The 55,198-nt window shown below is 72.8% G+C and carries 48 protein-coding genes, 1 other RNA gene and 5 pseudogenes (2 of these 54 running past the window's edge); 29 read left to right on the top strand and 25 right to left on the bottom strand.

Translation table 11 applies throughout. The features are described 5' to 3' along the window. Positions 1-528 carry the 3' portion of a hypothetical protein gene (locus ACFYXC_RS03515; RefSeq protein WP_389546348.1) on the top strand. The gene continues 75 nt to the left of window position 1, outside the view, so 528 of the gene's 603 nt are visible here — the last part of the coding sequence; its start codon lies off the left edge, out of view; the stop codon is at positions 526-528. Between the two features lie 196 nt (positions 529-724). After that, positions 725-1,996 carry an MFS transporter gene (locus ACFYXC_RS03510; RefSeq protein ID WP_388924694.1) on the top strand — a complete coding sequence of 424 codons (1,272 nt, stop codon included), beginning with the start codon at positions 725-727 and terminating at the stop codon, positions 1,994-1,996. Between the two features lie 109 nt (positions 1,997-2,105). On the opposite strand, the gene ACFYXC_RS03505 is transcribed toward ACFYXC_RS03510, so the two are convergent. Continuing rightward, the gene (locus ACFYXC_RS03505; protein ID WP_388924625.1) at positions 2,106-2,336 is read right to left on the bottom strand and encodes a hypothetical protein; all 231 of its coding nucleotides are present in this window, start codon (positions 2,334-2,336) and stop codon (positions 2,106-2,108) included. A gap of 58 nt (positions 2,337-2,394) precedes the next feature. Here ACFYXC_RS03505 and map point away from each other — a divergent pair, with 58 nt between their 5' ends. Next, entirely contained in the window at positions 2,395-3,252 is an 858-nt protein-coding gene (map, locus tag ACFYXC_RS03500) for a type I methionyl aminopeptidase (RefSeq protein ID WP_388924622.1), read from the top strand. A gap of 183 nt (positions 3,253-3,435) precedes the next feature. Next, positions 3,436-4,095 (top strand): heme oxygenase (biliverdin-producing), encoded by a 660-nt coding sequence (locus tag ACFYXC_RS03495; protein WP_388924619.1) that lies wholly within the window; start codon positions 3,436-3,438, stop codon positions 4,093-4,095. Between the two features lie 190 nt (positions 4,096-4,285). Here the strand turns inward: ACFYXC_RS03495 and ACFYXC_RS03490 are convergent, their stop codons facing one another. The 3 genes from ACFYXC_RS03490 to ACFYXC_RS03480 form a co-directional block, all read right to left on the bottom strand. Next, on the bottom strand, positions 4,286-4,930 hold the full coding sequence (locus ACFYXC_RS03490) for a PhzF family phenazine biosynthesis protein (RefSeq protein WP_389546343.1): 645 nt from the start codon (positions 4,928-4,930) through the stop codon (positions 4,286-4,288). A gap of 72 nt (positions 4,931-5,002) precedes the next feature. After that, positions 5,003-6,502: an HtaA domain-containing protein gene (locus ACFYXC_RS03485; protein WP_389546341.1), complete on the bottom strand. Its 1,500-nt coding sequence runs from the start codon at positions 6,500-6,502 to the stop codon at positions 5,003-5,005. Between the two features lie 64 nt (positions 6,503-6,566). Continuing rightward, complete coding sequence (locus ACFYXC_RS03480) at positions 6,567-8,057, bottom strand: HtaA domain-containing protein (protein ID WP_389546338.1); 1,491 nt, start codon at positions 8,055-8,057, stop codon at positions 6,567-6,569. A gap of 274 nt (positions 8,058-8,331) precedes the next feature. On the opposite strand from ACFYXC_RS03480, the gene ACFYXC_RS03475 reads away from it, so the two are divergent. The 4 genes from ACFYXC_RS03475 (at position 8,332) to ACFYXC_RS03460 (ending at position 12,428) form a co-directional block, all read left to right on the top strand. Then, on the top strand, positions 8,332-9,327 hold the full coding sequence (locus ACFYXC_RS03475; protein WP_388924607.1) for a hemin ABC transporter substrate-binding protein: 996 nt from the start codon (positions 8,332-8,334) through the stop codon (positions 9,325-9,327). 146 nt (positions 9,328-9,473) lie between these two features. Then, positions 9,474-10,484 (top strand): FecCD family ABC transporter permease, encoded by a 1,011-nt coding sequence (locus ACFYXC_RS03470; RefSeq protein ID WP_389546772.1) that lies wholly within the window; start codon positions 9,474-9,476, stop codon positions 10,482-10,484. After that, the gene (locus ACFYXC_RS03465) at positions 10,481-11,317 is read left to right on the top strand and encodes a heme ABC transporter ATP-binding protein (RefSeq protein ID WP_389546335.1); all 837 of its coding nucleotides are present in this window, start codon (positions 10,481-10,483) and stop codon (positions 11,315-11,317) included. The genes ACFYXC_RS03470 and ACFYXC_RS03465 overlap by 4 nt, the downstream gene beginning before the upstream one ends. A 106-nt stretch (positions 11,318-11,423) precedes the next feature. Then, positions 11,424-12,428: a hypothetical protein gene (locus ACFYXC_RS03460; protein ID WP_389546331.1), complete on the top strand. Its 1,005-nt coding sequence runs from the start codon at positions 11,424-11,426 to the stop codon at positions 12,426-12,428. A gap of 226 nt (positions 12,429-12,654) precedes the next feature. Here the strand turns inward: ACFYXC_RS03460 and ACFYXC_RS03455 are convergent, their stop codons facing one another. The 5 genes from ACFYXC_RS03455 to ACFYXC_RS03435 form a co-directional block, all read right to left on the bottom strand. Next, on the bottom strand, positions 12,655-13,386 hold the full coding sequence (locus tag ACFYXC_RS03455; protein ID WP_388924598.1) for a bifunctional DNA primase/polymerase: 732 nt from the start codon (positions 13,384-13,386) through the stop codon (positions 12,655-12,657). A 155-nt stretch (positions 13,387-13,541) separates the two neighbouring features. After that, positions 13,542-14,183: a TetR/AcrR family transcriptional regulator gene (locus ACFYXC_RS03450; protein WP_388924595.1), complete on the bottom strand. Its 642-nt coding sequence runs from the start codon at positions 14,181-14,183 to the stop codon at positions 13,542-13,544. Positions 14,184-14,346: 163 nt separating this feature from the next. Further along, entirely contained in the window at positions 14,347-15,348 is a 1,002-nt protein-coding gene (locus ACFYXC_RS03445; protein ID WP_388924592.1) for a small ribosomal subunit Rsm22 family protein, read from the bottom strand. A gap of 62 nt (positions 15,349-15,410) precedes the next feature. Then, positions 15,411-16,616, bottom strand: a complete 1,206-nt coding sequence (locus ACFYXC_RS03440; protein ID WP_389546769.1) for a serine hydrolase domain-containing protein — start codon at positions 16,614-16,616, stop codon at positions 15,411-15,413. Beyond that, positions 16,541-17,929, bottom strand: a complete 1,389-nt coding sequence (locus ACFYXC_RS03435) for a multidrug effflux MFS transporter (RefSeq protein WP_389546326.1) — start codon at positions 17,927-17,929, stop codon at positions 16,541-16,543. Before ACFYXC_RS03435 ends, ACFYXC_RS03440 begins: the two co-directional genes overlap by 76 nt. 114 nt (positions 17,930-18,043) lie before the next feature. Between ACFYXC_RS03435 and ACFYXC_RS03430 the strand changes: the two genes are divergently transcribed. Continuing rightward, complete coding sequence (locus tag ACFYXC_RS03430; protein WP_389546323.1) at positions 18,044-19,045, top strand: Gfo/Idh/MocA family protein; 1,002 nt, start codon at positions 18,044-18,046, stop codon at positions 19,043-19,045. A 184-nt stretch (positions 19,046-19,229) separates the two neighbouring features. Here ACFYXC_RS03430 and ACFYXC_RS03425 read toward each other — a convergent pair whose 3' ends face one another. Further along, entirely contained in the window at positions 19,230-20,876 is a 1,647-nt protein-coding gene (locus tag ACFYXC_RS03425) for an alkaline phosphatase D family protein (RefSeq protein ID WP_389546320.1), read from the bottom strand. 143 nt (positions 20,877-21,019) lie between these two features. On the opposite strand from ACFYXC_RS03425, the gene ACFYXC_RS03420 reads away from it, so the two are divergent. The 3 genes from ACFYXC_RS03420 (at position 21,020) to ACFYXC_RS03410 (ending at position 23,325) form a co-directional block, all read left to right on the top strand. Further along, positions 21,020-21,850: an SDR family oxidoreductase gene (locus ACFYXC_RS03420; protein WP_389546317.1), complete on the top strand. Its 831-nt coding sequence runs from the start codon at positions 21,020-21,022 to the stop codon at positions 21,848-21,850. 423 nt (positions 21,851-22,273) lie between these two features. After that, positions 22,274-22,840, top strand: coding sequence for a DoxX family protein (locus ACFYXC_RS03415; RefSeq protein ID WP_389546315.1), 567 nt, complete (start codon positions 22,274-22,276; stop codon positions 22,838-22,840). 149 nt (positions 22,841-22,989) lie between these two features. Beyond that, on the top strand, positions 22,990-23,325 hold the full coding sequence (locus ACFYXC_RS03410) for a MazG-like family protein (protein WP_389546312.1): 336 nt from the start codon (positions 22,990-22,992) through the stop codon (positions 23,323-23,325). A gap of 57 nt (positions 23,326-23,382) precedes the next feature. Here ACFYXC_RS03410 and ACFYXC_RS03405 read toward each other — a convergent pair whose 3' ends face one another. Continuing rightward, a complete protein-coding gene (locus ACFYXC_RS03405; protein WP_389546310.1) occupies positions 23,383-23,898 on the bottom strand; it encodes a YceI family protein in 516 nt (171 codons plus the stop codon). 306 nt (positions 23,899-24,204) lie between these two features. On the opposite strand from ACFYXC_RS03405, the gene ACFYXC_RS03400 reads away from it, so the two are divergent. Continuing rightward, on the top strand, positions 24,205-24,669 hold the full coding sequence (locus ACFYXC_RS03400) for a MarR family winged helix-turn-helix transcriptional regulator (RefSeq protein WP_389546767.1): 465 nt from the start codon (positions 24,205-24,207) through the stop codon (positions 24,667-24,669). A gap of 87 nt (positions 24,670-24,756) precedes the next feature. Here the strand turns inward: ACFYXC_RS03400 and ACFYXC_RS03395 are convergent, their stop codons facing one another. Beyond that, positions 24,757-26,088 carry a PHB depolymerase family esterase gene (locus tag ACFYXC_RS03395; RefSeq protein ID WP_389546308.1) on the bottom strand — a complete coding sequence of 444 codons (1,332 nt, stop codon included), beginning with the start codon at positions 26,086-26,088 and terminating at the stop codon, positions 24,757-24,759. 277 nt (positions 26,089-26,365) lie between these two features. Here ACFYXC_RS03395 and ACFYXC_RS03390 point away from each other — a divergent pair, with 277 nt between their 5' ends. After that, positions 26,366-27,037 carry an enoyl-CoA hydratase-related protein gene (locus ACFYXC_RS03390; RefSeq protein WP_389546306.1) on the top strand — a complete coding sequence of 224 codons (672 nt, stop codon included), beginning with the start codon at positions 26,366-26,368 and terminating at the stop codon, positions 27,035-27,037. Between the two features lie 60 nt (positions 27,038-27,097). Here the strand turns inward: ACFYXC_RS03390 and ACFYXC_RS03385 are convergent. After that, positions 27,098-27,424, bottom strand: a pseudogene (locus ACFYXC_RS03385) (SDR family oxidoreductase); the annotation flags it as partial. A 365-nt stretch (positions 27,425-27,789) separates the two neighbouring features. Here ACFYXC_RS03385 and ACFYXC_RS03380 point away from each other — a divergent pair. After that, positions 27,790-28,461: a glycoside hydrolase family 11 protein gene (locus ACFYXC_RS03380; protein WP_389546303.1), complete on the top strand. Its 672-nt coding sequence runs from the start codon at positions 27,790-27,792 to the stop codon at positions 28,459-28,461. Continuing rightward, positions 28,458-29,174, top strand: coding sequence for a polysaccharide deacetylase family protein (locus ACFYXC_RS03375; protein WP_388924556.1), 717 nt, complete (start codon positions 28,458-28,460; stop codon positions 29,172-29,174). The genes ACFYXC_RS03380 and ACFYXC_RS03375 overlap by 4 nt, the downstream gene beginning before the upstream one ends. A gap of 71 nt (positions 29,175-29,245) precedes the next feature. Here ACFYXC_RS03375 and ACFYXC_RS03370 read toward each other — a convergent pair whose 3' ends face one another. The 5 genes and pseudogenes from ACFYXC_RS03370 to ACFYXC_RS03350 all read right to left on the bottom strand — a co-directional run bounded on the left by ACFYXC_RS03370 (position 29,246) and on the right by ACFYXC_RS03350 (position 33,645). Beyond that, positions 29,246-30,814 (bottom strand): hypothetical protein, encoded by a 1,569-nt coding sequence (locus ACFYXC_RS03370; RefSeq protein ID WP_389546300.1) that lies wholly within the window; start codon positions 30,812-30,814, stop codon positions 29,246-29,248. Between the two features lie 160 nt (positions 30,815-30,974). Continuing rightward, positions 30,975-31,337 carry a hypothetical protein gene (locus ACFYXC_RS03365; RefSeq protein ID WP_389546297.1) on the bottom strand — a complete coding sequence of 121 codons (363 nt, stop codon included), beginning with the start codon at positions 31,335-31,337 and terminating at the stop codon, positions 30,975-30,977. Between the two features lie 103 nt (positions 31,338-31,440). After that, positions 31,441-31,855: RNase P RNA component class A (gene rnpB / locus ACFYXC_RS03360), an RNA gene on the bottom strand. Between the two features lie 115 nt (positions 31,856-31,970). Next, positions 31,971-32,690, bottom strand: a pseudogene (locus tag ACFYXC_RS03355) (DMT family transporter); the annotation flags it as partial. Positions 32,691-32,772: 82 nt separating this feature from the next. Continuing rightward, the gene (locus ACFYXC_RS03350; RefSeq protein WP_389546294.1) at positions 32,773-33,645 is read right to left on the bottom strand and encodes an AraC family transcriptional regulator; all 873 of its coding nucleotides are present in this window, start codon (positions 33,643-33,645) and stop codon (positions 32,773-32,775) included. 122 nt (positions 33,646-33,767) lie between these two features. Between ACFYXC_RS03350 and ACFYXC_RS03345 the strand changes: the two genes are divergently transcribed. The 4 genes from ACFYXC_RS03345 (at position 33,768) to eda (ending at position 36,796) form a co-directional block, all read left to right on the top strand. Beyond that, positions 33,768-34,574, top strand: coding sequence for a MerR family transcriptional regulator (locus ACFYXC_RS03345; RefSeq protein ID WP_389546292.1), 807 nt, complete (start codon positions 33,768-33,770; stop codon positions 34,572-34,574). Then, positions 34,574-35,191, top strand: a complete 618-nt coding sequence (locus ACFYXC_RS03340) for a hypothetical protein (protein ID WP_389546289.1) — start codon at positions 34,574-34,576, stop codon at positions 35,189-35,191. The genes ACFYXC_RS03345 and ACFYXC_RS03340 overlap by 1 nt, the downstream gene beginning before the upstream one ends. Positions 35,192-35,239: 48 nt before the next feature. Next, positions 35,240-36,022 (top strand): peroxide stress protein YaaA, encoded by a 783-nt coding sequence (gene yaaA, locus ACFYXC_RS03335; protein ID WP_389546287.1) that lies wholly within the window; start codon positions 35,240-35,242, stop codon positions 36,020-36,022. 90 nt (positions 36,023-36,112) lie between these two features. Then, positions 36,113-36,796, top strand: coding sequence for a bifunctional 4-hydroxy-2-oxoglutarate aldolase/2-dehydro-3-deoxy-phosphogluconate aldolase (gene eda / locus ACFYXC_RS03330; protein ID WP_389546764.1), 684 nt, complete (start codon positions 36,113-36,115; stop codon positions 36,794-36,796). A gap of 96 nt (positions 36,797-36,892) precedes the next feature. Here the strand turns inward: eda and ACFYXC_RS03325 are convergent. The 3 genes and pseudogenes from ACFYXC_RS03325 to ACFYXC_RS03315 form a co-directional block, all read right to left on the bottom strand. Beyond that, positions 36,893-37,528: pseudogene (locus ACFYXC_RS03325) on the bottom strand (histidine phosphatase family protein); the annotation flags it as partial. Between the two features lie 204 nt (positions 37,529-37,732). Then, a complete protein-coding gene (locus ACFYXC_RS03320) occupies positions 37,733-38,476 on the bottom strand; it encodes a zinc ribbon domain-containing protein (protein ID WP_388924682.1) in 744 nt (247 codons plus the stop codon). After that, positions 38,473-39,321 carry a Nif3-like dinuclear metal center hexameric protein gene (locus ACFYXC_RS03315; RefSeq protein ID WP_389546284.1) on the bottom strand — a complete coding sequence of 283 codons (849 nt, stop codon included), beginning with the start codon at positions 39,319-39,321 and terminating at the stop codon, positions 38,473-38,475. Before ACFYXC_RS03315 ends, ACFYXC_RS03320 begins: the two co-directional genes overlap by 4 nt. A 253-nt stretch (positions 39,322-39,574) precedes the next feature. Here ACFYXC_RS03315 and ACFYXC_RS03310 point away from each other — a divergent pair. Together ACFYXC_RS03310 and ACFYXC_RS03305 are read left to right on the top strand one after the other, a co-directional pair. Next, positions 39,575-40,795: pseudogene (locus tag ACFYXC_RS03310) on the top strand (hypothetical protein); the annotation flags it as partial. Positions 40,796-42,423: 1,628 nt separating this feature from the next. Next, positions 42,424-42,600 (top strand): hypothetical protein, encoded by a 177-nt coding sequence (locus ACFYXC_RS03305; protein WP_388924531.1) that lies wholly within the window; start codon positions 42,424-42,426, stop codon positions 42,598-42,600. A 75-nt stretch (positions 42,601-42,675) separates the two neighbouring features. Here the strand turns inward: ACFYXC_RS03305 and ACFYXC_RS03300 are convergent, their stop codons facing one another. The 3 genes from ACFYXC_RS03300 to ACFYXC_RS03290 all read right to left on the bottom strand — a co-directional run bounded on the left by ACFYXC_RS03300 (position 42,676) and on the right by ACFYXC_RS03290 (position 45,730). Continuing rightward, the gene (locus tag ACFYXC_RS03300; protein ID WP_389546281.1) at positions 42,676-43,635 is read right to left on the bottom strand and encodes a 3-oxoacyl-ACP reductase; all 960 of its coding nucleotides are present in this window, start codon (positions 43,633-43,635) and stop codon (positions 42,676-42,678) included. A 113-nt stretch (positions 43,636-43,748) separates the two neighbouring features. Further along, on the bottom strand, positions 43,749-44,834 hold the full coding sequence (locus ACFYXC_RS03295) for a Zn-dependent alcohol dehydrogenase (protein ID WP_389546278.1): 1,086 nt from the start codon (positions 44,832-44,834) through the stop codon (positions 43,749-43,751). A gap of 38 nt (positions 44,835-44,872) precedes the next feature. After that, a complete protein-coding gene (locus ACFYXC_RS03290; RefSeq protein WP_389546275.1) occupies positions 44,873-45,730 on the bottom strand; it encodes a MaoC/PaaZ C-terminal domain-containing protein in 858 nt (285 codons plus the stop codon). 421 nt (positions 45,731-46,151) lie between these two features. Between ACFYXC_RS03290 and ACFYXC_RS03285 the strand changes: the two genes are divergently transcribed. The 4 genes and pseudogenes from ACFYXC_RS03285 (at position 46,152) to ACFYXC_RS03270 (ending at position 50,043) form a co-directional block, all read left to right on the top strand. Then, complete coding sequence (locus ACFYXC_RS03285) at positions 46,152-47,087, top strand: ABC transporter ATP-binding protein (RefSeq protein WP_389546761.1); 936 nt, start codon at positions 46,152-46,154, stop codon at positions 47,085-47,087. Then, positions 47,087-47,806 carry an ABC transporter permease gene (locus tag ACFYXC_RS03280; RefSeq protein ID WP_389546273.1) on the top strand — a complete coding sequence of 240 codons (720 nt, stop codon included), beginning with the start codon at positions 47,087-47,089 and terminating at the stop codon, positions 47,804-47,806. The genes ACFYXC_RS03285 and ACFYXC_RS03280 overlap by 1 nt, the downstream gene beginning before the upstream one ends. Positions 47,807-47,851: 45 nt before the next feature. Continuing rightward, positions 47,852-49,161 (top strand): annotated as a pseudogene (locus tag ACFYXC_RS03275) (sensor histidine kinase). A 249-nt stretch (positions 49,162-49,410) separates the two neighbouring features. After that, positions 49,411-50,043: a response regulator gene (locus ACFYXC_RS03270; RefSeq protein ID WP_389546758.1), complete on the top strand. Its 633-nt coding sequence runs from the start codon at positions 49,411-49,413 to the stop codon at positions 50,041-50,043. 155 nt (positions 50,044-50,198) lie between these two features. On the opposite strand, the gene ACFYXC_RS03265 is transcribed toward ACFYXC_RS03270, so the two are convergent. Continuing rightward, complete coding sequence (locus ACFYXC_RS03265; protein ID WP_389546270.1) at positions 50,199-51,635, bottom strand: DHA2 family efflux MFS transporter permease subunit; 1,437 nt, start codon at positions 51,633-51,635, stop codon at positions 50,199-50,201. Positions 51,636-51,816: 181 nt separating this feature from the next. Between ACFYXC_RS03265 and ACFYXC_RS03260 the strand changes: the two genes are divergently transcribed. The 3 genes from ACFYXC_RS03260 to ACFYXC_RS03250 form a co-directional block, all read left to right on the top strand. Further along, positions 51,817-53,568, top strand: a complete 1,752-nt coding sequence (locus ACFYXC_RS03260) for an MFS transporter (protein ID WP_389546267.1) — start codon at positions 51,817-51,819, stop codon at positions 53,566-53,568. Between the two features lie 184 nt (positions 53,569-53,752). Continuing rightward, entirely contained in the window at positions 53,753-54,403 is a 651-nt protein-coding gene (locus ACFYXC_RS03255) for a class I SAM-dependent methyltransferase (RefSeq protein ID WP_389546265.1), read from the top strand. A gap of 96 nt (positions 54,404-54,499) precedes the next feature. Continuing rightward, positions 54,500-55,198, top strand: the 5' portion of a protein-coding gene (locus ACFYXC_RS03250; RefSeq protein WP_389546262.1) for an N-acetylmuramoyl-L-alanine amidase. The gene runs 294 nt beyond the window's last position; the window shows 699 of its 993 coding nt (coding positions 1-699); it begins with the start codon at positions 54,500-54,502; the stop codon falls past the right edge of the window.

The raw sequence follows: 55,198 nt of genomic DNA, 5'->3' as shown, positions 1-55,198 counted from the left end.
GCCGGCGCACTGCGCTCGTCCGTGCTGCCGCACGGGGGCGGACTGCTGCTGGTGGGGACGGCGGAGTACGAGCCGTGGCACCTCGCCGCGCATCTGGTGGACGAGGCCGCCTGGTCGGGCATGCCCGAGCTGACGCCGACGCTCGTACGGCACCGTGCGCGGCCCGGTGACCCGGCGCACCTGGCGGTGGGGCTCGGCAGGATCGAGGCGGCCCGGCGGGGCGAGACGCTGCTCGTCGTGGCGCCGGGCGCGCCCGGCGCGCCGCTCCTGGAGCGGGTGCACGACGCGCGCCGGGCCGGGGCGACGGTCCTCGCGCTGGACTCGGGCGACCGCGAGCTGCACGCGTTGGCCCACGAGGCGCTCACGGCACCGTCCGAACCGGACCTCGACCTGGACACCGTGCAGCACCTGGTCAGTGCGGCGACCGGGGAGAACTCGCCGCCCGCGCCCCGGGGCCGCCGGCGTTTCACGGACCGGCTGGCGCGGCTGGCGGACCGGTTGACGGCGCCGCCGCCCGCGCGCTGGTGACCTGCGGGGCCCCGCCGGAACGGCCCCTCGGATCGAAAAAGCGTTTGTCCGCGGCGGGGCGCGCGCCGGACCATGTCCCGTCGTGACGGAACTGACCGAGCCCGAACCCGATGCCGACGCCCATGCCGAGGCCGCCCACGCCGATGCCGCCCATTCCGATGCCGATGCCGCGGCGGCCGGGGGTGGTGCCTCGCGGCTGCGCGCGCTGCTGCCCGACCTCGCGCCGTGGCGGACCTCCGCCGACTTCCGGCGCCTGTGGGTGGCCGGGCTCATCACCACCTTCGGCAGCTTCCTGACGTTCGTCGCGCTGCCGGTGCAGATGAAGGAGCTGACCGGGTCCGCGGTGGCCGTCGGAGCGATCGGGGCCGTGGAACTCGCCCCGCTGATCGTGTTCGGGCTGTACGGCGGGGCCCTCGCGGACGCCCTGGACAAACGGAAACTGATCCTGTGGACGGAGGCGGGGCAGGGGCTGCTCTCGGCCGTTCTGCTCGTCAACGCGCTGCTGCCGGACCCCAGGGTGTGGCCGCTGTACGTCGTCGCCGCGCTCTCCTCCGCGCTCGTCGCGGTCCAGCGGCCGGCGCTCGACGCGCTCACCCCGCGTATCGTCCGGCACGAGCACCTGCCGGCGGCCGCCGCCCTCAACTCGCTGCGCTGGACGGTCGGCGGGGTCGCCGGGCCCGCGGTCGCGGGGCTCGTCGTGGCGTACGCGGGGCTCGGCTGGGCCTATGCCGCGGACCTCGTCACCTTCGTGCTCTCCTTCGGGCTGGCCGTGGGGCTCGCCGCGTCACCCGCCGCGCACGAGGCGGCGAAGCCGTCGCTGCGGTCGATAGCGGAGGGGGCCAGGTACGCGTGGAGCCGCAAGGAACTGCTCGGTACGTACGCGATCGACCTGGCGGCCATGTTCTTCGCGTTCCCGCTCGCCGTGCTGCCCTTCCTGGCGGACGAGCTGGACGCCGAGTGGTCGCTCGGGCTGATGTACGCGGCCCTGCCGGCCGGGTCGCTGCTGGTCAGTCTGACGAGCGGGTGGACCTCGCGGATCCACCGGCACGGGCGGATGGTGGTGCTGGCGGCGGGGTTCTGGGGGCTCGCGATGGTGGCCGCGGGTGCGGTGCACGAGGTGTGGCTGGTGCTGCTGTTCCTGACGCTCGCGGGGTGCTGCGACATGGTCAGCGGGATCTTCCGGGCGGCGATGTGGAACCAGACGATTCCCGACGAGCTGCGGGGGCGGCTGGCCGGGATCGAGTTGCTGTCGTACTCGGTGGGGCCGCAGCTGGGGCAGGTGCGGGCGGGCGGGATGGCCGCGGTCTTCTCCGTGCGGGCGTCCGTGTGGGCCGGGGGTCTGATGTGCGTGGGCGCGGTGGGGGTGCTGGCGGTGTGTCTGCCGAAGCTGATGGCGTACGACGTGCGGACGAATCCGCACGCGGTGCGGATGAAGTCTCTGCGGGGCGGGGTGGTTGAGGAGCGTTGACTGGTGCCGGCCGGTGGGGGCTGAGCGCAGACACCGCCCGCGCCCGGGGCATTTCAGGAGCGCGGGGAACTGCGCGATCAGCCCCCACCGGCCCGCAGACGGCGAAGCTCTAGTTGTCGCCCGCGGCCCGCGGATCGGCGTCGTGCCACCTCGGGTCCGTCTCCCACTCGGTGTTGCGCTCGCGGGCCGTGTCCATCGCCCGCTGGGCCTCCGTGCGGGACGCGTACGGACCGAAGCGGTCCTTCGCGGGGCACTCGGGGCCCTCCTCGACCTTCTTGTGCTCCAGGCAGTAGTACCACTCGCCCGGTTTCCCGACCGTCCGCTTCTTGAACAGGGCCATGACCAGCTCCTCTCGCCACCGACATGTTCCCCCATCCCCGCTGGTTAGACTCGCTGGCATGTCTGGCCAGTCACTGCTCGTCCCAGGGGAGCTGTCCCCCACCCGTTCCGTGCCCGGAAACATCCGCCGCCCCGAGTACGTCGGAAAGCCCGCGCCGGCCCCGTACACCGGGCCGGAGGTGCAGACGCCCGAGACGATCGAGGCGATGCGGACCGCCGGCCGGATCGCCGCGCGGGCGATGGCGGAGGCCGCGAAGCTCATCGCGCCCGGCGTCACCACGGACGAACTGGACCGCGTCGCGCACGAGTACATGTGCGACCACGGCGCCTACCCGTCCACGCTCGGCTACCGGGGCTTCCCGAAGTCCCTGTGCACCTCCGTGAACGAGGTCATCTGCCACGGCATCCCGGACTCCACCGTCCTGCGGGACGGCGACATCATCAACCTCGACGTGACGGCGTACATCGGAGGCGTGCACGGCGACAACAACGCCACGTACCTCGTCGGCGACGTGGACGAGGAGTCGCGGCTGCTGGTCGAGCGGACCCGTGAGTCGCTGGAGCGGGCCGTCAAGGCGGTCAGGCCCGGCCGCCAGATCAACATCATCGGCCGGGTCATCGAGTCGTACGCGAAGCGGTTCGGATACGGGGTCGTCCGGGACTTCACCGGGCACGGCATCAGTACGTCGTTCCACTCCGGGCTGATCGTCCCGCACTACGACAGCCCGCACGCCACGACCGTGATCCGGCCGGGGATGACGTTCACGATCGAGCCGATGCTGACGCTGGGGACGCACGAGTACGACATGTGGGACGACGGGTGGACGGTCGTCACGAAGGACCGGCTGCGGACCGCGCAGTTCGAGCACACGCTGGTGGTCACGGACAGCGGGGCCGAGGTCCTCACGCTGCCGTAGCCGCCCCCTCGTCCTCCCCGTGCCGCCCGCTCGTTCCGAGCGGGCGGCTCTTTCATGTGGGAGTGGCGGGGATCCGGGGTACGGTTTTACCGACAGGGCGTCGGGAAGGCCATTGACTTAGGTAAGCCTAACCATAGAAGATTGGCGGGCTCCCGTCTCCCCCCTTCGCCCCCGGAGGTCCTCATGAACTCGTCGAGCACACCGTTCTCGACGCTCATCCGCACCGCGTCGCACGAGCAGCACGTGGAGGCGGAGACCTCGACCTTCATGAGCGACCTGCTCGGCGGCCGGCTCGGCGTGGACGCGTACGCGCGCTACACGGAACAGCTGTGGTTCGTGTACGAGGCGCTGGAGTCGGGTGCGCGTGCGCTGTCCGACGATCCGGTGGCGGGGCCGTTCATCCGGCCCGAGCTGCTGCGGCTCGCCTCGCTGGAGCGGGATCTCGCCCATCTGCGGGGCGCGGGGTGGCGGGACGGTGTCACCGCCCTGCCCGCGACGCTGGAGTACGCGGAGCGGGTCGCCGAATGTGCCCGTACGTGGCCCGGCGGGTACGTGGCGCACCACTACACGCGGTACCTCGGTGATCTCTCCGGTGGGCAGATCATCCGGGGCAAGGCGGAGCAGACGTGGGGGTTCGCCCGCAAGGGTGACGGGGTGCGGTTCTATGTGTTCGAGGACATCGGGAACCCCGCGGCGTTCAAGCGGGGGTATCGGGAGCTGCTCGACGCTCTTCCCGCGGATGATCTGGAGAAGCAGCGGATCGTTGCCGAGTGCCGGCGGGCGTTCGCGTTGAACACCGGGGTGTTCGGGGCGTTGGGGGAAGAGTTCCGCATCAGCGCGTGAGCGTTCCACTGGGTTTTGCGGGGTGGGTGCGGGGTGGGGGGTGCTGGTCGCGCAGTTCCCCGCGCCCCTGAAGACAAAGGATTGCGCCGTTCCCCGCGCCCCTGAAGACAAAGGATTGCGCCGTTCCCCGCGCCCCTGAAAGCAAAAGACTGCGCCGTTCCCCGCGCCCCTGGGAGCGCGGGGGCTTGGGTCAGTTTTCCAGGAGGGTTCTGCCTCCTAGTTCTGTCCAGCCTTCTGGTTGGGGGGCTGTGAGGAGTTGGGAGCCCTTGCCCTGGATGATGTTCAGGGCTCTGCCCAGTTGGGCGGTGAGTTGCAGGGCCGCGGCGCCTGTCGCCTCGTCCTCGTCGATGCCGTCGCCCCGGCCGGGGAAGCCGCGGGCTCGGACGCGGCCCGCCGCCTCGTCCTCCCATGCCCAGGCGTACAGCCACTCCCCCGGCTCCGGTACGGGCAGTGCGTCGACCTCGGCGGCCGACGCGTACCGGCGCAGGGTGCGTGGCGGTGCCCACTCCGGGCGGGCCTCGATCCAGGTGAACTCGCCGTCGAGGCGGGTGCCCACCACCCCCGCGGGCGTGACGAGTTCGGGGACGTCCAGCAGCCAGGCCGCGCCGACACAGGGATGTCCGGCGAAGGGCAGCCGCGCACCGGGCGTGTAGATGTCGATGACCCCGCGCTCGGGGTCGTCCACGAACACCGTCTCGCTGAAGCCGAGTTTGGCCGCGAACGCCTGCCGGTCGTCGCGCTCCGGCAGGACGGAACCCTCCCGCACGACCCCGAGTTCGTTGCCGTACTCGCCGCGCGGCCCGCAGAAGACCCGCAGCACGTCGTAATCAGTCACGCGGGCATCCAACACCATGCCACCGACATCCGCGGACCCGCGCCCGGCCGCCGGGCGCGGGTCGCGGCCTGGTCAGACCTGGGCGGAGCCCGTCAGCCGGCGGCGGCGTACGGCGAACACCACGCCCGCGCCCGCCGCGACGGTGACCGCCGCGGCCGCTCCGAGCGCGCCGGCCGGGACGTCGGAACCGGTGGAGGCGAGGCCGCCGGTCACGCCGCCCGTGGTCGAACCGGTCGTGCCCACGCCGCCGGTGGTCCCGCCGGTGGTCCCGCCGGTCGTGCCTCCCGTGGTGCCGCCCGTGCCGGTCGAGGAGGTCGGGCCGGTGTCCGGGAGTTCGGCGTCCTCGGTCAGGGCCACCGCGACGTCGACCGGGTCGAGTGCGGCGCCAGCCTGGTAGAAGCCGCCGAACGCCTTCGCGCCCGCCGCGGTGAGGGTGGCGGTGACGTCGTCGAGGACGATGACGTCCTCCTCGGCGGTCAGGTCGGCCGACGCGGGCTTCAGTTCCGCGAGGGTCACGTCGGCGGACTTCTCGCCGAGGCTGTCGACGTCGGCCGTCAGTGTGCCGGAGCCGCCGTCGAGCTCCGCCTTCAGGTCGCTGAGGGTGAGGTCGAGACCGTAAGTGCCGTTGTCCTCGTGGCCCTTGAAGTTGACGGAGCCCTTGAAGGACGCCGTGAGGGTGTCGGCGTCCGTGTCGTAGATGCCGGTGGCGTCGGGGAAGGTGAACACGCCGTTGCCGGACGCCTGTGTCGCCCCGTCCGAGACGGTGATGCTGCCCTTGGCCGGACCGTTCACGACGTACGTACGGAAGGACTGCTTCACGCCCCACCCGAGCGTGCCGTAGGAGATCTTGCCCCGGGTGGCGGCCTCGGTGGCCGAGGGGGCCGGGTCCGTCGAGCCCGTCGAGCCGGTGGAGGGGGTGCCGGACGGGGTGCCCGAGGGGATGCCGGACGGCGTCGTGGACGGCGTGGCCGACGGGGTCGTGGAGTCGGAGGGTGTCGGGCTCGGCGACTCGGTCTTCTTCTCCACCACCGTCAGGGGGTCGCCGGCCGCGCCCGCGTAGCTCGCACTGCCGAAGGTGTCTCCCGCCTCCTTGGTCAGCTTGGTCGCCATGTCCGTCATCGCGCGGTTGACGGTGACGTCGGCGAGCGGCACATCCTGCTGGGTCGTTCCGGCCTTCGTCACGTCGGCGGTGACTTGGGCGTCCTTGCTGTCGAACCGCACGTCACTGAGGACGAGTTCGAAGCCGTGCGCCTTGGAGACGATCTTCAGGGAGCCCGCGAAGCCGAGTGCGACGGTGTGGGACTCGGAGTCGTAGCTCCCGGTGCCGTCGACGAAGGTGAAGACGCCGTTGTCCTTGGCCTGGGTGGCACCGCCCTCGGGCGTGAAGGTGCCGGCCGCCATGCCGGTGACGTACGAGCGGTACGACTGCTTGATGCCCCAGGTCAACTCGTAGCCCTTGAGCGGTACTTCGGCGGCGGAGGCGGAGGTCGCGGCGAGCGCGGTGGCGCCGAGGGTGACGGCGGTCGCGCAGGCTGCGGCGAGGGCTGTGGGGCGGCGACGGTTGGCGGCCATGGTTCGTGGGTCTCCTCGGTTCGGGGTGCGGGGTCCGCGCAACTGGCGGACGGGAAGGTGAAGTTCAGCTCTTGCCGGAGGCGTCAGGGGCGGTGGGGGTGCCTGGGGCCGCCGAGGTGCCGGGGGACCCGGAGGCCGGGTGCGGGCGGCGCCTGCGGAGGAACAGGTAGGCGGCGGCGACCGCGACCAGGGAGGCGGCCGCGAGCGCGATGGGCAGGGCGGGGACGTCCGAGCCGTTCGCGGTGGCCCCGGTACCCGGCTCGGCCCCCGGCCCGTTCTTCTCGGGTCCGGCGTCCGCGGCCTTCGGCGTGGCCGACTCCGTGCTGCCCAGGTCGGGCAGGGCGGGCAGTTCGGCGCTGTCGGTGAGGGCGACGGCGAGGGAGACCGGGTCCATCTCCGTGCCCGCCCTGTACATCCCGCCGAAGGCGTCGGCGCCCGCGGCGGTGAGCTTCGTGGGGGCCTCGACGACGCGGGCGAGGCCCTGTGCCGGCGTGAGGTCCGCGGCGGTGAAGGTGACGAGCGGCACCTTCTTCTTCGTCTCGCCCGCGCGCACGACGTCGGCGCGGAGGGTGCCCTTCCCCGCGGACGTGACCTCGGCACGGACCGCACTGAGCCGCAGATCGAGGCCCTGCTCGCCGGTGAAGCGGACGGCTCCGGCGAAGGTCGCGTCGAGGGTGCCCTTCTTCTCGTCGTACGTGCCCGAGCCCTTGGGGAAGCGGAAGAGCGCGCCGCCGTCCTGGGCTCCGCCGGTGAGCTTCCACTCGCCGTCCGCGACGGCTCCGGTGACGTACTCGCGGAACGTCCTGCGCACGCCCCAGTCCACAGCGCCGTCCGCGATCCTGCCGGCGGCCGCCTTCCGCGCCTTCGGCTCGGTCGGGGTCGGGGAGGGGGACGGGGTGCGGGTCGGCTCGGTGGCCGCCGCCCGCACGTCCACGGAGAGGCTGACCGGGTCGAGGGCGGTGCCCGCCGTGTAGTACCCGGCGAAGGACCTGGCGCCCTGGGCGGTGAGCGTGGCGGGCAGGTTCTGCAGCCGGACGGCGTCGCCGCCGCCCTTCATGTCGATGCCGCCCAGGGAGAGGGAGGCGAAGGGCACCTGTGAGGACGTCGTGACCGCCCCGGTGCCCTTCGCCTTGCTGATGACGTCGACGTAGAGGGTGCCGCCGCCACCGGACAGCCGGACCGTGGGGCGGCTGATCGTCAGGTCGAGCTGGTGGGTCCCGTCGGCCTTCCTGTGCCCGAGGAAGTGGACTCCGCCGGAGAATCCCGCGGTGAAGGCACCCGAGGATCCGTCGTACGTACCGGCCGCCGAGTGGAAGCGGAACTGGCTGCCGCCGACCGTGGCCGCGCCCCCGGTGAGGGAGAAACCGCCGTTCGCCGTCGGCCCGGTGACGTAGCTCTGGAAGGAGGATTTGATGCCCCAGTCCAGACGGCCGCCCTGCACGGTACGGCTCGCCGCGTGGGCCTGGTCGGCCGGGAGCAGCGCTGCGATCACTGCTGCGAGTACTGCCGCGCAGAGCAGGGGCACCTGGGTGCGCAGGCGTGGGCGGGCTGGCATGTGTCCTCCGGACGGGGCGAGTCTGGCCGGATGGGGTGGAGTGCGTGATGCTGGGCGCACCCGACCTGGCCAGGAAGGTAAGGCTAACCTAAGCTATGCCTTCCGGGACGGGAAGCACCGGATGAGACAGAAAGGGCCGCGGGCCATGGGTCGACTGCGGGATCGTCGTGGCCGGTCGCGCAGTTCCCCGCGCCCCCCAGGGGCGCAAGCCCGTTGCCACGGGGCTCAGTTGCCCCACCACCTGTGCGAAAGGACATACGCGGCCGTGCGACGCATGCGGGGACGAGTGGCGGGTGCACTGCTTGCGGTGCTTGTGGTGGCGGGCTGCGGCTCCGGCCCGGCCTCGCCGGAGGGGGCGTCGGAGTCGGCAGCCGCAGCCGGTGTCGGGGCCGACCGGGTCGAGCCGCTGGAGGACACCCCGGAGCCCCGACTCCCGGTCACCGTCCGGTCGTCGGACGGACACGAGGTCACGGTCGAGGACGCCGAACGCGTCGTTCCGCTCTCCGGCGGGCTCAGCGAGATCGTCTTCACGCTCGGCCTCGGTGACCGCGTCGTCGCCCGTGACATCACGGCCACGTTCGCCCAGGCGGAGAAACTGCCGGTGGTCACCCGCAACCACGACGTCTCCGCGGAGAGCGTGCTGTCCCTCCACCCCGACCTGGTGCTCGCCGAGGCCACCACCGGGCCCGCGGAGGCGATGGAACAGATCCGCGACGCGGGCGTCCCCGTCCTCGTCGTCGCCCCGGCGCGCGGCCTCGACGACGTGGGCCCGCGCATCGAGACGGTGGCCCGCGCCCTGGGCGTACCGGCCGCGGGGAAGGAACTCACGCGGCGTTCCGAGAAGCGGCTCGCCGCCGTACGCGAGGACGTTCCGAAAAACACCGACAAGCCGCGCGTCGCCTTCCTCTACCTCCGCGGCTCCGCGTCCGTCTATCTGATCGGGGGCAGGGGCTCGGGGGCCACCTCGCTGCTCGAAGCGGCGGGTGCCGTCGACGCCGGAGCCGAGTCGGGCCTGGAGAAGGACTTCACCGCGATCACCACGGAGGCCCTCGCCGCGGCGGCCCCCGACGCGATCCTCGTCATGTCCAAGGGACTCGAGTCCGTCGGCGGCGTCGACGGCCTGGTGAAGATTCCCGGCGTCGCCCAGACACCTGCGGGGATGGACCGCCGGGTCGTCTCGGTGGAGGACGGCGTCCTGCTCACCTACGGCCCCCGCACGGACGCCGTACTGAAGTCCGTCGTCGGCCAGTTGTACGGGGACACCGAGTGACCGTGACCGACAGGCCCGCACCCGGGACCGGGACGCACGAGGAGACCACCACCGGAGACGACGGGGACGCCGGGGACGGCCGGGCTCCCGGGGAGCAGGCCGGCCGGGGCCGTCCCGCGGCGCCGCACCGCCGCGGTGTCCCGTGGCTGCTCACCGTCGGTCTGACCGTCCTCCTCCTGCTGCTCACCCTCGCCTCCGCCGGGCTCGGCGCGTACGAGATCCCGCCCGGTGACGTCCTCTCCTCCGTCGCGGACCGCGCCGGCCTGGGCGACGGCGAACTGGCCCGCGTCCCCGAGTCCGTGCTGTGGAACGTGCGCTTCCCGCGGATCGTGCTCGCGCTGCTCGTCGGTGCCTCGCTGGGCTGCGCGGGCGCGCTGATGCAGGGCGTGTTCGGCAACCCGCTGGCCGAACCGGGCGTCATCGGCGTCTCGTCGGGCGCGGCGGTCGGCGCGGTCGCCGCGATCTCGCTCGGCCTGGGCTTCCTCGGCACCTGGACGGTCCCCGCGTTCGCCTTCGTCTCGGGCCTCGGCACGGCGCTGCTCGTGTACGCGATGTCCCGCTCGGGCGGCCGGACGGAGGTCGTGACGCTGATCCTGACCGGGATCGCCGTGAACGCCTTCGCGGGCGCGCTGATCGGCCTGTTCATCTTCCTGGCCGACACCGCGGCGGTGAACCAGATCACCTTCTGGCAGCTCGGCTCGCTCTCCCAGGCGACCTGGCCGAAGGTGCTGGCGGTGCTGCCGTGCGCGGCGGCCGGTCTCGCCGTCGCGCCCCTCTACGCACGCAAACTGGACCTGCTGGCCCTGGGCGAGCGTCCGGCCCGGCACCTGGGCGTGGACGTCGAGCGGCTCCGGATCGTGCTGGTCCTGGTCGTCGCGCTGCTCACCGCGGCGGCCGTGAGCGTCTCCGGGGTCATCGGCTTCGTGGGGCTCGTCGTCCCGCACCTGCTGCGCATGGCGGCGGGACCCGGCCACCGCTTCCTCCTTCCCGGCAGCGCGCTGGGCGGTGCGGTGGTACTGCTCGCGGGGGATCTCGCGGCGCGTACCGTCGCCGAGCCCGCCGAACTGCCGCTCGGTGTGCTGACCGCCCTGTTCGGCAGCCCGTTCTTCTTCTGGCTGCTGCGCAGGACCCGTCGCAGGCAAGGAGGCTGGGCATGAGGAAGGGCACGGGGTGGCTCCGCGGGGGGACCAGGCCGCCGGGGCCGGTGGCCGCCGGCGACGTACTCGCCGAGGCTGCCGCCCTGCGGGTCCGGCTCGGCGCCCGCGAGGTGCTGTCCGGTGTGGACGTCGTGGCCCGCGCGGGCGAGGTGCTGGCGCTGGTCGGTCCCAACGGGGCGGGCAAGTCCACCCTGTTGGGCGCGCTGGCCGCCGATCTCCCGGCCGCCTCGGGTGTCGTACGGGTCCACGGCCGCCCGGTGTCCGGCTGGTCGGCGCACGAACTGGCCCTGCGCCGGGCGGTGCTCCCCCAGTCCGCCTCGCTCTCCTTCCCGTTCCGGGTGGAGGAGGTCGTACGGATGGGGCGGGCGCCGTGGGCCGGCAGGCCCGAGGAGGACGAGGACGACGCCGCGGTGGCCGCGGCCATGGCGGCGACGGAGGTCACCGCTTTCGCGGCCCGGCCCTTCTCCGCGCTGAGCGGCGGCGAGCGGGCGAGGGTCGCGCTGGCCCGGGTGCTCGCCCAGCGTGCCCGGTTGCTGCTGCTCGACGAGCCGACGGCCGCGCTGGACCTCAGACACCAGGAGCTGGTGCTGCGCGTCTGCCGGGACAGGGCGCGGGCGGGGGACGCGGTGGTGGTGGTCCTGCACGACCTGGGTCTGGCTGCCGCCTACGCGCACCGGGCCGTGGTCCTGTGCGCCGGCCGCGCGGTCGCCGACGGGGCGCCCGCGGAGGTCTTCACCGGCCCGCTGCTCTCGGACGTCTACGGACAGCCGGTGGAGGTGTTCCCGCACCCGCGCACGGCCGCCGTCATGGTGGCGCCGGTGCGGGAGCCCTGACCGGCCGGCCGGGGTACGGCCGGATCGCCGACCCGCCGTCCGCGCGCCGCCGGGTCCCGGTAGGGTTCGCCTCCGGGAACCGGGACGGGGAAGGTGAAGGGACTCGATGAGCAGGGATCGCGGCCCTCGTAGGCTTCGCAGGCTCGGCCGGAGCGCGCTGACGGCGGCCTCGGTGACCGTGCTGTCGGTGACGGCGAGCGGGTGCGTGGTCGTGCACGGGGAGCGGGAGATCCTCCCCGGGGCCACGAAGGCCGAGGCCGCGCGCGCCCTGGCCGACTTCACCGCCGCCTACAACGAGGCGAACGGCGCCAACGACCCTTCCCTGGACGCGGACCGGGTCACGGGCGCCCTCGGTGACATCGACGGGGCGAAGCTGCGGGCCGGCGCCGAGAACCAGCCGGGCGGCAACCCGAAGTACGTGCCCCTGAAGCTGACCGACACCGAGTTCACGATTCCCGAGAAGGCGGGCTGGCCGCGCTGGTTCGTCGCCGCCTCGAAGGCCAACAAGGGGCGCGGCGAGGACCGTTGGCTGCTGGTGTTCACCCGGAGCGACGCGAACGAGGTGTGGCAGGTGTCGTACCTGACGATCGCCTCCGCCGAGGAGATACCCGAGTTCGCGAAGGACGAGGACGGTTTCGCCCAGCCGGTCACGGCGGACGCGGCGGACCTGGCGGTCGCTCCCGGGAAGCTCCCGCAGAGTTACGCGACCTATCTGAAGGACGGCGGCAGCACCTTCGCCGCCGGTGTCCACACCACCAAGTGGCGCTCCGACCGGGCGAAGAACGCGGCCCGCCCCGGCCTCGCCCAGCAGTACATCGACGAGCCGGTGACCTCCGGCGACTACGCCCCGGTGGGGCTGCGCACCGCGGACGGCGGCGCCCTCGTCTTCTTCACCACCCGCCACTACCAGAAGCAGACGGCGGCCCCGGGCGTCCCCATCAACGTCACCAACGCCGACGTGAAGGCCCTGATGACGGGCGACCCGAAGCAGTCCCTGACCCTGGAGTCGATCTCCAACCAGGCAGTCCTGACCCCCCCGAAGTCCGCCACGAACCAACAGGTGACGTTCCTCAGCAGAATCCAGGGCCTGACATCCGCCAAGGGCGAATAACCCACCCCCTCTTCAGGGGCGCGGGGAACGGCGCAGTCTTTCGTCTTTAGGGGACGCAGGGAATTGCGCAGTCTTTCGTCTTGAGAGGCGCGGGGAACGGCGCAATCTTTCGTCTTGAGGGGCGCGGGGAACGGCGCAGTCTTTTGCCTTTAAGGGGCGCGGGGAACTGCGCGACCAGCCACAACGCACCCGCACCCGCACCCGAACAAGAAGCCCCCGACGGGAGTCACCCCCGCAAAGGCCAGGCAGCAGCCTGCTCCCGCTCTCCCCCCGCATACCGCGCGCACTCATCCGTCAGCACCTCAAGCAAGGACAACGGATCAGGCAACGCGTACTCGGGCCCCCGCACCCACTCCACCACCAGCTCCCCCGGCAACCGCGCCGGCGGCACCAGCACATACGACCCCCGGCAGTGCCACCGCAGCCCCGGATGCTCATCCATCGTCTCGGGATGACAGTCCAGCTCGCACGGCCACCACTCGTCCTCGTCCTCGGGCGTACCGCGCGTGGCGGTGAAGAAGAGCATCCGGTCGTTGCCGGAGAGGGCGACGGGCCCGACCTCGACACCCGACGCGAGCAACCGGTCCAGCGCCTCCTGCCCCGCCTCGACGGGCACGTCCAGCACGTCGTGCACCATGCCGGTCGCGGTGATGAAGTTGGCCAGCGGCTGGTGCCGGGCCCACCGCTCGATCTGCGCCGGGTCGGTCGTGGACTGCGTCTGCCACGCGAAGGACACGGGGTGGCGCGCCGGGGTCGGACACCCGACGCGGTCACAGGAGCACCGGTAGGCGGAGGGATGGGCGGCGGGCGCGAGCGGCAGCCCGGCTCCCGCGGCGGCGAGCAGGAGTTCCTCACGGTCCGCGGACTCGTCCGCGGCGTCCGGTCGTGGGCGCCGGCCGCGCAGCCACTGGGAGATCCTGCCCTGCCCGCCGGAGCGGCGGCCCATCTCTGCGCTCATAGATCCCCTCGCCTGGCTATCGTGCGGACAGCATGCCTCATGGTCCCACCATCCTGCGCTCCGGGGGACCGGAGCCCACATCCGGGGTAGGTGGGGCGATGCCCGCCCGGGGCGACGATCGAGTGCCATGGCCCGCTTTGTCATGATGTGCCCACTCACGGCGTCGGCTGCGACCGCGTGCTCTCGCGGGGGGCGATCCCGTACAGGGCGTACTCGACGAGCTTGTTCGCGTAGGCGTGGTCGAGGGTTCCGGTGCCCTGGAGCCAGCGCTGGGCGAGCGGCGAGACGAAGAGGTCGCGCGCGATGTAGGGGTCCACCTCGGTACGCACCTGGCCCGCGTCCTGGGCCGCGCGCAGACGCTGTGCGTACAGCTCCAGCGGGGGCATGAGCAGCGTGGCCACGAACTCCTTCGCGAAGGCGGGGTTGCCCACGCCCTCGGCGGCGAGCGCGCGGGCCGGGGCCTCGTAGCGCGGGTCGTTGAGCTCGTCGACGGTGGCGCGCAGCACCGCCTTGAGGTCGGCCTCCACGTCGCCGGTGTCGGGGATGCCGTCGCCGTCGGTCCACTCCCCGTTCCCGGCGGCCTCCGCCGTCTGGGCGCCCAGGTCGACCCATGCCTCCATGAGGACCTCGGCCTTCGACGACCACCACCGGTAGATCGTCTGCTTGCCGACGCCGGCGCGGGCCGCGATGCCCTCGATGGTGGTCTTGGGGTAGCCGATCTCGCTGACGAGGGCGAGGGCGGCGTCGTAGATGGCGCGACGGGACTTCTCGTTGCGGCGGGCGGGGTCGGGGGACATGCGACGAACCTACCAGCACAAACAAGACGCGCCGTCTCGCCAACGGGGGTTTTCTCGCCCCCGCCGCCCCTACCCATTCCCGTCCCTTCTGGGGGCTGCGCCCCCAGACCCCCGCGATCGCGCTGCGCGCTCGTCCTCAGACGCCGGACGGGCTGAAAATCAGCTACCCCGGCGGCCACCCCTCCCCCCACCCCACATCCCGGGCCCCCTTGTAAAGGGGCCCCTGCCGCTTCGTCACGGTCGCGCGAGCGATCCGCTCGTCGGCCTCGCAGAGGTCCAGCAGGACCTGCCCCTTACGAATCTGCGGCCGCCGCACGACCCGCGCCGGGACCGGAGCCACCGGAAAGCGCGTCGCGGCGACATAGCTGAACTTCTCGTCCTCGTAGGCCAGCGATCCCCCCTTGACCTGCCGGTGCAGGGACGACCGGCTGACCCGGGCCGAGAAGTGGCACCAGTCCGAACCCGGGACGATGGGGCAGGCGGCACTGTGCGGACAGGGCGCCGCGACGTGGAACCCGGCGCCGACGAGCCGGTCACGCGCGTCGATCACCCGGGCGTACCCGTCCGGTGTGCCGGGCTCGATGATCACGACGGCCCGCGCGGCGGCCGCGGCGGCGTCGACGACGGCGCCGCGCGCGGCCTCGGTCAGTTCACCGAGCACGTACGACACCGTGACGAGGTCGGCGCTCTCGATCGTGAGCGCCGCTCCGATCCGGGAGCGCTGCCAGGCGACGGACCGCAGCAACGGATTGCTCGCCGCCAGTTCGCGGCCCAGCGCGAGCGCCGGATCAGCCCAGTCGAGCACCGTCACCGGACGCTCCGCGGGCCACGTGGCGTTCACCGCCCAGGTCGCCGCGCCCGTCCCCCCGCCCACGTCGACGTGGCTGCCGGGCACCCACTCGGGCACGACGTCCGCGAAGGCGTCCAGCGCGGCCCGTACCGCCTCGAAGGTCGCGGGCATCCGGTACGCGGCGTACGCGGCCACGTCCGCGCGGTCGCGCAGGATCGGGGCGTCGGTCGGGGTGGTGCCCCGGTAGTTCGCGATCAGCCGGTCGACGGCCTGCGCGGCCACCTTCGGCGGCAGTCCGTCGAGCAGTCCCGCGAGGGCCGCGCGCAGGGTCTCGGCCGGGGAGCCGGCGGAGGCGGAGGAGACGGGGGCGTTCACGAGGGGAGTCTACGAGGCCCGGACCGGCCGCGGCGCACCCCGCACGCGGCCCCTCCCCACCCTCAGGCTCCCCGTACCGCCCTGGCCAGCCGTGTGGCCGCCGCCGCGCGGGGCCCGTGGTCCGGCGGCCGGCGGCGCGGGTGGACGGTGTTCGCCAGCAGCACCAGGAACGTGTCCGTCGACGGGTCCAGCACCAGCGACGTACCCGTGAAGCCCGTGTGGCCCGCGGCCCCGTGACCGGCGAGAGTGCCCATGAACCACGGCTGGTCCAGGGCGAAGCCGAGCCCGGGCGGCGTCAGGAGCAGTTCGACGTAGTCGGGGCCGAGGATGCGGGCGGTGCCGTACGAGCCGCCCGCCAGCAGGGTGCGGCAGAAGACCGCGAGGTCGCCGGCCGTCGAGAAGAGGCCGGCGTGGCCCGCGACCCCGCCGAGCGCCCACGCGTTCTCGTCGTGGACCACGCCCCGCAGCATCCCGCGGTCCGCCTTGGCCCAGGGCCGTCGCTGGTCCTCCGTCGCGGCGGCGCCGGGGCAGGGCCCGAAGCCGGTGGCGGCCATGCCGAGCGGCCGGGTGATCCCGTCCCTGACGAGGGCGTCCAGCGGGCGGCGGGTGATCCGTTCCAGGACCTGCTGGAGGAGGAGCATGTTGAGGTCCGAGTAGCCGTACGCGCCGCCCGGCGCCGTCACCGGCTTCTCGGCGCGCAGCAGGGCGAGCCGCGCCCTGTCGTCCGGGCAGTCGTACAGCGGGAGTTCGGGCGGCAGTCCGGAGGTGTGGGTGAGCAGGTGCCGCACGGTGATGCCGTACTCGGCGGCCGCGGTGAAGCCCGGCAGGTACGCCCCCACGCGCGCGTCGATGCCCAGTGTGCCGCGCTCCAGCTGCTGCACGGCCGCGACGCTCGTGAAGAGCTTCGTGAGGGAGGCCAGGTCGAAGGGGGTGCGTACGGTGGCCGGCACCCGTTCGCGGCACGGCAGTTCCAGGCCGGCGTCCGTCTCCTCGTCGTAGCCGCGGTAGCGCACCGCCCAGCCCGCCGCCTCCTCGACGGCGATCACGGGGCCGCGCCCGGCGAGCAGCACGGCGCCCGCGGCCCAGGGTCGGTCTCCGTCGGTGAGCCCGCGGAACTCCCGTACGAGCCGGTCGAGTTCCCCGGGGTCGAGGCCGGCACGCTCCGGTGTGCCGGGGCGCAGTCTCGGTGCGCTCAGCTCCCCGCTCCCTTCACGTCCGCCGGTACGACCGTCCGTACCTCCGGCTGCCCGTCCGGCTGTTTCCGCCAGGGACGGCACAGTGCCATGAAGCAGCCGACGGCCACCAGTGAACACGCGAGCTGGACGACGGCCATCGGGACGGCCGTGTGCTCCCCCGCGATGCCCACCAGCGGCGTGGCGATCGCGCCGACCAGGAAGGACGACGTGCCGAGCAGGGCGGAGGCGGAGCCCGCGGAGTGCCGGGTGCGCATGAGGGCGAGCGCGTTGGTGTTGGGCATGCACAGGCTCATCGCCGACATGAGGACGAAGAGCCCGACGGCGATCGGGACGAGTCCCACCTCGCCGAACGCCCCGGCGGACATCAGGAGCAGCGCGGCCGACGCGAGGGTGATGACCGCGAGTCCGACCGCGAGCACCTTGTCGAGGCTGACCCGGCCGACGAGGATCTTGCCGTTGATCTGGCCGACGATCACGAGGCCGACGGAGTTGACGCCGAAGACGATGCTGTACGTCTGCGGGGAGGCGCCGTAGATCTCCTGGACGACGAACGGCGAGGCGGAGATGTACGCGAAGAGCGCCGCGAAGGCGAAGCCGCCGGTGAGCATGTAGCCGGTGAAAATGCGGTCGGCGAGCAGGCCGCGCATGGTGCGGAGGGCTTCGAGGGTGCCGCCGTCGTGCCGTCGTCCGGGCGGGAGCGTCTCGGGCAGCAGCCGCCAGACGACGGCGGTCAGCACGATCCCGATGACCGTCAGGACGAAGAAGACGCCCCTCCAGTCGGTGACCCGCAGTACCTGTCCGCCGAGGAGCGGCGCGAGGATCGGCGCGACCCCGGAGATCAGCATGAGCGTGGAGAAGAACCGCGCCATGGCCACGCCGTCGTACAGGTCGCGCACGACGGCCCGGGCGATGACGATCCCGGCGGCGCCGGCGAGGCCCTGCAGCAGCCGGAAGGCGACGAGGAGTTCGACGGTCGGCGCGATCGCACAGACGGCGGTGGCGAGGATGTAGACGAGCAGCCCGGCGATCAGCGGGCGCCGTCGGCCCCATTTGTCGCTCATCGGGCCGACGACCAGCTGTCCGAGCGCCATGCCGGCGAGGCACGCGGTGAGCGTCAGCTGCACGGTGGCCGCGGACGCGTGCAGGGCGTCGGTGACCTCCGGGAGCGCCGGGAGGTACATGTCCATGGACAGCGGCGGTACGGCGGTGAGGCCGCCGAGGATGAGGGTGACCAGCAACCCGACGGAGCGGCGGGCGCCCGGCGGCGGTACCGGCGCCGCGGCGGCGGCGATCGCGCTCTTCTCGCTCACCGCCGCGCCCGGTATGTGTGTCCCCGTGCCGTCCTGGTTCCGCCGGCTCCGCGTGGTGCGGCCCCGCTCGGGCATGTGCCCCTCCCTGTCCGTGTGATCCGCCACCTATGCTCTCAGCTCGTACGGGTGATCTCGTACAGGTGGTCGAAGCCGTCGAGGGCGTCGAGAGCACGGAACGAGGGGTCGGGCATGGCTGAGGAACGCGTGCGGTGGGGTGTGCTGGCGACCGGTGGGATCGCTGCGGCGTTCACCGCGGATCTGGTCGATCTGCCGGATGCCGAGGTGGTGGCGGTGGCGTCGCGCACCGAGGCGTCGGCGAAGGGGTTCGCGGAGCGGTTCGGGATCCCGCGGGCGTACGGCGACTGGGAGTCCCTCGCGGCGGACGAGGACGTGGACGTCGTCTACGTGGCGACTCCGCACTCGGCGCACCGGGCGGCGGCCGGGCTCTGTCTGGAGGCGGGGCGCAACGTGCTGTGCGAGAAGGCGTTCACGCTGAACGCGCGCGAGGCCGAGGAACTGGTCGGCCTCGCGAAGGAGCGCGGGAGCTTCCTGATGGAGGCCATGTGGATGTACTGCAACCCGCTGACGCGGCAGCTCAAGGCGCTGGTCGACGACGGGGCGATAGGCGAGGTGCGCACGGTGCAGGCCGACTTCGGCCTCTCGGGGCCGTTCCCTCCCACCCACCGGCTGCGCGACCCCGCGCAGGGCGGCGGCGCGTTGCTGGACCTGGGCGTCTATCCGGTGTCGTTCGCGAATCTGCTGCTGGGTGAGCCCTCCGACGTGCTGGCCCGAGCGGTGCTCTCCGAGGAGGGAGTCGATCTCCAGACGGGCATGGTGCTCTCGTACGAGAGCGGCGCTCTCGCTTCGTTGCACTGCTCTCTGGTGGGCGGCACGTCGGCCTCCGCCTCGGTCACCGGCTCCGAGGGCCGTATCGACATCCCGTCCGGCTTCTTCCACTCCGACCGCTTCGTGCTGCACCGCGACGGCCGCGACCCGGAGGAGTACACGGCGAGCGCGGCCGACGGCACCCTCGCCGGCCTCAAGCACGAGGCCGTCGAGGTGATGCGCTGCCTGCGAGCCGGCGAGACGGAATCCCCCCTGGTCCCCCTGGACGGCACCCTGGCCATCATGCGCACCCTCGACACGGTACGAGCCCAGGTAGGCGTCACCTACCCCCAGGAAACAGCCTGACCCAGAGGCTTTCAGGGGCGCGGGGAACGGCGCAATCCTTCGCCTTCAAGGGGCGCGGGGAACTGCGCAATCTTTCGCTTTTAAGGGGCGCGGGGAACTGCGCGACCAGCCACGACGGCGCCGCACCCGACAACACCCCCACGCCCCGCACCCGCGCCCCACCACACCGCGGCCGGGCGGAGCCCTACGCCGGCTTCAGCCCCTGATCCCCCACCTCCGTGACGAACGACGCCGCGGTGGTGATCGCCGCCCCGGGCGTGGTCACCGCCGCCACCGTCTTGAAGTCGGCCCGCGCCACCTCCCGCCCGAGCCGCACCGTCGTGTAACCCCGCCGCCCGTTGTAGAACTTCAGATGCGGATTGGCCTGCATGTACGTGTCCCAGTTGGCGGGCCGCTCCACCCCGTCCCGCCCACTGGTGACGGACGTCGTCACGATCTCCGTACCGAGCGTCCGGGACCCCGGCTCGTCGAAGTTGTCCTTGATGTCGAAGGCGTACGCGACATGGACGTCCCCGGTGAGCACCATCAGGTTGTCGACGCCGGCGGACTTCGCCCCGGCGAGGACCCTCCCCCGCGAGGCCCGGTAGCCGTCCCACGCGTCCATGGACACCCTGGAGGCCGCGGCCAGGTCGAACTTCCGCTGGGAGAAGATGACCTGCTGCGGGACGACGTTCCACAGCGCCCGCGAGGCACGCCAGCCGTCGATCAGCCACCGCTCCTGCCGCGCCCCGGTGATGGTGCGCGACGGGTCGTCCGACTCGGGGCCCGGGATGTCCGACCCGTCGCCGTACGCCTGGTCCGAGCGGTACTGCCGGGTGTCGAGGATGTCGAACTGGGCCAGCCGGCCCCAGTTCAGACGGCGGTACAGCTGCATGTCGGCGCCTTCGGGGCGCTGCGGACGGCGCAGCGGCAGGTTCTCCCAGTAGGCGCGGTACCCGGCGGCGCGCCGCAGCAGGAACTCCTCCGGCGGTACGTCGTTCTCGGGGATGTCGTCCGCGTAGTTGTTCTCCACCTCGTGGTCGTCCCAGGTGACCACGAACGGGTGGGCGGCGTGCGCGGCCCGCAGGTCGGGGTCGGTCTTGTAGAGGGCGTACCGCAGCCGGTAGTCCTCCAGCGTGACGGTCTCCCGGTTGAACAGGTCGGGCAGCACGCGGTCCGTGTAGTTGCGGGCGCCGCCGACGGAGTTGACCGCGTACTCGTAGAGGTAGTCACCGACGTGGAAGACCACGTCGACGTCGTCCTCGGCGAGATGGCCGTACGCGGTGAAGTACCCCTCGTGGTACGCCTGGCAGGAGACCGCGGCCAGTCTCAGCTCGTCGACACGCGCGCGGGACGACGGCGCGGTACGCGTACGGCCGGTCTCGCTGACCCAGCTCCCGGCGCGGAAGCGGTAGTAGAAGACCCGGTCGGAGTCGAGGTGTCCGACCTCGACGTGCACGGAGTGGTGGAACTCGGGGTGGGCGATGGCCGCCCCGCGTCTGACGACGTGCTTGAACCGTTCGTCGCGGGCCAGTTCCCAGCGCACCGTGACGCGTTCCGGCGGCAGACCGGAGTCCGCCTGGTAAGGGGTGGGTGCGAGCCGGGTCCACAGCAGCACGGAGGTGGCCTGCGGATCGCCGGAGGCGACACCGAGGGTGAACGGATTCTCGGTGATCTTCGCCGCGTCGAGCTCGGCCGCGGCCGCCACGCCCGCGGTCGGCAGGTTGGTGGCGAACGCGAGGGCGGCGGCCGCACCCGTGACGGTGAGGAAGCGGCGGCGTCCGAGGTGACGGGCGGCGGCGCGGAGTTCGGGGGCGTGCTGCGACGGTTGCTGGTGGCCTGCGGGTGTCATCTGGCCTTCCCCTGACTGTTGTTGTGCAAGGCATTGGAGTGGCCAGGGTCAACGGTGGGCTGTCGGGTACACAACAGTCAGATGTCGGACGGATGAGTTCCATATGGCGGACCCCAGGACCCTCTCCCGTACGCTGCGGGGCCATGGACGCCAATCGAACGAGAATCGCGGTCGTGACAGGGGCGGGTTCGGGTATCGGCCGCGCCGTGGCGGTGGAACTGGTGCGCACCGGCTGGACGGTGGCGCTCGCCGGCCGCCGTACGGATCGGCTGGAGGAGACGGCGTCGCTCGCGCAGGCGGCGCTCGCCGGGGAACCCGCCGTGGACACCGGGGGCCCGGGCGGGGATGCCGAGCCGCCGGACGGGGAAAACGGCACGTCGACGTGCGTGCGCACCGACGTGTCGCGGCCCGAGGACGTGGCCGCGCTCTTCGCCGCCGTGCGGGACCGCTTCGGGCGGCTGGACCTGCTCTTCAACAACGCCGGCACGTTCGGACCCGGGGGCGTGCCGTTCGAGGAACTGCCGTACGACGCCTGGCGGCACGTGGTCGGCACCAACCTCGACGGGGCGTTCCTGTGTGCGCAGGCGGCCTACCGGCAGATGAAGGAGCAGGACCCGCAGGGCGGAAGGATCATCAACAATGGCTCGATCTCGGCGCACACGCCCCGCCCGCACTCGGCCGCGTACACGGCGACCAAGCACGCGTTGACCGGCCTCACGAAGTCGCTGTCGCTGGACGGACGCCCGTACCGGATCGCCTGCGGGCAGATCGACATCGGCAACGCGGCCACGGACATGACGGAGCGGATGCGGACGGGGGCGCTGCAGGCGAACGGGGAGATGGCACCCGAGCCGGTGATGGACGTCGCGGATGTCGCACGGACCGTGCGGCACATGGCGGAGCTGCCGCTGGAGGCGAACGTGCAGTTCGCGACCGTTCTCGCCAGCGCGATGCCTTACGTGGGGCGGGGCTAGCCCTCCCCCGCCGGGGGGGAGGGTGCGGGCCGGCGGGGCCCCTCGCGGGGTTCCGCGCGTCCACCTGAACGAAAAGCGAACGGACCGCCCCGTTCCCCACGCCCCCGAAAGGGCCTATGCTCGTCTCTCCTCCACCAGAACTTCACACTTGGAACACTGGTCTTCCGAACCACATCCAGGGGGGAGGCGGCAGCCGTTCCGGACGCGCGGGGTCGGGGGGATCCCGCACGGGACGCGGGGTGACGACCCCGCGCACGGAACGGCTGCCCCGCACTTTCAGCTCCCGTACCCCGCGGGGCCGGGCCACCACCCGAACGGCGGCGCGGGCGAGGCCCCGGGCCGCCGTTCGGTGCGACGGTGGGCAGGCGTGTACGCGCCAGCAGGGACCGTACGCGCGTGGACCTGCGAGGAGTGACGGGAACCGTGACCTCTTTCGACCGACGCGATCTGGGACTGCTGCTGCTCCGCCTCGGCACGGGCGGAGTGCTGGCGGCACACGGGGCGCAGAAGCTCTTCGGCTGGTTCGGCGGCGGCGGGCTCTCCGGGACCGGCGAGTTCATGGAGTCCGTGGGGTACGCGCCCGGCCGGGCGAGCGCGGCCGCGGCGGGCCTGGCGGAGACGGGCGGCGGCACGCTCCTCGCGCTGGGCCTCGCGACCCCGGCGGCCGGAGCCGCGGCGGCCGGGGCGATGGCGGGAGCCTCCGCGGTGCACGCGCCGAACGGCTTCTTCGCCCAGGGCGGCGGTTACGAGCACGCGGCGTCCCTGGGCCTCACGGCGGCGGGCCTGGCCGTCACGGGCCCCGGCCGGATCTCCCTCGACCACGCACTGGGACACACGGCCGACCGGAACTGGATGGTGCCGCTCGCCCTCGCGGGGACGGCCGCGGCGACCCTGGCGGTACTGGGAGCACGGTACGCACGGGTGCGGCGCCAACAGGAGGGCGCGCAGCAGCAGTTGTCCGACGAGGAGGGCGTGACCCCCGCCATGTGACCGCCCGGCACCGGACCGCGGCCGGTACGCGGACCGACCCACGGGTACGCAAGCCGACCCAGCGGTACGCGGGCCGGCCCGCCCGGCACGCGAGCCGACCAGCCCGGTGCGCGAGTCGGCCCGTCGTCGCTCATGGCACCCTGAGCGCCATGAGCGACGACGATCTCTGGGAGTCCATCGGGCAGCTCCAGGACTGGCTGGCGCGGTCCCAGCCGGCCCGCCCTCCGCAGGAGACCCTGCTGCTGCGGATGCTGAAGCTCTCGGAGGAGGTCGGCGAGGTCGCCGAGGCGGTCATCGGCGCCACCGGCCAGAACCCCCGCAAGGGCACGTCACACACCTGGGACGACGTCCGGTCGGAGCTCTGTGACGTGATCATCACGGCCGCGGTCGCTCTGCGGACGCTCTCACCGGACGCCCGCGAGGTCTTCACCGCCCACCTGGCGCGCGTGACGGACCGCTCGCTGGGCCCGGACCGGCTCCCCTAGCCGACAGCCCGACGGCCGTTGACCGTTGGCCGACAGTCGACCGCCGGCCATCGGCCACTACGCGGTCGTGCGCGTGAACCGGAGTGTCGCCGTGACGGTCGTCAGGCCGCGGAGCATGCCCAACTGGTTCCAGCCCATGCCGAACCGCTCCCGGTCCACGGTGAACTCCGTGGTGAGCGTGATCGCGTCGGCGCTCGACTCGGTGACCGTGGCGGTGGCGGACTGCGGGCGGCCGACACCGAGGACGGTCAGCTCGCCGTCGACCTCGACGGTGTCCCCCTGGCGCAGCACGGCGTCACGGACGGCGAAGACGAGGGACGGGTGCCGCTCGGCGTCGAAGAAGTCGGCGCCGCGCAGGTGCGCGTCCCGCTTGGCGTTCTTGGTGTCGAGGGACGCGGCGTCCAGGGTGATCGTGCCGCGGGCGGTGCCGTCCGGCTGGACCTCTCCGTCACCGGTGACGCCGGTGAAGGTGCCCTTCACGGTGACCAGGCCCCACATCGTCTTGTGCGCGATGGCGACGGTGGAGCGGACGGTGTCGAGCTGCCACAGGCCGGTTTTCACAGCGACGGTCATGGGACTTCTCCTGATGGGTACGGACGACCGGATCAATAATCCAAATTTGGATGACCACACGCTAGCGGGTCCTCCAAAAATGGACAACCGGTAGACTGGCCCATCATGGCCGTCCCCTCCGCCTCCCCCGGCTCCTCGTCCGCCGACTCCTCATCCGCCGGCTCTCCGTCCCCCGCCGACCCGTCGGCCGAGCGGTCCACCGACGGGCCCACCGGCGGGCCCGCACCCGAGCCGCCGGCCGATAAAGGCGCGCCCGCGGAAGAGGCGTCCGTGGACGGCCTGCTCCCGCCCGAACTCCGGTCCTGGATGCGGCTGTTGGCCGCGGCCGGGGCGATCGAGCAGCAGCTGCGGTCCCGGGTCAAGGACGCGATGGGGGTGTCGCACGACGAGTTCCTCGTGCTGTGCCTGCTGGCCGACCAGCCCGGCTCCAGCCTGCGGATGAGCCGGATCGCGGAGTTGCTGGGCCGCCCGAAGACGCGGCTGACCTACCAGGTCGCCTGTCTGCAGCACGCGGGGCTGATCACGAAGAACTCGGCGTGCGGGGACCGGCGCGGCATCGAGGTGGCGCTCACGGACAAGGCCCGCCGACTGCTGAGCGAGTCCACCGGCCCGCTGGCCGACGCCGTCTCGCAGGCCATCGCGCGGACGGCCTGCGCCCAGCGGTACACCCAGCTGCACGACCTGCTGCCCACCACGCCGGCATCCGGCGCACCGAACGGCCACGCACCGCATGCCGACGCGCCGGATCAGGCCCCTGACCGGCGGACCTGAGCGTCCACCGCGCGCCCGCACCGACCGTTCCGCCGGCCCTTGTACGGCCGGCCCCGCTAATACGGCCGGACCGCCGGTACCGGCGGCTCAACCGCTCGTGCAGGCGGTGCCGTTGAGGGAGAAGGAGCCGGGCGCCGCGCTGTTCCCCGTATGGCTCGCCTGATAGCCGATGTTCACGCTCGCGCCGGCCGCGATCGTGCCGTTGTACGCGGCGTTCGTGGCGGTCACCGGGCCGCTCGCCGGGGCGTACGTGGCGCCCCAGCCGCTGGTGATGCCCTGCCCGGACGGCAGGGTGAAGCCGAGCTTCCAGCCCTCGACACGCGTGCCGCCGGTGTTGGTGATCGTCACGGAGCCGGTGAGTCCCGTACTCCACGCACTGGTCGTGGCGGTCACCTTGCAGGCGCCCGGCTGGGGCTGGGGCGCGGGGCCGGAGCCGTCCAGGCCGAAGAAGGTGAGGACCCGGGCCGCCATGCCACCCGCGTACAGGTTGTGGCCGACCCCCTGGAGGCTGATCGCCTCGACGGGAGCCCGGTCACCGGTGGCGCCGTAACGGGTACGGGTCCAGCCGGTCTGCGGCGAGTCCGTGACGGCCGGGGTCCGGCCGACCCCCAGCACGTCGGTCCACTGGTCGATCTCCTCCCCGAAGTTGGGGTAGCGCAGCACGTCGTCCTCGGTGCCGTGCCACACCTGCATGCGCGGCCGCGGCCCGGAGTAACCGGGGTAGGCGTTGCGCACCAGGGCGCCCCACTCCTGCGGGGTGCGGAGCACGGTTCCGCCGCTGCACGCGCTGTTCCACTCGGAGCCGTCGGTGGTGGCGAAGCAGCCGAACGGCACGCCCGCGAACGCGGCGCCCGCCGCGAACACGTCCGGGTAGTCGCCCAGCAGGACGTTCGTCATCATCGCGCCGGAGGAGATGCCGGTGGCGAAGATCCGGGCGGTGTCGGCGGAGTAGGTCCGCGTCACCCAGTCGACCATCGACTTGATGCCGACGGGGTCGCTGCCGCCGCCCCGGGTCAGCGCCTGGGGCGAGGAGACGTCGAAGCACTTGCTGGCGCGGGTGACGGACGGATAGACGACGATGAACCCGTAGCGGTCGGCCAGCGACGCGAATTCCGTGCCGGAGTGCATCGCGGGCCCTGAGCCCGTGCAGTAGTGGACGGCCACCACGACCGCGGGGTTCGCGGTGACGCTGTCCGGTACGTAGAGGTACATCTGGAGGTTGCTGGGGTTGCTGCCGAAGCCGGTGATCTCGGTGAGCGCGGCGGTCGGCACCTTCCGCGCCGCCGCGGCCGGCTCGCGGGCGACGGCCCCGGGTGCGCCGAGGAGCGCCGTCGCGAGGAGCGACGCCAGCACTCCGAAGAGCACGGCGAGCCCTGTACGCGAACGTCTCCGAGCGGCGCTTCTGCCGGTAACGGGCATGTCCGTCCCTTCCCTCTCGTGGCTGGGGTGGCTGGGGTGGCTGTGGGATGGCGCGAGGGGGCGACACCGGGCGTGCGGACATGGCGTGGGCATGACCATGCTGTCGCCGCCCTGCCATGGAAGCGCTCCCACGGGGACGGGGTGGAGACCGAAACCGGCCAGCGGGGACGAATGCTTTCGATGGACGTGCGCCTACCTCCCGTGCACGACACCCCTTGCACGGTGCACACCCGGCACATTAAGTTACTGGCAAGTAGCTGATGGGTGAGGAGTCACCATGCCGATGCTCGAACGCCAGGACGACGTCTTCGTGCTCGACCTCGGAGACGGCGAGAACCGTTTCCACCCCGACTGGCTCGCCTCCGTCGACGCCGCGCTGGACGAGGTCGAGAAGGCGGAGGGGCCGCGCGCCCTGGTGACCGCCGCCACCGGCAAGTTCTACTCCAACGGCCTGGACCTGGACTGGCTCTTCGCCCACGCCGACCGGCACGAGGACTACGTCGCCGGCGTGCACGGGCTGTTCGCGCGGACACTGTCCCTGCCCGTGGTCACCGTGGCAGCGCTGCAGGGCCACACCTTCGCGGCCGGGGCGATGTTCTCGCTGGCCCACGACTTCCGGGTGATGCGGGCCGACCGCGGTTACTGGTGCCTGCCCGAGGCCGACATCAACATCCCCTTCACCCCGGGCATGTCCGCGCTGATCCAGTCCCGGGTGACCCCGCGCACCGCGCACGAGGCGATGGTCACCGCCCGCCGCTACGGAGGCGACGACGCCCTGGCCGCCGGGCTCGTCGACCACGCGGTGCCGGAGGACGCCGTACGCGCGAAGGCGATCGAACTGGCCCGGGCGCAGGCGGCCAAGGCCGGACCGACCCTCGGCACGATCAAGTCCCGTATGTACGCGCCCGTCCTGGACCTCCTACGCGACAGGGCCGCCCCGCTCGGCTGACCCCGGCCGCGCGGCGCCTCGAATGTGGCGCCTCAGGTGTGGCACCTCAGGCGCGGCACCTCAGACGGCGGACCAGCCGTTGTCCACCGGGAGGACGACCCCGTTGATGTTGCTCGCGGCGTCGGAGGCGAGGAAGACGATGCGGCCGCCTGCTCGTCGGCGGTCGCCGTGCGCCCGACGTTGCCCCGGCAGGCCATGAGGACGGACGGCCCGTGCGCGCCGGCGTCCACGTCGAACTGGATGTTCGTCACGGTGCCGCCGGGGGGCGATGGCGTTCGTCCGTACTCCCTGGTCCCGATACATGACGGCGAGGGACCTGGCGAGGCCGACGACGCCGTGCTTGGAGACCGTGTACGCGGTACCGGCGGCGCTGCCCCGCAGGGACGCCTCGGAGGCGGTGCCTCAACGTACGTGCGCGGCGGGCAGAACGCAGTCCCCAAGCGGGGACCGAGCCGCCCCCTACCCGCGCGGCGTTTGCACCCACGCCCGACACTTCACTCCGCAAGTTCTTCGAAACATTCGAAGAATGAGCCTCTTCGCCCGATCCTCCATAAGCGATCATCACTGTCGAGTCCGCATCGACATCCGCATATTGCGCCCCTGACCAGGTAAAATCACACCCCAGGGCACTCCTCCCTCCGCGAATGTTTCGCCATCCTGGGCGAAACTATTGACGCTTGACGGGTGCAGGTCAACACTGTTCGACCGAACCCGGAAACCCCCCGCTCGTGGAAGACGGAGGAAACCCGCACATGAAACTCACCCCCGCACAGCCGAGCCGCAGGCAGGCATGCGCCATGCTGCTGGGCGCCGGAACCGCGCTGGCACTGCCCGGCACGGCCCACGCCGACACGATCGTCACCACGAACCAGACCGGCACCAACAACGGCTACTACTACTCGTTCTGGACGGACGCCCAGGGCACGGTCTCCATGAACCTGGGCTCGGGCGGCACCTACGGCACGACCTGGCGGAACACCGGGAACTTCGTCGCCGGCAAGGGCTGGAGCAACGGCAGCCGCAGGACCGTGCGCTACTCGGGCTCCTTCAACCCGTCCGGCAACGCCTACCTGTGCCTCTACGGGTGGACGTCCAACCCGCTGGTCGAGTACTACGTCGTCGACAACTGGGGCACCTGGCGGCCCACGGGAACGTACAAGGGTTCCGTCACGAGCGACGGCGGCACGTACGACATCTACCAGACGACCCGGTACAACGCCCCGTCCGTCGAGGGCACGAGGACCTTCAACCAGTACTGGAGCGTGCGGCAGTCGAAGAGGACCGGCGGCAGCATCACCACCGGCAACCACTTCGACGCCTGGGGGCGCGCGGGCATGCCCCTGGGCGACTTCAGGTACTACATGATCCTGGCGACGGAGGGCTACCAGAGCAGCGGCAACTCCAGCATCACGGTGTCGGCATGACCGCCACGGCCCGAACGCGTCATGCGGTACGCCGCCTGCCGCGTGCCGTGCCGACGACGCTCGCCGCGGTCGCGCTGACGGCCGCGAGCACCCTCACCGTCAACGCCGTCGGCACCGCTCCGGCGCAGGCGGCGGCCGCCTGCAACGGATACGTCGGCCTCACGTTCGACGACGGCCCGTCCGCCGGCACACCGGCCCTGCTCAGCGCGCTGACGCGGAACGGGCTGCGGGCCACGATGTTCAACCAGGGGCAGTACGCCGCCGCCAACCCGTCCCGGGTGCAGGCACAGGTCAACGCCGGTATGTGGGTCGGCAACCACAGCTACACCCACCCGCATCTGACCCAGCTGGGCCAGTCGCAGATCGACTCGGAGATCTCGCGGACGCAACAGGCGATCGCGGCAGCGGGCGGCGGTACGCCGAAACTGTTCCGCCCGCCGTACGGCGAGACCAACTCGACGGTGCGCGCGGTCGAGGCCAGGTACGGCCTGACCGAGATCATCTGGGACGTGGACTCGCAGGACTGGAACGGCGCGAGCGCGGACGCCATCGCGCAGGCCGCCGGGCGGCTCGGCAACGGCCAGATCATCCTCATGCACGACTGGTCCGCCAACTCGCTCGCCGCGATCCCCCGCATAGCCCAGGGCCTGACCGCCCGGGGCCTGTGCGCCGGAAAGATCTCCCCACAGACGGGGCGAGCGGTGGCCCCCTGACCCACCGAAGCCATGTCGGCGCCGATGCCACGTCGGCGCCGGCGTCGGCGTCGCGGGAGCGCCCATACGGCCTATCCGGTCGGAGGAGTTCCCGGGGTGACGCGGAGCGCCGTCGTTCCGGCGGCGGGCGCTTCGCAACCGGTCGCTCCGGACCCGGCGGGCGTCAACCGGACCTGGGAGGCCCGGAGTTTGAGCGGCTCGCGGGTCGTCCGGTCCCACAGGACCGCGGTTCCGCCGGCCACGCCGAAGGAGAGGTAGGGGCGTTCGGGCGAAAGGCGAGGCCCCTCGCCGGACAGTCGGGCGAGCGGGACCGCGGGCTCGACGCACGTCCACTGCGGTTGGATACCGAAGTAGGACGGCGGTTCGCCTCCGCGTTCGGCGGCCCGGGTCGTCCTGTCCACCGCCGTCCGCGCCGAATCGAGGGCCTGCAGAGTGACCGCACCGAGCATCACCAGGAACAGGCAGGCGTTCAGGGCACCGTTCAGGCGCTCGCCGGGCGCCGCGTAGAAATGGTGCCGGTGCCGGGCGATCCCCCACCAGGCGGGGACGACCAGCACGGGACTGAGCAGTGCGAGCAGTTTCACGGCGGCCAGCACCTTCCACACCGCCGGCACCTCGATGTCGTTCGGCGAGAGGGACAGACCGTCCGCGTACAGGGCGTGGAGCACGGATCCCGCGGCCAGGAACGAGGACAGGGCCAGGGTCACCACCAGGGGGACCGCCCAGGCGATCCACTCGCCCCAGCTCCACTGCCTTACGAGGAGCCACAGACCCGCCGCCACACCGGACACGAGCGCTGTCATGAGTATCTGACGTCGTGTCCAGCCGCGTCCGTCGCTGTCGAGGAGGCCGAGACCGGAGGCGGCGAAGAACGCCATGAGCAGCAGGACGGCCACGACACCGAACCACCTGCCTTCCCGTGCCAGCCGCGTTCCCACCCGTATGCCCCCCACCGCGCCGAGACAGGCCACCGCGGCCCAGAACCACCAGGCGAAACCGGACCGGCCGTCGGCGAAGACCAGCGCCACGGCCGTCAGCAGGGACCACGACACCGCGTGGAACAGACGGCGTTCGGTCTCCTCCTCCGGCCAGTGCTTCACCGTGCCGCGCCAGCGGCCGTCGAGGGGCCGGACCCCCGCGCCGGCGACAGCGGAAGTGTGCGTCCGGGCCAGTCGAAGGGCCTGCCTCGGCTGTCCTGTCACGACGCCGCCCACGTCGTGGCGTCCGCAGCGCAGGGCCAGACGGGACCACGTACGACGCCAGGAGTGTGGTGGACGGGCCCGACGCCGCGCACTGTCGACGACGCGCCACTGCGAGAACATCTCGCGGTCGCGCCGGACGGGCTCGGCGAAGCGCACGTACGCTTCGAGCCTGGCGCCCCGCATGACCTTGCGTACCCGGGTCGACGCACCCCGGTCGCATGCCTTGAGGGCGCCGAACAGACGGACCTCGATCTCGTACACGCGGGCTTCGGGGTCAGGATCCAGCCCCGCCCCGTGGGGCGGCTCCCCACTCGCGGAGAAACCACGGACCGGCCAGCCGTGCTCGTCGAAACGCCGCTGAGCGTCCTCCCAGTCGTCGGGCCCACCACGGACCTCGACAAGAGCCCGCACCCTCTGGTCGTAACGCACCGACGCCATGCGCCCCGACTCCTCTGCACAACTCGCTCCCGGTCCGGCGGGAGCGTACGCCGGGGATCCGACCGCCGGTCCTTTTCCGGCCAATGCTCATGCCACCTGAAGGAGCGGGTCGGCGCGGGACTCACGAAAACCTGCGCACGCGGCTGAGGTCGGCTCTCGCTCAGCCCCGCTCGTCGCGTTCCTCCTCGCGCCCACGCCGACGGCGCGCTCGCTCGGCAATCCCGTCGGCCAGCCTGCCCTTTGCCGCGCCGGCCCGGTCGAGGGTCTCATTGCCGAGGCTTCGGGCGGCACCGACGACCTGGGCGGACTCCCGGGTCAGCTTCACCCAGCAGGCCGACTCGGCGGCGATGTCCGAACCAGCCTGGGCGACCAGCGCCCCGGTACCGGCGACGGATGTGAGCCGTCGCAGTCCGCGATCCTTCGACGACAGTCCCTCCGAGACGAGGAAGCGTTCGACATCCGCCTCGCTCCCGATGACCGCCAATCCGTCACCATCGCTGATCAGCTGAATCCCGTTGTCCATCCGGCTGATTCTTCCCCAGTGTCCGGCTGGGCACGTCCGATGCGCAGACTCCCCCGAACGCGCGTCTCGGGCCGACCGGAGTCAGCGAGAGCCGAAGTGGCGGCAGACGAGTCGGGCTGTACGCCGGGTTCTGTCGCCCGGCTGCCTCGCGGCGGCCGGGGAGACGGCCATCCATCTAGGGCCGGCGTTGCCGCCGGCCTCGTGCGGTCTACCCGTGGACTCGGGCGGGCAGCCCTCGGACGTCCACGCAGAAGCGCCTTCACTCCTGAAAGCGTTTCCTTTTGACCTTGCTCCGGGTGGGGTTTACCTAGCCGCCTGAGTCACCTCAGGCGCTGGTGGTCTCTTACACCACCGTTTCACCCTTACCCGGCACCGAAGCGCCGGGCGGTTTGTTTTCTGTGGCACTGTCCCGCGGGTCACCCCGGGTGGCCGTTAGCCACCACCCTGCCCTGTGGAGCCCGGACGTTCCTCGGGAAGCGCCCCCGAAGGGGACTCCACGCGGCCGTCCGCCCGGCTCGTCTGCCGTGCCGACCATGCTACCGGGCGTTCGCCCCGCTCCCGTCCCCGTCCCGTCGCCAGGAGGGAGCCCAGGAGGATCAGGGCGAACGCCGCCACCGTGCCCGCGGTCAGCCGCTCGTCCAGGAACAGGACGCCCGCCGTCACCGCCACCGCCGGGTTGACGTACGTGAAGACCACCGCCCGGGTCGGTCCCACCTCCCTGATCAGCTCCAGGAAGGCGACGAAGGCCAGGGCCGTGCAGATCACGCCCAGGCCGGCGAGGGAGGCCAGGACCGAGGGGGAAGGCATGGTGGACGGGCCGGTCAGCGCCGCCGCCGGGGCGTACACCAGTGCCGACAGGAGCAGACAGGGCGCTATCAGCTGCAGGGTCGGCACCTGCCTGAGGTGGCGGGCCATGATCAGCGGGGCTGTCGCATAGCCCACCACCGTCACCAGCATCTCCGTCAGGGAGCGGGCGTTCCCGCCGGTCAGGTGCGGGATCGTCAGGACCGCCACACCTCCCAGGCCGAGCCCCAGACCGACCGTGCGGCGTACGCCCAGGCGTTCCGTGTCGCCGAAGAAGCGGGCCAGGACCACGCCGACGATCGGTACGCCCGCGATGAGCAGGCCCGCCGTCGAGCTGGAGAGGTGGCGTTCCGCGTCGGTCAGGGTCCACCAGGGGCCGATGATCTCGATGCAGGCGAAGGCCAGCATGGGGCGCCAGTGCGTCCGTACCACTCCCGGCAGGCCGCCCTGGCGGACGGCGAAGGGCAGGAGCAGCGCCGCGCCCAGCGCACAGCGTGTGAACACCACCATGGACGCCGACATCCCGCCGTCCACCGCCACTTTGATCATCAGGTAGGGAATGCCCCAGAGCACGCCCATGAGGGAGAAGAGAAACCAGCCGCGTGCAGTCATGCGCGCAGTCTCGGCCGGGTCAGCGGCGGGCGTCTTGAACGCTGTTGCGGTACGCCGCCGGGGTCACCCCCAGCACCCGCCGGAACCAGCGCGTCAGGTGTGCCTGGTCCGCGAAGCCCACGAGCGCGGCGGCCTCGGCGGGGCGGTGTCCCGACTCCAGCAGGCAGCGGGCCCGGTTCACCCGGTACTGGGCGAGCCAGGCGTACGGCGGTATCCCCATGCTCGTACGGAAGGCGCGCAGGAGCTGGTAGCGGGACAGCCCCAGGTCGGCGGCGAGGGCGGCGAGGGACGGTGGGGCCAGGAGTTCGTCGGCCAGGCGGTCCCGTACCGCCCGGGCCACGCGCCCGGCGCCCGGGACCGTGTCGCGCACGGGGCGGGCCGAGGAGTGGCGGCGGGCCAGCGCGGTGAGCAGCCAGGGCACGCGGGACTCGGTCTCCAGGGGGTCGGGGCAGACGCTCAGCTCGGTGTGCGCGCGGCGCAGGGCGGTGGCCAGTTCGGGGTCGTCGAGGAGCGGTTCGCGGAAGTCGGGCACGCTCAGGGTGCCCTCGGTGAGCAGGGACACCTCGGCGTACAGGGCGCGGTAGGCGTAGCCGTCGGTGGCGGCCGGGCCGCCGGTGTGCATCTCGCCGGGGCCCAGGACGACGATCGAGCCGGGGCGCGGGCAGATGCGGCCGCCGCGGTAGTCGATGATCTCGGCGCCCGCGACGCACACGCCGATGGTGAACTCGTCGTGCGCGTGGGGCGCGTACCGGTGCCGGTCGAAGCGGGCCGTCAGGAGGTCCAGCGGCCGGCCCGAGCCGCCCAGGGTCGCCCTCGTCCAGACGGCCTGCTCACGCCCGGCGGTACGTTCCCCCGCCGTACGTTCCCCCGCGCCCTCACCCGCTGCCCCCATGGCCGCAACCCCCTCGGATACTCGGATCTTGCGCGGTGCAACGCCCGCGGGACCCGTTTCCATGCCCCGCTTCCATGCCCCGCGCTTGACCCTGCCGCAACGTGAACGTTTCTACTGAGGACATGCGGATCGGAGAACTCGCCGCCACCGTCGGCGTCACGACGCGGACCGTGCGGCACTACCACCACCTCGGGCTGCTGCCCGAACCCGAGCGGCGCCCCAACGGCTACCGCGACTACGGACTGCGGCACGCCGTCGTCCTCGCCCGGATCCGCCGGCTGACCGAGCTGGGACTCGGCCTGCCCGAGGTCCGGGACGTCCTCGCCGACGACGCCGGCCGCGATCTCACCGAGGTCCTCACGGAACTCGACGACGACCTGGCACGGCAGGAGGCGGCGATCCGGACGAGGCGGCTGCGGCTGCGCGCCCTGCTCGACGCCGACGACATGCCCGCCGAGGGACCCGTGTCCCCCGAACTCGCCGCCATTTTCGGCGAGTTGATCCGGCACCCGGAACCGGCGATCGCCGCGAAGGACCGCGAGATGATCGCCTTCCTGGAGACGGTCGCGGCCCCTGAGGACCGGGAACGGCTGCTGTCGGCGCTGCGTGCCACCGCCGACGCGCCGGGCGCGCCGGAGCGGGCGCACGCGGCGTACGCGCTGCTCGACGCGCTCGACGGCGCCGACCCGGCCGACCCCCGCGTCGAGGAGGCCGCCCACGCCCTCGCCGCCTGCCTGCCGGACGAGGCCCTGGCCGGCCTGGGGCTCGCACAGGTCGACCTGGACGGGCCCGGCGCGTACGGCAACGGCGGCTTCCTGAGCGCCTTCCTCGACGACTTCCCGCCCGCGCAGTCCGCGGCGGTCCTGCGCACGATCCGGCTCCTCGCGGACCGCGCGCGTACGGACCCCGCGCCCATGGGGCGTGCGTGATGACGGGCGTGCGGCGGCTCGTCGTCCACGAGGTGCGGCTGCTCGTGAGCATCGCCCGGTGGGTGGCCCGGCGTCCGCACGGCGTCGGGCGGGGGCGGGCCTTCGGGTACGCCCGCGGGCAGGGCGCGATGATGTTCGGCTTCGGGTTCGTGTGCGTCCTGGAGAGCGCCTGCATGGCGGTGCTGCTGCGCGACCATCCCGCCGTGCACCGGGTCGTGTTCACGCTGGACCTCTACACGCTGCTGCTCGTCGTCGGCATGCACGCGGCCTCCGTGACGCGTCCGCACGTCCTCGACGGCACGGCCGCGGTCCTGCGCATCCGCCGGTCCGCCCACGTCGACCTGCGCGTCCCGCTCTCCTCGATCGCCTCCGTACGGCGCGAGCTGGTCACCACGCACACGTGGGACGCGGACCGGCTGGACCTGGCGGTGGCCGCGCAGACCACGGTCACGCTCGAACTGTCGACCCCGGTACGGCACCTCACCTTCCTCGGGCGCCCCAGGGACGTACGGCTGATCCGCTTCCACGCCGATGACTCCGACGTGCTGGTACGCGCCGTCCGCGACCTCACCCCGGAGCGGACCGTACGACCAGGTGGGGCGGGTGCCACCCCGTAGGCTGGCGGGTGCTTCCCGTACGTACCGCAAGCTCCAGGGAGAACCGCCGTGCTCGTGCTGTTGCCGCCGTCCGAAGGAAAGGCTCCCTCCGGGCGGGGCGCGCCGCTGAAGCCGGAGTCGCTGTCGTTGCCGGGGCTCGCCGGGGCACGGCAGGCGGTCCTGGACGAGCTGGTCGAGCTGTGCGCGGCCGACGAGGAGAAGGCGCGCGAGGTGCTGGGCCTGAGTGAGGGCCTGCGCGGCGAGGTCGCCAAGAACACGGAGCTGCGGACCGCGGGGGCGCGGCCCGCCGGGGAGATCTACACCGGCGTCCTGTACGACGCCCTGGACCTGGCCTCGCTCGACACCGCGGGGAAGCGGCGGGCCGCCCGGTCCCTGCTCGTCTTCTCGGGGCTCTGGGGCGCGGTCCGGGTGACGGACCGCATTCCCTCGTACCGCTGCTCGATGGGCGTGAAGCTGCCGGGGCTCGGGGCGCTCGGCTCGCACTGGCGGGCGCCGATGGCCGCCGTGCTGCCCGAGGCGGCCGGGAGCGGGCTCGTGCTGGACCTGCGGTCCTCGGCGTACGCCGCGGCGTGGCGGCCGAGGGGCGGGGTCGCGGGCCGCACGGCGAGCGTACGCGTGCTGCACGCGCCGACCCGGAAGGTGGTCAGCCACTTCAACAAGGCGACCAAGGGGCGGATCGTGCGGAGCCTCATGGAGTCCGGGGCCGTGCCCTCGGGGCCCGCGGAGCTGGTGGTGGCGTTGCGGGACCTCGGGTACGTGGTCGAGGCGGCGGCGCCGGGCGGCGCGGGCAAGGCGTGGATGCTGGACGTGCTCGTGGACGAGGTGCACTGAGCAGTTCGCCCACGATGCCGGACGGTGCGTCGCGTTGCAGTGTGTGCAACAGCCTTTGCATGGAGTGCGTGGGGTGTGCAGGATGAGCGCATGGTCTCGTCCTCGTCCTCGTCATCCTCCTCGCCGCTGCGCTCGTCCGTGCTCGAACTCGCGCCCGTCGTGCCCGTGGTCGTCGTCGAGAACGTCTCCGACGCCGTTCCGCTGGCGCGGGCGCTCGTCGCCGGTGGGCTGCCCGCGATCGAGGTGACCCTGCGGACGCCGGTGGCGCTCGACGCGATCCGGGCGATCGCGGACGAGGTGCCGGACGCGGTGGTCGGGGCCGGCACGGTCATCTCGCCCACCCAGGTGACGGACTGCGTCGCCGCCGGGGCGCGCTTTCTCGTCAGCCCCGGCTGGACGGACGCGCTGCTCGGCGCGATGGAGGCGTCCGGGGTGCCGTTCCTGCCGGGGGTCTCCACGACGTCGGAGGTCGTGGCGTTGCTGGAGCGGGGGGTGAGCGACATGAAGTTCTTCCCGGCCGAGGCCGCGGGCGGCACCGCGTATCTCAAGTCGCTGGCGGGGCCGCTGCCGCAGGCCCGTTTCTGTCCGACGGGGGGCATCGGTCCCGCTGTCGCGCCGGAGTATCTGGCGTTGCCCAATGTGCTGTGTGTGGGCGGGAGTTGGATGCTGCCCGCCGACGCGATCCGGGAACACGACTGGGCACGGGTGGAGCGACTTGCGCGCGAGGCGGCGGGGCTGGCCCCGAAGTCCCCGCAGGGGTCGCAAGGGGCGTAGCCCCGCAAGGGGCGCGGGGAACTGCGCGACCAGCCCCCACCGGCCGGCAGCCGACGACACAGCCCAGCGGTGCAGCCCGGCCGCGCAGCCCAACGCTCAGCGCAGCGCGGACGTGTCGTTCAGGTACCGCACGCTCGCGTTGCCGTCCGCGTAGTACGCCACCTCCGACAGCGAGGCCGCCGACAGCTCCATACGGAACAGGGACTCGGGCGGGGCGCCCAGGGCCAGCCGTACGAGGGTCTTGATCGGCGTGACGTGCGAGACGACCAGCACGGTGCGGCCCGCGTGGGCCGCGAGCAGCGTGTCGCGGGCCGCCGCGACGCGGTGGGCGACCGCGGCGAAGCTCTCGCCGCCGCCGGTCGGTTCGGCGTCGGGGGACGCCAGCCAGGCGTTCATGTCGTCGGGGTGGCGGTCGCGGACCTCGGCGAAGGTCTTGCCTTCCCAGGCCCCGAAGTGCGTCTCGCGCAGGCCCTCTTCGATCTGTACGGCGAGCCCCAGGCGGGTTGCCACGAGGTGGGCGGTTTCGCGGCAGCGGGCGAGGGGGGAGGAGGCGATGGTCTGTACGGTCCCGTGCGCGGCCAGTGCGGTGGCTACGCGCTCGGCCTGGTGCCGGCCCGTGGCCGAGAGGGCGGGGTCGGTGCCGCCGCTGCCGGAGAACCGCTTCTCGGGGGTGAGGGGGGTTTCGCCGTGGCGGAGGAGCAGGAGGGTGGTGGGGGTGGTGAGGTCCGGGGGTTGGGTCGTCATGGTTCGGGCTGCCCGTCGGGTGACCGTCTGTGGGGGTTGAGCGCGCAGTTCCCCGCGCCCCCTTACGGGGCCCCTGCGGGGTCCCTCCGGGGGTGGCGGGCCGCGTCGTCCGTCGGGTGACCGTCGGTGGGGGCTGAGCGCGCCGTTCCCCCCGCGCCCCTTGCGGGGCGGGGGTGGGGGTTGGGGCCGGGGTTAGAGGCCCGAATCTGCGGTGCGGATCAGGATGCGGCGGCAGTTCTCGCAGCGGAGGACCGTGTCGGGGGCCGCCGCCTTCACCTCGTTCACCTCGGTGATGTTGAGCTCCAGCCGGCAGCCCTCGCAGCGGCGCTGGTAGAGGCGGGCCGCGCCGACGCCGCCCTGCTGCTCGCGGAGCTTCTCGTAGAGCTTCAGCAGGTCGGCGGGCACCGAGCCCGCGACGACCTCGCGCTCCTTCGTCAGCGTCGCGCTCTCGCCGTCGAAGGACTCGAACGCCGCGTCCCGGCGGGACGTCGCGTCGTCGATCTTCGACTGGACGGAGGAGACCCGCCCGGTCAGCTCGGCGACCCGCTCCTGCGCGGACTCGCGGCGCTCCATGATCTCCAGGACGACGTCCTCCAGGTCACCCTGCCGCTTGGCGAGCGAGGCGATCTCGCGCTGGAGGTTCTCCAGGTCCTTGGGGGACGTGACGGCGCCCGAGTCCAGGCGCTGCTGGTCGCGCGAGGCACGCTGGCGCACCTGGTCGACGTCCTGCTCCGCCTTGGTCTGCTCGCGGGAGCAGTCGCTCTCCTCGGTCTGCGCGGCGACGAGCAGATCGCGCAGCTGGGTGAGGTCCTTGGTCAGCGACTCGATCTCGGCGTGCTCCGGCAGCGACCGCCGCTTGTGTGCGAGCTGCTGCAGGCGGGCGTCCAGGGACTGGACGTCGAGAAGTCGGATCTGGTCGGCGGGCGCGGCGTTCAGTTGGGGGCTCCAGGTGAAGGGGAGTGGGAGTTCCACGGGTCGGTGACCGTCTTCGAGACGTGGACCCGCAGGCCCCAGCCGTGACGGTCGGAGATCTCGTCGAGCTGGGCTGCGGCCAGCTCGCACCAGGGCCACTCGGTGGCCCAGTGCGCCGCGTCGAGCAGCGCGAGGGGGCTTCGGGCGCGGTCCGCGACGAACTCGGACGCCGGGTGGTGGCGCAGGTCCGCGGTGAGGAAGGCGTCCACGCCCGCGGCGCGTACGTCGTCGAACAGGCTGTCGCCGGAGCCGCCGCTGACCGCCACGGTCCGCACCAGCGCCTCCGGGTCGCCCGCCACGCGGATGCCCTGCGCCGTCGCGGGCAGCCGCTCGGCGGCACGCGCGGCGAACTCGCGGACCGTCAGCGGGTGGTCCAGCTCGCACACCCTGCCCAGGCCGCGGCGGCCCCCGGGGTCGGCGGGGTCCGGCACCAGGGGGCGTACGACCCTGAGGTCCAGCGCGCTGGCGAGGGCGTCGCTCACCCCCGGGTCGGCGCGGTCCGCGTTCGTGTGGGCGACGTGCAGCGCGATGTCGTTCTTGATCAGCGTGTGCACCACACGGCCCTTGACGGTCGAGGCCGCCACCGTCGTCGTACCGCGCAGATAGAGCGGATGGTGGGTGACCAGCAGGTCCGCGCCGAGCTTCACCGCCTCGTCCACGATCTCCTGGACCGGGTCGACGGCGAACAGGACACGGGAGACCTCCTGGTCGGGGTCTCCGCAGACCGTCCCGACCGCGTCCCACGCCTCCGCGCTCCCGGGGGGCCAGAGGGCGTCGAGCGCGGCGATTGCTTCAGACAGACGGGGCACGAACAAAAGGCTACCTGTCTTGTGTCCCCGCCCGACCGGCCGCTCCGATGAGCGCCTGGCGGGAGCGCCCGCCGCCCGCCGGCAGCCGTGATCCGCGGGCCCGACCACGCGCATCTTCCATCCCACTCAGCACACTCGTCCCCGTTCCCTCAGGCGAATCGGAAGCCGACCACTCTTATGTGTGAAGGGGCTGCCTGCGGGTCCCACGCCTGTGCGTGCGAAAACTAGTTTCGTCGCCGGAGGTGACCGAACCATGGCGGCCTGTGCGATCGAGTCCGCGGCGGCGTCCGGGAACGGGAATGGGAACGGCGACGGGAACGGCAACGGCGACGAGTCGGCCACGAGGGCGGGGTGCGTGATCACCGTCGACGGGGCCTACGCGGCCCGACTGGCCCGCAGCGGCGCGTCCTGGTTCCCGGAGCGCTGGACGATGGACGGCCCCGAGCCGTATGCCGTGCCGCTGCCGGGCAACCAGCCGGAGGAGCCCGGCACGGAGGTGCTGCCGATGGCGGACGGGCGGGTGCTCATCCACCGGGTCGCCGACGGGCGGCACGCGTTCTCCCTGCTGTACCCGACGGGCCCCGGGACGGGTCCGGCGGCGGGCCCCGCCACGGGCGAGGTACCGCTCGGCGCGGTGCAGTGCCCCGAGCCGAGCACGCGGCTGCGGCTGCTGCCACCCGCTCCCGGCGGGATGCGCGCGTACGCCCTTGCCGTGGGCCGGAGCTCGACCGCCGTGTGGCTGGTGGCGGGCGGCGCCTTCGGGCCCGAGCATCTCGCGGAGGTACCGGGCCGCTGCTCGGGCGGGGTGTGGCTGGGCGGCGGGGACCGGCTGCTCGCGCTGGACCGGGAGTCGGAGGGCCGGACCAAGGCGGTGGTGGTCGACCTGGAGCGCGGGGGTGAGATGTCGCCGCTGCTGCAGATCTCCGAGGAGAGCAACGACCGGCTGCTGCTCGCGGACGCCGACAGCGGGCTGCTCCTGATCCGCTCGGACGCGCCGTCTCCCGGACGGGAGCGGCTCGGGTGGGGGGTGCTGGGGAGCACGCTCCCGGTCCGGTTCCCGGAGTGCCTCCAGCCGGCCGGCTGCGCGGTCACTCCGTTCGCGATCCAGCCTGGCCTGGTGCTGACACCGGAGAGCTGCGCGGTCGCCCTGCGGATCGACGCCGTCTCGGGCAGCTGGCTCGGGGTGTGGCGTCCGGCGGAACGCCACCTCCACCAACTTCCCGCGCCCGACGGCTGGTTGACCGGCTCCGGCCGGTGGACCAGGGACGGGGTGCTGCAACTGCCGTACGCGACGGAGGCGGTGCCGTGCGGTGTCGCACTGGTGGAGGCACCCACGGGGACGGGGGACGCGGCCCTGACGCCCGGCGCGTGGGCGGAAGCCCCGCAGGGACCGTCGGCCCCGCACGCCCCGGCTCCCCCGGGACTCACGGAACCCCAGGTGACCCGCCCGGTGCCGCTCCAGCAGGCACCGCTGCGCCAGCCCCCGCTTCGGCAGGCTCCACTGACGGGCCGAGTGGTCGCCAGCGCCTTCGCGGGCCGCCGAGCCGCCCAGGCGACGACGGGGAGGGAACGGGCGCCCGGGGAGGGGACGGACGCGACCACCGCCTCCGCGGCCGGGCATCCGGGAGAGGGCTCGGGCGGGGGGCCGGACGCGGGCCCGGGGAGGCACTTGGGCGGGGGCCCGGACGCGGATCTGGGCGGGGGCCCAGGCCGGGGGGCGGGCCGGGGGCCGGACGGGGGTGCGGGCGGGGGCCCGAACCGCGGCCCGAGTGCAGGACCCGGCGGGGGTGCGGGAGGGGGTCCGAACTGGGGCACGGGCGCGGATGCGGGCGGGGGTGCGCTCGGGGATGGGGGCGGGCGCCTGGGCGGAGGGCCCGGCGGGGGCCCAGGGAGACACCCCGGCGCGGATCCGGGCGGGAGCCCGAGCGCGGGTCTGGGCGGAGGTCCAGGCCGGGGGCCGGACGGGGGTGCGGGCGGCGACCCGAACCGAGGCCCGAGCGCGGAACCAGGCGGAGGTGCGGGCGGGGGCCCGAACTGGGGCACTGGCGAGAGTGCCCTCGGGGATCCAGGCGGGCGCCTAGGTAGGGAGCCCGGCGAGGGCCCGGGGAGGCACCCCGGCGAGGATCGGGGCGGGAGCCCCGGCGCGGATCTGGGCGGGGGCCCAGGCGCGGATCGCGGCGGCGGTCCAGGCCAGGGGCCGGACGGGCGTGCGGGCGGGGACCCGAACCGCGGTCCGGGAGCCGATCTGCGCAGGGGTGCGGGCGGGGGCCCGACCTGGGGGCCGGGTGGGGGCGCGGATCCGGGCCGGGGCCCGAGCGCGGATCCGGGCGGAGGTGCGGGTGAGGGTCCGAACTGGGGCACTGGCGCGGGTGCGCTCGGGGATCTGAGCGGGCGCCCGGGCACGGGGCCCGGCGAGAGCTCGGGTAGGTACCCGGGCGGGGGCCTGAGCGCCGCTCTGAGCGGCGGACCAGGCCAGGGCCCGGGCGGGGGTGTCGGTCTCGGTCCCCGCCTCGGTCTCGGAACCGAGCCTGCGTACGGCACCCGACCGTTAGCCGGTACCGGACCAGAGGGCAGCACCCGACCGGTGGCCGGCGCTGGACCGGAGTCCGCCACCCGGCCAAACTTCGACGCCGGGCCAAAGTCCGATGCCGGGCCGGAATTCGGCGCCGGGCCGGACCTCGCCGCCGGGCCGGATCTCGGTGCCCGGCCGGACCTCAGGGCCCAGCCGGACGCCGGCGCCGGGCCGGACCCCCTCGCCGGGCACCGCCCGGTGGGTGGGCGGGGCGGGAGCCGCGGCCCCGTCGCGGTGCCCGAGTCCACCCCGGCGGCGCCGGGCGACATACGCCCGGTGGGGCCCGGCGACGTACGGGCGGTGGGTGTCGGGGATTGTCCTCCCGGTGCCGCCGAGCCGGTCTGGTCGCTGCGTGTGGTGCAGGTCGGTGCCGAAGCGCCGCGTGACTTCCGGACGTTGTGGGACGCCGCCGGAACCGACCCCCTCAAAGTGACCACCGAGTAGCCCCGACCACCCCTCTGGTCGGTCACACCCGACCCGTAGAATCCTCGGCGCTGTACCGAAGGATCTTGTTGACGGGGTGAATGGCAATGAGCGACACGAGCACCATGGAGATGACCGCCACCGAACTGCGGGGGGCGTCGGCGCAGGCCGGCGACGACGGTGGCCACGGCCGGCACCGAGGGCCCGTCTCCGCCCAGGAGGACGGGGCGACCCCCCGTGGACGGCACCGCAGGCCGGCCGAACAGCACGACACCGGAGCCTGATCACGACGCAGGCCGTACCGGACCACAGGACGGCCCCGCCCGACACCCGTCGGGCGGGGCCGTTCCGCTGCTGCGCTACTCGTGGGTCAGGCCCAGTACCTCCGCCGCCGCGAACGTCTCCCCCGGGGGCCGGTCCGCGTAGTGGGGCGTGAGGAGCGCGTCCAGTTCGTCGTAGGTGAAGGCGTCCTGCTTGGTGTCGAACTTCGCCGCCACCCGCGGCCGTTCGACGACCGCGACCATCCCCCCGTGCACGACGAGGAGCTGCCCGTTGACGCGTGCGGCCGCCGGGGACGCCAAGTAGCCGACGAGCGGCGCGACATGCTCGGGGGCGAGCGGGTCGGTCACCCCCTCCCGCGGCTCGGGCGAGCCCGCGAAGACGTCCGCCGTCATACGGGTCCGGGCGCGCGGGCAGATCGCGTTCGCCGTGACGCCGTACTTCGCGAGCGCCAGCGCCGTCGAGGTCGTCAGTCCGACGATCCCGCCCTTCGCGGCGGCGTAGTTGGGCTGGCCGGCGGAGCCCGCGAGGAACGCCTCGGACGAGGTGTTCACGATCCGCCCGTACACCGGCGCGTCGGCCGCCTTGGACCGCGACCGCCAGTGCGCGGACGCGAAGCGGATGGTGTTGAAGTGGCCCTTCAGATGGACCCGGATCACCGAGTCCCACTCGTCCTCGGACATCGAGAAGACCATCCGGTCGCGCAGGATGCCCGCGTTGTTGACGAGGACGTCCAGTCGCCCGAACTCCGCCACCGCCGACTCGACCAGTTCCCGTGCCCGTTCATGGTCGGCCACGTCCCCGGTGTGCGCGACCGCGCGGCCGCCCGCCGCCCTGATGTCGGCGGCGACCTCCTCGGCGGGCGCGGGCGACGCGTCGCCGGAACCGTCCCGGCCGGGTTGCCCGAGGTCGTTGACGACGACGGCGGCACCGAGCCGGGCGAGTTCCAGCGCCTCCGCCCGGCCGAGTCCGCGGCCCGCGCCCGTGACGACCGCCACCCGACCCTCAAGCGGCAGTGCGGCCCGACCCTCACGAGGCACTGCCACCCGTCCCTCGCCTGGCTGTGCGGCCCGTCCCTCGTGTGGCAGTGACATCCGAGTCCCTTCGGCCGAGCTGAAGCTGACACTGACGCTGAAGCTGACGCGTGATGACGTCAGAGCTCGATACAGGTCCGCAGCGCCACACCCGTACGCATCTGGTCGAGCGCCTCGTTGATGTCGCCCAGGGGTACCCGGTGCGTGATCAGGCCCTCCAGGTCGATGCGCCCGGCGCGCCACAGGGCGACGGTCCGTTCGTACGACCGCAGGACGTCCCCGCCGCCGTACATGGACGGCCGGATCCGCTTCTCGTCGAAGAACAGCTCGAACATGTTGAGCTGCAGGAAGTCGTCCATGGCGCCCGCGCCGACGATCACCAGCGTGCCGCCGCGGCGGGTGTGGTCGTACGCCGTGCGGGCGGTGGCGGAGCGGCCGACGACCTCGAAGACGTAGTCGAAGCCCTCGCCCTCGGTCACCGACTGTTTGGCGTCGGGGAGTTCGTCGGGCGAGACGGCCCGGGTGGCGCCGAACCTCAGCGCGGCCTCGCGGCGCGACAGGACGGGATCGACGGCGACGATCTCCGCGGCGCCCTTGAGCCGGGCGCCCTGGATCGCGGAGATGCCGACGCCTCCGCAGCCGATGACGGCGACCGACGAACCGGCGCTCACGTCAGCGGTGTTGAGGGCGGCGCCGAGCCCCGTGGTGACTCCGCAGCCGATGAGGGCGGCGACGTCGAAGGGCACGTCGTCCGGGATCGGCACGGCGCAGCCCGCGTCGACGACGACCTCCTCGGCGAAGGTCCCGGTGCCAGCGAAGCCGAACACCTCGGGGGAACTGCCGCCGGTGCGCCGGAAGTTGGGCGTGCCGGCGTTCATGAAGCCGGCGAGACACAGCTGCGTCTGGCCGCGCTTGCAGGCGGCGCACACCCCGCACGCGGGCAGCCAGCAGACGAGCACCCGGTCGCCGGGCCCGACGTTCGTGACGCCCTCACCGACCTCCACGACCTCGCCGGCGCCCTCGTGTCCCGGGATGAACGGCGCGGGCTGCGGCAGCACCCCGGCCATCGCCGAGAGGTCGGAGTGGCACAGGCCGGTGGCCCGCACCCGGATCCGTACCCGGCCGGGGCCGAAGCCCGCCGCCTCGATGTCGTCGAATATCTCCAGTTTGTCCTGGCCGATCTCCTGCAGTACGGCTGCGCGCATGGTGCGGCTCCCCTCGAAGACCTACGTACGTACGACCCTCAGGTGTGCTCCACGAGGGTGTCGGTGAGGACGGGCGCGTCCTCGCGGCCGGCCGCGCCCACCGTCACCCGGACCCGGCCGGCCTCCTGCCACATGCGGATACGCAGGGTCTCCCCCGGGTACACCACCCCGGCGAAGCGCGTGGCGTAGGAGCGGACCCGGCCGACGTCGCCGCCGAGCACGGTGTCCACGACCGCCTTCAGCGTCATCCCGTACGTGCACAGCCCGTGCAGGATCGGGCGGTCGAAACCGGCGAGCTTGGCGAACTCGGGGTCGGCGTGCAGCGGGTTCAGGTCGCCGGAGAGGCGGTACAGGAGGGCCTGGTCGGCACGGATCGCGCGCTCGACCGTCCGGTCCGGCGGGCCGGCGGGCGGTGCGGGGCGGGCGGAGGGGCCGCGGTCGCCGCCGAAGCCGCCCTCGCCGCGTACGAAGATCTGGGCGTCATTCGTCCACAGCGGGCCCCGCTCGTCGGTGACCTCGGTGCGCACGACGAGGATCGCGGCCTTGCCCTTGTCGTACACGGCGGCGATCCGGGCCGTGGCGACGGCCTCGCCCGCGACCGGGATCGGCCGGTGCAGGGTGACGGTCTGGCCGCCGTGCAGGACGTGGGCGAGGTCGACGTCGACACCCGGCAGGGAGAGACCGCTGATCACACCGGGGGCGCCCGCGCCCGCGACGGTCGCGAAGCTCGGCAGGACGTGCAGCCTGGACTCCAGCGTGTAGCGCAGTTCGTCGGGGTCGGTCGCGGGGATGCCCGCGCCGAGCCCGAGGTGGTAGAGCTGGACGTCCTTGTGCCCCCAGGCGATCCCGGCGGACCGGGGCTCGGCCGCGAGGGCCTGGGCAACGTCGATGGGCATGGGGCTCCTGACTGCCGGGCGGGAAGACCCCGGTGCGGCCGTCCGCACCGTCGGCCGCACCGGGGTCGCCTCTGGGCCGGGGAACCCGCCCGTTCTAGAACGCGTTCCAGTGTCGGCGACCTTCTGTATAGCCGAGCCCCGCGCACATGGGAAGCCTCCTGACGCCATGTCAGATCGCGTCCCGGTTCTCCCCCGTCGCCCGGCGCCGGCCGTGACTTTCGCCCTGCCCGGCGCCAGCCGTGACATTTGTCCTGCCCGAGTCCGTACATGCGCATCTGCCGCACCCCACCCGCCCCTCCGTAGCGTCACACCCATGACGAAGACGGGGACGAGGACGAGGACGCCGGGGACGAATTCGCAGCGGACGAGGACGCCGGGGACGGACGCGTCGGGGGCGGAGGCGGCCGGTGCGCAGCCGGCCGTGTCCGTCGCGGGGGCGGTGAAGGTCTTCGGCACGGTACGGGCCGTGGACGGGATCGACCTGGAGATCGCACGCGGCGAGACGGTCGCGCTGCTCGGCCGCAACGGCGCAGGCAAGTCCACCGCGATCTCCCTCCTGCTGGGCCTGGACGAGCCCGACGAGGGCGTGGTCCGCCTCTTCGGCGCAGCGCCCGCACACGCCGTACGGGCCGGCCGGGTGGGCGCCATGCCGCAGGACGGCCGGCCGGTGCCACGCGTGACGGTGGGCGAGCTGGTCGGTTTCGTGGCCGGCACCTACCCCGCGCCGATGCCCGTCGGGGAGGCGCTGGAACTGGCGGGCATCGCCGAACTGGCCGGACGGCGCGTCGACCGGCTGTCCGGGGGCCAGACGCAGCGGGTGCGGTTCGCGGTCGCCCTCGTCGGGAACCCCTCGCTGATCGTGCTCGACGAGCCGACCGCCGCGCTGGACGTGGAGGCCCGGTACGCGTTCTGGGACTCGATGCGGGGCTACGCGCGCCACGGCCACACGGTCCTCTTCTCCACGCACTACCTGGACGAGGCGGACGCCCATGCCGACCGGATCGTCGTCGTCGACCACGGACGGGTCGTCGCCGACGGCACCGGCGAGCAGCTCAGGCGGGCCGCCGGCGGCAGCCTCGTCGCCTTCGACCTCGCGGGCGCCGGTACCGGGTGGCTGTCCGCGCTCCCCGGGGTGGTCTCCCTGGAGGTGCGCGGGGACCGGGCTCGGCTGCGGAGCGACGACCCGGACGCGACGGTCACCGCACTGGCGGAGCGCGGCGCGATACGGGGTCTGGAGGTCGCCCCGGCCTCCCTGGACGACGCGTTCCTGGCGCTGACCTCCGGGGCCTCCGCGACCTCCGCGACCCCGACGGCGTCCGTCCCCGCTGCGCGGCCCGCTCCCCGGGAGACGGTGTGATGCTCGACTATCTGCGGCTCGAAGTGCGCCGGACCCTGCGCGACCTCGGTTTCATGATCGGCGGTGTCGTGATGCCGGTGGTGATGTACCTGCTCTTCACGAACCTCGGCGAGGAGACCGACGGCGGCTGGAAGACCGCTTCCATGATCGGCATGGCCGCGTACGGGGCGATGGGCTCGGCCCTCAACACCGGTGGCGGCGTCGCCGAGGACCGGTCGATCGGCTGGCTGCGGCAGTTGCGGATCACTCCGATGAGCCCGCGCCAGGTCGTGGCCGGACGGGCGCTGACGGGCGCGGTGACGGTCCTGCCCGCGATCGTGGCGGTGCTCGCGGCGGGCGGCCTGGTCAACGGGGTACGCCTCGACGCGTGGAAGTGGGCGGTGATCGCCCTGTCGCTGTGGCTCGGCTCGATCCCCTTCACGCTGCTCGGCCTGGGCAACGGCTACCGGCTGACCGCGCAGGGCACGGGCGTGGTGAACATGGTGTGCAACCTGACGCTCGCGGTGGTCGGCGGGCTGTGGTTCCCGCTCAGCCTCTTCCCCGCCTGGCTGCGGTCGCTGTCCTCCTACACACCCACGAACCGTTTCGCGCAGCTCGGGACGGCCGTCGCCGACGGGCGGGCGCCCGCCCTCGGAGCGGTGCTGGTGCTGACCGGCTGGCTGCTGGCCTTCGGCTCGTACGCTGTCATGTCGTACCGCAGGACCGCGCGAACCGCCTGAACGGGAACGGGAACGAGAACGGGAACGGGAAGGGGGCCCGGGCACATGTCCTGGTTGCGGAGGGTCAGCTGTCAGATGTCGGCGTGGCAGGAGAACCGGGTCCAGTGGAAGGCCGACCGGGACGCGTTCGACGCCGACCGGCAGGAGGTGCTCGCGACAGGGAAGCTGCCGGAGGAGCTGGGCCCGCCGCCGAGCGGCTTCGCGCTCCTGCCCTGGCTGCTGATGGGGATGGGCGCCTTCTCCAACCTCTTCCAGGGCGACACCCCGAACCCGTGGATCGGCGGCATCGGCCTCCTCCTCTTCAACTCCCTCTACATCCACGTGGTGTTCCGCGCCTTCACGAAGGAGGCGCGCGAGGCCCGTTCCACCCGGGGCGCACTGATCGCACTGGGCGCGGTGACCTGCCTCCTCGGCGGCCTGTACGGGGGCAGCTGGCTGCTCTTCTTCCCGCTGCTCGGGCTGGCCGCCGGGGCGGTCGTCCGGGGGCGGTGGCTGGGCAGGACCGGTATCGGGCTGAGCGCGCTCGCGGGTGTCGTGGCCGGGCTGCGGGACGGCTGGGGCGCGGTGAACGTCGCGTACGGCACGTTCCTGTCCACCATGGTGACCGCGGCGATCCTGTCCCTGTCGGAGGCCGTACGTGAACTGCGGGCGGCGCGGGAGGAGTTGGCGCACCGGGCTGTCGAGAAGGAGCGCCTGCGGTTCTCCCGCGACCTGCACGACCTGCTCGGGCACACGCTCTCCGTCATCGTCGTGAAGTCGGAGGCGGCCCGGCGGATCGCCCACCGGGACCTGGACGCGGCGCTCGTCCAGGTGTCCGACATCGAGTCCGTCGGCCGGCAGGCGCTGACGGAGATCCGGGAGGCGGTCACCGGGTACCGCGAGGGCAGTCTGGCCGCGGACCTGGACCGGGCGCGGTCGGCGCTGCTGGCGGCCGGGATCGAGCCGGTCGTACGGCAGTCGGGGCCGCCGTTGTCCGCGCGGGCGGAGGCGTTGCTGGGGTGGGTGGTGCGGGAGGCCGTCACCAACGCGGTACGCCACAGTGGGGCGGGGCGGTGTGAGATCTCCGTCGACGGGGCGTCGGCGGAGCGGGTCCGTGTCTGTGTCTCGGACGACGGAACCGGGGGGTCGGGGGGACCGGTCTGAAGGGGTTGACCGAGCGGGTCGCGGCGGCCGGGGGGTTGTTGGAGGCGGGGCCGGGGGTGCGGGGTGGGTTTGTGGTGACGGCGGAGTTGCCTGTCGAGGCGGGACCCTCCGGGGGGCGGGCGTACGAGTACGGGGGTGGCGCCGTCGTGGCTGGTCGCGCAGTTCCCCGCGCCCCTAAAAGCCAAAGACCGCCCCGTTCCCCGTGGCCCTGAGAGACAGAGAGTGCGCCGTTCCCCGCGCCCCTGAAAGGCAAAAGACTGCGCCGTTCCCCGCGCCCCTGAGAGACGAAAGACTGCGCCGTTCCCCGCGCCCTTGAAAGACGAAAGACTGCGCCGTTCCCCGTGGCCCTGAAAGACGCAAGACTGCGCCGTTCCCCGCGCCCCTTACGGCGCGAGGCCGTGCGCCTCCCCGCAGGCCCAGGTGTTTGGTGGTTTGCGGCCTACGCTTGGGGGGTGAACGAGATGCCTCGGGACTATCGGGCCACCACGTCCATTCGTGTTCTTCTCGCCGAGGACCAGGGGATGATGCGGGGCGCGCTCGCGCTCCTTCTCGGGCTGGAGGCGGACATCGAGGTGGTGGCGCAGGTCGGGACGGGGGACGCCATCGTGGGCGCGGCCCTGGAGTCACGGCCGGATGTCGCGCTGCTGGACATCGAACTGCCCGGTATCAGCGGGCTGGACGCCGCCGCGCTGCTGCGGGAGGAGACGCCCGACTGCCGGGTGCTGATCCTCACCACCTTCGGCCGCCCCGGCTATCTGCGGCGGGCCATGGAGGCGGGCGCCGCGGGGTTCCTGGTGAAGGACGGACCCGTGGAGGAGCTGGCTCAGGCGATCCGCCGGGTGCTGACCGGGGAGACCGTCATCGACCCGGCGCTCGCGGCGGCCGCCCTTGGGGCCGGCCCCAACCCGCTCACCGCCCGTGAGTGCGATGTGCTGAAGGCTTCGGCGGACGGTGCGACCGTCGCCGACATCGCCTCCAAGCTGCACCTCTCCGAGTCGACCGTCCGGAACTACCTCTCCTCCGCGATCGGCAAGACCTCCACCAGAAACCGCACGGAAGCCATGAGAGAGGCCCGCCACCAGGGCTGGCTCTGACCCCCACGGCTCTGTCCTTCAGGGGCGCGGGGAACGGCGCAGTCTTTTGTCTTTGTCTTTCAGGGGCGCGGGGAACTGCGCGACCAGCCACGACGGCGCCGCACCCGTACAAGCACAGGCACCACCCCCGACCCCCACCCCGGCGGAGCCAGCCCTCACCCCCGCCCGACAACCTTCCGCGGCAACCACACCCACATCAGCCCCGCCCCCAGGACCAACACCACACACCCCGTGCGGAACACCAGCGCGTACCCCTCCGTCAGCGCCTCCGGCGAGCTCCCCCCGCCGGTCCGCGCCGCGGCGATCGTCGCCATGACGGACAACCCGAGCGAACCCCCCATCGTCCGCGAGGTGTTGATCAGCCCCGACACCAGCCCCGCGTCCGCCGCGTCCGCCCCCGACGTCGCCACCGCGGCGAGCGGCGTCGCCGCGAGCCCGGCCCCGAGCATCATGAGCACGCCGGGGAGCATGATCGCCGTGAGATACGCCCCGTCGGCACGCATCGTGGACTGCCACGCGAACCCGGCCGCGGCCACCACCGTCCCGATCACCGCGACATTGCGCGCCCCCACGGCCGGCATGAACCTCGGCGCGGCCTTCGACCCCAGAATCACCGCGAGCGAGCTGGGCACGAGCGCGAGCCCGGCCTCCAGCGGCGTGTAGCCGAGCACGTTCTGCGCGTACAGCGTCATGAAGAACCACATGCAGAACATCGCCGAGCCGCACAGGAACATCGCCACGTTCGCCGAGGACACGGATCTCAGCCGGAACAGCTTCAGCGGCATCAGCGGCGCCTTCGTCCGCGCCTCGACGAGCAGGAAGAGCCCGATCAGTACGGCCCCGGCGGACAACGGGACCAGCGTCCCGGCGGACGCCCACCCCTCGGCCTCGGTCTGCACGATCCCGTAGGCGAGGGTCGCGAGGCCCGAGGTCACCAGTACGGCACCCGGCAGGTCGAGCCGGCGACCGCCGCCGACCCGGCTCTCACCGAGCCAGAGCAGGGCGCCGGTCAGCACCACGGCGCCGATGGGCACGTTGATCAGCAGGACCCATCGCCAGTTCAGGCCGTCGACCAGGAGGCCGCCGACGAGTCCGCCCGCCGCGCCGCCGCCTCCGCCGACCGCGGTCCAGGTCGCTATGGCCCGCGCGCGTGCGGCCCCCTCCGGGACGGCCGAGGTCAGGATCGTCAGCGTCGAGGGGGCGAGCACGGCCGCGCCGAGACCCTGCACGCCCCGGGCGGCCAGCAGCTGCCACTCCGCCTGCGCGAGACCGCCCGCCAGGGAGGCCAGGGTGAAGAGCGCCAGCCCGACCAGGAACATCCGCTTCCGCCCGTACAGGTCGCCGGCCCGGCCGCCGAGCAGCATGAAACCGGCGAAGGCGATCGTGTAGGCGTTGACGACCCACTGGAGTCCCGGTGCGCTCAGCCCGAGGTCGGACCGCATCGACGGCAGCGCCACATTGACGACGGACACGTCGAGGACGACGAGGAACTGGCCCGCGCAGGCCAGGGCGACCACCACCCAGGTGGGTGGCACGGGACGACGGGACACGGGTATCTCTGGGGCGGCGGGAAGCGTGGGCATGGAGGTCATGCTCGCAGGGCCCCTCTGCCCCGTACACCTCGCGTCGGAAACGCGGGGACGGAGACAGATGTAATGAGAAGGTCAAGAATTCGTTAGCGGCTCGAAGTATCGGAATAGTTGCCTGGGCGCACGGGGTTCACCCTGCACCTACTCTTCCCCGCTGTTCCCCCGCCTCTGGAGGCCGCACGCAATGACCCGTACAACGACGGACCCGCGCACGCGAAAGCCGGGCGGCGGCGGAATCGTCCCGGTACTGGCCTTCGCGGGCATCGTCGTCGCGGTGATGCAGACCCTGCTCGTGCCGGTCATCAAGGACCTGCCGGAGCTGCTGGGCACCTCCCCCGGCAACGCCACCTGGGTCATGACCTCCACCCTCCTCGCGGGCGCCGTGTCCACACCGATCATGGGCCGCCTCGGTGACCTCTACGGCAAGCGGCGCATGCTCATAGCCAGCCTCGCCGTGATGGTCGTGGGCTCACTCGTCGCCGGCTTCACCAGCGAACTGCTCGTGATGATCGTCGGCCGTGCCCTCCAGGGCTTCGCGATGGGCGCCATCCCGCTCGGCATCGGGCTGATGCGCGACGGACTGCCGCTGGAGAAGCTCGGCTCGGCGATGGCCCTGATGAGTTCCTCGATCGGCGTCGGCGGCGGACTGGCGCTGCCGGTCGCGGCCCTGGTGGCGCAGCACGCCGACTGGCACGCGCTGTTCTTCGCCTCGGCGGGTCTCGGTGTCCTCGCGATCCTGCTCACCCTGGTCTTCGTGCCCGAGTCCCCGATGCGGGCCCCCGGCACCTTCGACGTCCTCGGGGCGTTCGGCCTGTCCGCCGGTCTCGTCCTCTTCCTCCTGCCCATCACGAAGGGCGGTGACTGGGGCTGGACGTCCGGCACGACTCTCGGCCTGTTCGGCGCCTCGGCGACCGTCCTCCTCCTGTGGGGTGTGATGGAGCTGCGGATCAAGGCGCCGCTGGTGGACCTGCGCACCACGGCCCGGCCCGCGGTGCTCTTCACCAACCTCGCCTCGATCATGGTCGGTGTCGCCTTCTACGCCGTCTCCCTCGTCCTGCCCCAGCTGCTGCAGCTGCCCGCGTCGACCGGGTACGGCCTCGGCCAGTCCATGGTCGTGGCGGGGCTGTGCGTGGCGCCGCTCGGCCTGACGATGATGTTCACCGCGCCGGTGTACGCACGCCTCTCCGCCAGGTACGGGCCCAAGGTCACGCTGATGACCGGCATGCTGATCATCGCGATCGGGTACGGGGCCGGGCTCGGCCTCATGAGCGCCGCCTGGCAGACCGTCGTCATCGCGGTCGTGCTGGGTGCGGGTATCGGCCTCGCCTACTCCTCGCTGCCCGCGCTGATCATCGGCGCGGTGCCCGCGTCGGAGACCGGCGCGGCGAACGGCCTCAACACGTTGATGCGGTCGATCGGTACGTCCGTCTCCAGTGCCGTGATCGGCATGGTGCTGGCGAACACGGCGAACCAGGTGGGCGGGGTCGCCGTTCCCACGATGCACGGGTTCCGGGTGTCGTTCCTGATCGCCACGGGAGCGGTGCTGCTGGGGCTGGTGTTCGCGGCGTTCCTGCCGGGGCGGCGGGCGGCCGTCAAGGACCCGGCCAAGCCGCATCTGGTGGCGTCCAGTGAGGACGCGCCCGCTGCCGCCGGTCTCACGGGCCGGGGCGGCTTCCGTGGGCGTGTGCTCGACGCGGACGGGGTGGCCGTGGGCCGGGCCAAGGTGACGCTGATCGATCGGCGGGGGCGGCAGGCGGGGGCGACGCTGTCCGCCTCCGACGGGGGGTACGAGTTGGCCGTTCCCGGTGAGGGGGCGTATGTACTGGCCGTCACGGCGGGTGGGCGTGCGCCGCTCGCTTCGGGGGCGAGTCATCCCGGTGGGGTGCGGGTGGTCGAGGTGGACCTGGGGCTTCCCGGGGCCGCGGTTCTCGCGTAGCGGGCCTCGGACGGCGTGTGCGGGTGCGTTGTGGCTGGTCGCGCAGTTCCCCGCGCCCCTGAAAGATTGCGCCGTTCCCCGCGCCCCTGAAAGACAAAGACTGCGGCGTTCCCCGCGTCCCTTTTGGGGCGGCCCGTGGGGGAGCATGGCGGGGACGTGTGTGCGTATCTTTTGGAGGAATGTCATGGCCGTGGCGCCCGCGCCCTTGATTCTTGACGCGTTCGAGGGGGCCAAGGGGTTCATGCCCGTGGGGGAAGGGCTCGCCCTGTATGCGGCCGCTGTCGAGGCGGGTCGGCTGGGGCTGCCCCTGCTTGAGGTCGGTACCTACTGCGGGCGGTCCACCGTTCTGCTCGCCGGTGCGGCGAGGGAGGCCGGGGTCACGGCCGTCACCGTCGACCATCACCGGGGCAGCGAGGAGCAGCAGCCCGGGTGGGAGTACCACGACCCGTCCACGGTCGACCCGGAACTCGGGCTCATGGACACCCTCCCGGCCTTCCGCCGTACGCTCCACCGGGCCGGTCTGGAGGAGCACGTGGTCGCCGTCGTCGGGCGGTCGCCGCAGGTCGCGGCCTTCTGGAACTCCCCCCTCGGTCTCGTCTTCATCGACGGCGGCCACACCGACGAGCACGCGACCGGCGACTACGAGGGCTGGGCACCCCATGTGGCCGAGGGCGGGCTGCTGCTCATCCACGACGTGTTCCCGGACCCGGTGGACGAGTTCACCGGGCAGGCGCCGTACCGCCTGTACCTGCGGGCGCTGGAGTCCGGCGCGTTCACCGAGGTGTCGGTGACCGACTCCCTGCGGGTGCTGCGGCGTACCGGCGAGGGAATCTGAAGGGCGACGGGGGAAGCTGCCGGGCGGTGCGACCCGGGCGACCCGGCCGCCCCTCCTCCCCGGCACGCGGCCCGGCCGACCCGTAAGGTGTTGGCCGTGTCATACGTAGGCCCGGACTTCGAACCCCCTCGCCCCCCGCGCCACCCCCTGCGCGGACCCCTGACCGTCGCCGTCGCCGCGCTCGTGCCCGGTGCGCTGGTGGGCTGGCTGGTGTGGCAGGCGGTGGGGGACGACGACGGGGACGGTTCCGCCGCGCGGGCCCCGGCCTCGGCGAGCCGTTCCGCCTCCCCGGGCACCCCGGACGACGGCAAGGAGCGGCCGGACGGCGGCACGGGCACCGGCACCGGTCAGTCCGGCGGCGGCGAGGAGCCCGGTACGTCACCGTCCGCCACGGCCTCCGCACCCGCGGCCTCCGGCCCTCTCAAGGGCAGGGTCGTCGTCGTCGACCCCGGTCACAATCCCGGTAACTTCCGGCACCCGTCCGACATCAACCGCAAGGTGGACATCGGCACGAACCGGAAGGAGTGCGACACCACCGGCACGGCCACCAACAGCGGTTACACGGAAGCCGAGTTCACCCTCGACGTGTCGCGCCGGCTGCGCACCATCCTGGAGAAGCAGGGCGCCACGGTGAAGTTCACCCAGGACGGCGGCCGTGCCTGGGGGCCGTGCGTGGACGAGCGGGCCGAGATCGGCAACAAGGCCGGCGCGGACGCCGTCGTGTCGATCCACGCGGACGGTTCCGCGGCCGGCAACCGCGGCTTCCATGTGATCCTGCCCGGTGTGGTGCACTCC

Source organism: Streptomyces sp. NPDC002701 (assembly GCF_042889045.1).
Taxonomy (GTDB): domain Bacteria; phylum Actinomycetota; class Actinomycetes; order Streptomycetales; family Streptomycetaceae; genus Streptomyces.
Note: the sequence above shows the minus strand (reverse complement) of the source record. Positions and strands in the feature narration are given on the sequence as shown.

What these genes read in the sequence shown, in the direction of transcription:
- ACFYXC_RS03505 (WP_388924625.1), bottom strand. Translation starts at nt 2,336, where the DNA reads ATGGCCCTGTTCAAGAAGCGGACGGTCGGGAAACCGGGCGAGTGGTAC.
- map (WP_388924622.1), top strand. Translation starts at nt 2,395, where the DNA reads ATGTCTGGCCAGTCACTGCTCGTCCCAGGGGAGCTGTCCCCCACCCGT.
- ACFYXC_RS03495 (WP_388924619.1), top strand. Translation starts at nt 3,436, where the DNA reads ATGAACTCGTCGAGCACACCGTTCTCGACGCTCATCCGCACCGCGTCG.
- ACFYXC_RS03485 (WP_389546341.1), bottom strand. Translation starts at nt 6,502, where the DNA reads ATGGCCGCCAACCGTCGCCGCCCCACAGCCCTCGCCGCAGCCTGCGCG.
- ACFYXC_RS03480 (WP_389546338.1), bottom strand. Translation starts at nt 8,057, where the DNA reads ATGCCAGCCCGCCCACGCCTGCGCACCCAGGTGCCCCTGCTCTGCGCG.
- ACFYXC_RS03475 (WP_388924607.1), top strand. Translation starts at nt 8,332, where the DNA reads ATGCGGGGACGAGTGGCGGGTGCACTGCTTGCGGTGCTTGTGGTGGCG.
- ACFYXC_RS03465 (WP_389546335.1), top strand. Translation starts at nt 10,481, where the DNA reads ATGAGGAAGGGCACGGGGTGGCTCCGCGGGGGGACCAGGCCGCCGGGG.
- ACFYXC_RS03460 (WP_389546331.1), top strand. Translation starts at nt 11,424, where the DNA reads ATGAGCAGGGATCGCGGCCCTCGTAGGCTTCGCAGGCTCGGCCGGAGC.
- ACFYXC_RS03455 (WP_388924598.1), bottom strand. Translation starts at nt 13,386, where the DNA reads ATGAGCGCAGAGATGGGCCGCCGCTCCGGCGGGCAGGGCAGGATCTCC.
- ACFYXC_RS03450 (WP_388924595.1), bottom strand. Translation starts at nt 14,183, where the DNA reads ATGTCCCCCGACCCCGCCCGCCGCAACGAGAAGTCCCGTCGCGCCATC.
- ACFYXC_RS03435 (WP_389546326.1), bottom strand. Translation starts at nt 17,929, where the DNA reads ATGCCCGAGCGGGGCCGCACCACGCGGAGCCGGCGGAACCAGGACGGC.
- ACFYXC_RS03430 (WP_389546323.1), top strand. Translation starts at nt 18,044, where the DNA reads ATGGCTGAGGAACGCGTGCGGTGGGGTGTGCTGGCGACCGGTGGGATC.
- ACFYXC_RS03425 (WP_389546320.1), bottom strand. Translation starts at nt 20,876, where the DNA reads ATGACACCCGCAGGCCACCAGCAACCGTCGCAGCACGCCCCCGAACTC.
- ACFYXC_RS03420 (WP_389546317.1), top strand. Translation starts at nt 21,020, where the DNA reads ATGGACGCCAATCGAACGAGAATCGCGGTCGTGACAGGGGCGGGTTCG.
- ACFYXC_RS03410 (WP_389546312.1), top strand. Translation starts at nt 22,990, where the DNA reads ATGAGCGACGACGATCTCTGGGAGTCCATCGGGCAGCTCCAGGACTGG.
- ACFYXC_RS03405 (WP_389546310.1), bottom strand. Translation starts at nt 23,898, where the DNA reads ATGACCGTCGCTGTGAAAACCGGCCTGTGGCAGCTCGACACCGTCCGC.
- ACFYXC_RS03400 (WP_389546767.1), top strand. Translation starts at nt 24,205, where the DNA reads ATGCGGCTGTTGGCCGCGGCCGGGGCGATCGAGCAGCAGCTGCGGTCC.
- ACFYXC_RS03395 (WP_389546308.1), bottom strand. Translation starts at nt 26,088, where the DNA reads ATGCCCGTTACCGGCAGAAGCGCCGCTCGGAGACGTTCGCGTACAGGG.
- ACFYXC_RS03390 (WP_389546306.1), top strand. Translation starts at nt 26,366, where the DNA reads ATGCCGATGCTCGAACGCCAGGACGACGTCTTCGTGCTCGACCTCGGA.
- ACFYXC_RS03380 (WP_389546303.1), top strand. Translation starts at nt 27,790, where the DNA reads ATGAAACTCACCCCCGCACAGCCGAGCCGCAGGCAGGCATGCGCCATG.
- ACFYXC_RS03375 (WP_388924556.1), top strand. Translation starts at nt 28,458, where the DNA reads ATGACCGCCACGGCCCGAACGCGTCATGCGGTACGCCGCCTGCCGCGT.
- ACFYXC_RS03370 (WP_389546300.1), bottom strand. Translation starts at nt 30,814, where the DNA reads ATGGCGTCGGTGCGTTACGACCAGAGGGTGCGGGCTCTTGTCGAGGTC.
- ACFYXC_RS03365 (WP_389546297.1), bottom strand. Translation starts at nt 31,337, where the DNA reads ATGGACAACGGGATTCAGCTGATCAGCGATGGTGACGGATTGGCGGTC.
- ACFYXC_RS03350 (WP_389546294.1), bottom strand. Translation starts at nt 33,645, where the DNA reads ATGGGGGCAGCGGGTGAGGGCGCGGGGGAACGTACGGCGGGGGAACGT.
- ACFYXC_RS03345 (WP_389546292.1), top strand. Translation starts at nt 33,768, where the DNA reads ATGCGGATCGGAGAACTCGCCGCCACCGTCGGCGTCACGACGCGGACC.
- ACFYXC_RS03340 (WP_389546289.1), top strand. Translation starts at nt 34,574, where the DNA reads ATGACGGGCGTGCGGCGGCTCGTCGTCCACGAGGTGCGGCTGCTCGTG.
- eda (WP_389546764.1), top strand. Translation starts at nt 36,113, where the DNA reads ATGGTCTCGTCCTCGTCCTCGTCATCCTCCTCGCCGCTGCGCTCGTCC.
- ACFYXC_RS03305 (WP_388924531.1), top strand. Translation starts at nt 42,424, where the DNA reads ATGAGCGACACGAGCACCATGGAGATGACCGCCACCGAACTGCGGGGG.
- ACFYXC_RS03295 (WP_389546278.1), bottom strand. Translation starts at nt 44,834, where the DNA reads ATGCGCGCAGCCGTACTGCAGGAGATCGGCCAGGACAAACTGGAGATA.
- ACFYXC_RS03290 (WP_389546275.1), bottom strand. Translation starts at nt 45,730, where the DNA reads ATGCCCATCGACGTTGCCCAGGCCCTCGCGGCCGAGCCCCGGTCCGCC.
- ACFYXC_RS03280 (WP_389546273.1), top strand. Translation starts at nt 47,087, where the DNA reads ATGCTCGACTATCTGCGGCTCGAAGTGCGCCGGACCCTGCGCGACCTC.
- ACFYXC_RS03270 (WP_389546758.1), top strand. Translation starts at nt 49,411, where the DNA reads ATGCCTCGGGACTATCGGGCCACCACGTCCATTCGTGTTCTTCTCGCC.
- ACFYXC_RS03265 (WP_389546270.1), bottom strand. Translation starts at nt 51,635, where the DNA reads ATGACCTCCATGCCCACGCTTCCCGCCGCCCCAGAGATACCCGTGTCC.
- ACFYXC_RS03260 (WP_389546267.1), top strand. Translation starts at nt 51,817, where the DNA reads ATGACCCGTACAACGACGGACCCGCGCACGCGAAAGCCGGGCGGCGGC.
- ACFYXC_RS03255 (WP_389546265.1), top strand. Translation starts at nt 53,753, where the DNA reads ATGGCCGTGGCGCCCGCGCCCTTGATTCTTGACGCGTTCGAGGGGGCC.